The sequence below is a fragment of the uncultured Varibaculum sp. genome (assembly GCF_902489465.1).
In the GTDB taxonomy this organism is placed as follows: domain Bacteria; phylum Actinomycetota; class Actinomycetes; order Actinomycetales; family Actinomycetaceae; genus Varibaculum.
The window spans coordinates 1-57671 of the sequence record NZ_CABTZZ010000007.1; the positions used below are offsets into that span (position 1 = coordinate 1).

General features: G+C 51.1%; 52 protein-coding genes, 5 tRNA genes, 1 pseudogene and 1 riboswitch. Of the genes and pseudogenes, 22 read left to right on the plus strand and 36 right to left on the minus strand.

The window, feature by feature from the left end; genetic code table 11:
* Nucleotides 1–134: 134 nt before the first annotated feature.
* From RDM26_RS02290 to RDM26_RS02330, 9 genes and pseudogenes are all read right to left on the minus strand, one after another.
* Complete coding sequence (locus RDM26_RS02290) at nucleotides 135–911, minus strand: hypothetical protein (RefSeq protein WP_307737440.1); 777 nt, start codon at nucleotides 909–911, stop codon at nucleotides 135–137.
* 267 nt (nucleotides 912–1178) lie between these two features.
* On the minus strand, nucleotides 1179–2471 hold the full coding sequence (locus RDM26_RS02295; RefSeq protein WP_307737441.1) for an RNA-binding domain-containing protein: 1293 nt from the start codon (nucleotides 2469–2471) through the stop codon (nucleotides 1179–1181).
* A 23-nt stretch (nucleotides 2472–2494) separates the two neighbouring features.
* On the minus strand, nucleotides 2495–5140 hold the full coding sequence (locus RDM26_RS02300) for a DEAD/DEAH box helicase (RefSeq protein ID WP_307737442.1): 2646 nt from the start codon (nucleotides 5138–5140) through the stop codon (nucleotides 2495–2497).
* Entirely contained in the window at nucleotides 5133–6053 is a 921-nt protein-coding gene (locus RDM26_RS02305) for a Hachiman antiphage defense system protein HamA (RefSeq protein ID WP_307737443.1), read from the minus strand. Before RDM26_RS02305 ends, RDM26_RS02300 begins: the two co-directional genes overlap by 8 nt.
* A 32-nt stretch (nucleotides 6054–6085) precedes the next feature.
* Nucleotides 6086–8734: a DEAD/DEAH box helicase family protein gene (locus RDM26_RS02310; protein WP_307737444.1), complete on the minus strand. Its 2649-nt coding sequence runs from the start codon at nucleotides 8732–8734 to the stop codon at nucleotides 6086–6088.
* Between the two features lie 13 nt (nucleotides 8735–8747).
* Entirely contained in the window at nucleotides 8748–9989 is a 1242-nt protein-coding gene (locus RDM26_RS02315) for a DNA methyltransferase (RefSeq protein ID WP_307737498.1), read from the minus strand.
* 47 nt (nucleotides 9990–10036) lie between these two features.
* Nucleotides 10037–10483, minus strand: a pseudogene (locus tag RDM26_RS02320) (DNA methyltransferase); the annotation flags it as partial.
* A complete protein-coding gene (locus tag RDM26_RS02325) occupies nucleotides 10471–10719 on the minus strand; it encodes a helix-turn-helix domain-containing protein (RefSeq protein WP_307737445.1) in 249 nt (82 codons plus the stop codon). The pseudogene RDM26_RS02320 and the gene RDM26_RS02325, both read right to left, overlap by 13 nt.
* A complete protein-coding gene (locus tag RDM26_RS02330; protein WP_307737446.1) occupies nucleotides 10716–11639 on the minus strand; it encodes a hypothetical protein in 924 nt (307 codons plus the stop codon). Before RDM26_RS02330 ends, RDM26_RS02325 begins: the two co-directional genes overlap by 4 nt.
* A 628-nt stretch (nucleotides 11640–12267) precedes the next feature.
* Here RDM26_RS02330 and RDM26_RS02335 point away from each other — a divergent pair.
* Nucleotides 12268–12894: a recombinase zinc beta ribbon domain-containing protein gene (locus tag RDM26_RS02335; RefSeq protein WP_307737447.1), complete on the plus strand. Its 627-nt coding sequence runs from the start codon at nucleotides 12268–12270 to the stop codon at nucleotides 12892–12894.
* A gap of 153 nt (nucleotides 12895–13047) precedes the next feature.
* Here the strand turns inward: RDM26_RS02335 and RDM26_RS02340 are convergent, their stop codons facing one another.
* Together RDM26_RS02340 and RDM26_RS02345 are read right to left on the minus strand one after the other, a co-directional pair.
* Entirely contained in the window at nucleotides 13048–13974 is a 927-nt protein-coding gene (locus tag RDM26_RS02340; RefSeq protein ID WP_307737448.1) for an exonuclease domain-containing protein, read from the minus strand.
* A 187-nt stretch (nucleotides 13975–14161) separates the two neighbouring features.
* Nucleotides 14162–14235, minus strand: a tRNA-Gly gene (locus RDM26_RS02345).
* Between the two features lie 75 nt (nucleotides 14236–14310).
* On the opposite strand from RDM26_RS02345, the gene RDM26_RS02350 reads away from it, so the two are divergent.
* The 4 genes from RDM26_RS02350 (at nucleotide 14311) to RDM26_RS02365 (ending at nucleotide 16844) form a co-directional block, all read left to right on the plus strand.
* Nucleotides 14311–14387: transfer RNA gene (locus RDM26_RS02350), tRNA-Pro, on the plus strand.
* A gap of 447 nt (nucleotides 14388–14834) precedes the next feature.
* Nucleotides 14835–15209: a GntR family transcriptional regulator gene (locus RDM26_RS02355; protein ID WP_307737449.1), complete on the plus strand. Its 375-nt coding sequence runs from the start codon at nucleotides 14835–14837 to the stop codon at nucleotides 15207–15209.
* Entirely contained in the window at nucleotides 15199–16008 is an 810-nt protein-coding gene (locus RDM26_RS02360) for an ATP-binding cassette domain-containing protein (protein WP_307737450.1), read from the plus strand. The genes RDM26_RS02355 and RDM26_RS02360 overlap by 11 nt, the downstream gene beginning before the upstream one ends.
* The gene (locus RDM26_RS02365; protein WP_307737451.1) at nucleotides 16005–16844 is read left to right on the plus strand and encodes a hypothetical protein; all 840 of its coding nucleotides are present in this window, start codon (nucleotides 16005–16007) and stop codon (nucleotides 16842–16844) included. The genes RDM26_RS02360 and RDM26_RS02365 overlap by 4 nt, the downstream gene beginning before the upstream one ends.
* 129 nt (nucleotides 16845–16973) lie before the next feature.
* On the opposite strand, the gene rpmF is transcribed toward RDM26_RS02365, so the two are convergent.
* A complete protein-coding gene (gene rpmF / locus RDM26_RS02370; protein WP_022863893.1) occupies nucleotides 16974–17156 on the minus strand; it encodes a 50S ribosomal protein L32 in 183 nt (60 codons plus the stop codon).
* 218 nt (nucleotides 17157–17374) lie between these two features.
* Here rpmF and RDM26_RS02375 point away from each other — a divergent pair, with 218 nt between their 5' ends.
* The 5 genes from RDM26_RS02375 to RDM26_RS02395 all read left to right on the plus strand — a co-directional run bounded on the left by RDM26_RS02375 (nucleotide 17375) and on the right by RDM26_RS02395 (nucleotide 22601).
* Nucleotides 17375–18004 (plus strand): YigZ family protein, encoded by a 630-nt coding sequence (locus RDM26_RS02375; RefSeq protein WP_307737452.1) that lies wholly within the window; start codon nucleotides 17375–17377, stop codon nucleotides 18002–18004.
* A gap of 390 nt (nucleotides 18005–18394) precedes the next feature.
* Nucleotides 18395–19333, plus strand: a complete 939-nt coding sequence (gene cysK, locus RDM26_RS02380; protein ID WP_307737499.1) for a cysteine synthase A — start codon at nucleotides 18395–18397, stop codon at nucleotides 19331–19333.
* A gap of 8 nt (nucleotides 19334–19341) precedes the next feature.
* Entirely contained in the window at nucleotides 19342–19926 is a 585-nt protein-coding gene (gene cysE / locus RDM26_RS02385; RefSeq protein WP_307737453.1) for a serine O-acetyltransferase, read from the plus strand.
* Between the two features lie 255 nt (nucleotides 19927–20181).
* The gene (locus RDM26_RS02390) at nucleotides 20182–21237 is read left to right on the plus strand and encodes a DUF6308 family protein (RefSeq protein ID WP_307737454.1); all 1056 of its coding nucleotides are present in this window, start codon (nucleotides 20182–20184) and stop codon (nucleotides 21235–21237) included.
* Between the two features lie 86 nt (nucleotides 21238–21323).
* Nucleotides 21324–22601, plus strand: coding sequence for a M18 family aminopeptidase (locus tag RDM26_RS02395; protein ID WP_307737455.1), 1278 nt, complete (start codon nucleotides 21324–21326; stop codon nucleotides 22599–22601).
* A 7-nt stretch (nucleotides 22602–22608) separates the two neighbouring features.
* Here the strand turns inward: RDM26_RS02395 and RDM26_RS02400 are convergent.
* Nucleotides 22609–22683: transfer RNA gene (locus RDM26_RS02400), tRNA-Val, on the minus strand.
* Nucleotides 22684–22748: 65 nt separating this feature from the next.
* Nucleotides 22749–22851, plus strand: a riboswitch (TPP riboswitch).
* 18 nt (nucleotides 22852–22869) lie between these two features.
* Here RDM26_RS02400 and RDM26_RS02405 point away from each other — a divergent pair.
* The 5 genes from RDM26_RS02405 to RDM26_RS02425 are packed head-to-tail and all read left to right on the plus strand — an operon-like array spanning nucleotide 22870 to nucleotide 27476.
* On the plus strand, nucleotides 22870–24003 hold the full coding sequence (locus RDM26_RS02405; RefSeq protein WP_307737456.1) for a phosphotransferase: 1134 nt from the start codon (nucleotides 22870–22872) through the stop codon (nucleotides 24001–24003).
* Nucleotides 23991–25022 (plus strand): ABC transporter substrate-binding protein, encoded by a 1032-nt coding sequence (locus RDM26_RS02410; RefSeq protein ID WP_307737457.1) that lies wholly within the window; start codon nucleotides 23991–23993, stop codon nucleotides 25020–25022. The genes RDM26_RS02405 and RDM26_RS02410 overlap by 13 nt, the downstream gene beginning before the upstream one ends.
* The gene (locus RDM26_RS02415) at nucleotides 25019–25768 is read left to right on the plus strand and encodes an ABC transporter permease subunit (protein WP_307737458.1); all 750 of its coding nucleotides are present in this window, start codon (nucleotides 25019–25021) and stop codon (nucleotides 25766–25768) included. The genes RDM26_RS02410 and RDM26_RS02415 overlap by 4 nt, the downstream gene beginning before the upstream one ends.
* Nucleotides 25765–26571: an ATP-binding cassette domain-containing protein gene (locus RDM26_RS02420; protein ID WP_307737459.1), complete on the plus strand. Its 807-nt coding sequence runs from the start codon at nucleotides 25765–25767 to the stop codon at nucleotides 26569–26571. The genes RDM26_RS02415 and RDM26_RS02420 overlap by 4 nt, the downstream gene beginning before the upstream one ends.
* On the plus strand, nucleotides 26562–27476 hold the full coding sequence (locus RDM26_RS02425; protein WP_307737460.1) for an ABC transporter substrate-binding protein: 915 nt from the start codon (nucleotides 26562–26564) through the stop codon (nucleotides 27474–27476). Before RDM26_RS02420 ends, RDM26_RS02425 begins: the two co-directional genes overlap by 10 nt.
* Nucleotides 27477–27555: 79 nt before the next feature.
* Here the strand turns inward: RDM26_RS02425 and RDM26_RS02430 are convergent, their stop codons facing one another.
* From RDM26_RS02430 to uvrB, 3 genes are all read right to left on the minus strand, one after another.
* Nucleotides 27556–28599 (minus strand): TerC/Alx family metal homeostasis membrane protein, encoded by a 1044-nt coding sequence (locus tag RDM26_RS02430; protein ID WP_307737461.1) that lies wholly within the window; start codon nucleotides 28597–28599, stop codon nucleotides 27556–27558.
* A gap of 127 nt (nucleotides 28600–28726) precedes the next feature.
* Entirely contained in the window at nucleotides 28727–31333 is a 2607-nt protein-coding gene (locus RDM26_RS02435; protein WP_307737462.1) for an HAD-IC family P-type ATPase, read from the minus strand.
* Complete coding sequence (gene uvrB / locus RDM26_RS02440) at nucleotides 31330–33423, minus strand: excinuclease ABC subunit UvrB (protein WP_307737463.1); 2094 nt, start codon at nucleotides 33421–33423, stop codon at nucleotides 31330–31332. The genes RDM26_RS02435 and uvrB overlap by 4 nt, the downstream gene beginning before the upstream one ends.
* A 134-nt stretch (nucleotides 33424–33557) precedes the next feature.
* On the opposite strand from uvrB, the gene RDM26_RS02445 reads away from it, so the two are divergent.
* Together RDM26_RS02445 and RDM26_RS02450 are read left to right on the plus strand one after the other, a co-directional pair.
* Nucleotides 33558–33634 (plus strand) — tRNA-Pro (locus RDM26_RS02445).
* 51 nt (nucleotides 33635–33685) lie between these two features.
* The gene (locus tag RDM26_RS02450) at nucleotides 33686–34207 is read left to right on the plus strand and encodes a nitroreductase family protein (protein ID WP_307737464.1); all 522 of its coding nucleotides are present in this window, start codon (nucleotides 33686–33688) and stop codon (nucleotides 34205–34207) included.
* A gap of 21 nt (nucleotides 34208–34228) precedes the next feature.
* On the opposite strand, the gene RDM26_RS02455 is transcribed toward RDM26_RS02450, so the two are convergent.
* The 14 genes from RDM26_RS02455 to RDM26_RS02520 all read right to left on the minus strand — a co-directional run bounded on the left by RDM26_RS02455 (nucleotide 34229) and on the right by RDM26_RS02520 (nucleotide 47279).
* A complete protein-coding gene (locus tag RDM26_RS02455) occupies nucleotides 34229–34564 on the minus strand; it encodes a type II toxin-antitoxin system RelE/ParE family toxin (RefSeq protein WP_307737465.1) in 336 nt (111 codons plus the stop codon).
* Nucleotides 34565–34858, minus strand: a complete 294-nt coding sequence (locus RDM26_RS02460) for a type II toxin-antitoxin system RelB/DinJ family antitoxin (RefSeq protein ID WP_307737466.1) — start codon at nucleotides 34856–34858, stop codon at nucleotides 34565–34567.
* A 392-nt stretch (nucleotides 34859–35250) separates the two neighbouring features.
* Nucleotides 35251–35457 carry a hypothetical protein gene (locus RDM26_RS02465; RefSeq protein WP_022863918.1) on the minus strand — a complete coding sequence of 69 codons (207 nt, stop codon included), beginning with the start codon at nucleotides 35455–35457 and terminating at the stop codon, nucleotides 35251–35253.
* A 293-nt stretch (nucleotides 35458–35750) separates the two neighbouring features.
* Entirely contained in the window at nucleotides 35751–37175 is a 1425-nt protein-coding gene (gene pyk, locus RDM26_RS02470; protein WP_307737467.1) for a pyruvate kinase, read from the minus strand.
* Between the two features lie 75 nt (nucleotides 37176–37250).
* A complete protein-coding gene (lgt, locus tag RDM26_RS02475; RefSeq protein ID WP_307737468.1) occupies nucleotides 37251–38123 on the minus strand; it encodes a prolipoprotein diacylglyceryl transferase in 873 nt (290 codons plus the stop codon).
* 11 nt (nucleotides 38124–38134) lie between these two features.
* Nucleotides 38135–38977, minus strand: a complete 843-nt coding sequence (gene trpC, locus RDM26_RS02480) for an indole-3-glycerol phosphate synthase TrpC (RefSeq protein WP_307737469.1) — start codon at nucleotides 38975–38977, stop codon at nucleotides 38135–38137.
* A 53-nt stretch (nucleotides 38978–39030) separates the two neighbouring features.
* Complete coding sequence (gene hisI / locus RDM26_RS02485; protein WP_307737470.1) at nucleotides 39031–39408, minus strand: phosphoribosyl-AMP cyclohydrolase; 378 nt, start codon at nucleotides 39406–39408, stop codon at nucleotides 39031–39033.
* Nucleotides 39405–40175: an imidazole glycerol phosphate synthase subunit HisF gene (gene hisF / locus RDM26_RS02490; RefSeq protein ID WP_307737471.1), complete on the minus strand. Its 771-nt coding sequence runs from the start codon at nucleotides 40173–40175 to the stop codon at nucleotides 39405–39407. The genes hisI and hisF overlap by 4 nt, the downstream gene beginning before the upstream one ends.
* A 122-nt stretch (nucleotides 40176–40297) precedes the next feature.
* Nucleotides 40298–41350: a hypothetical protein gene (locus RDM26_RS02495; RefSeq protein WP_307737472.1), complete on the minus strand. Its 1053-nt coding sequence runs from the start codon at nucleotides 41348–41350 to the stop codon at nucleotides 40298–40300.
* Complete coding sequence (gene pafA, locus RDM26_RS02500; protein ID WP_307737473.1) at nucleotides 41347–42729, minus strand: Pup--protein ligase; 1383 nt, start codon at nucleotides 42727–42729, stop codon at nucleotides 41347–41349. The genes RDM26_RS02495 and pafA overlap by 4 nt, the downstream gene beginning before the upstream one ends.
* Nucleotides 42730–42732: 3 nt before the next feature.
* On the minus strand, nucleotides 42733–42915 hold the full coding sequence (locus RDM26_RS02505) for a ubiquitin-like protein Pup (protein WP_374041807.1): 183 nt from the start codon (nucleotides 42913–42915) through the stop codon (nucleotides 42733–42735).
* A gap of 27 nt (nucleotides 42916–42942) precedes the next feature.
* Complete coding sequence (gene dop, locus RDM26_RS02510; RefSeq protein WP_307737474.1) at nucleotides 42943–44544, minus strand: depupylase/deamidase Dop; 1602 nt, start codon at nucleotides 44542–44544, stop codon at nucleotides 42943–42945.
* Nucleotides 44545–44552: 8 nt separating this feature from the next.
* Nucleotides 44553–46094, minus strand: a complete 1542-nt coding sequence (gene arc, locus RDM26_RS02515) for a proteasome ATPase (RefSeq protein WP_307737475.1) — start codon at nucleotides 46092–46094, stop codon at nucleotides 44553–44555.
* 78 nt (nucleotides 46095–46172) lie between these two features.
* The gene (locus RDM26_RS02520) at nucleotides 46173–47279 is read right to left on the minus strand and encodes an rRNA adenine N-6-methyltransferase family protein (protein ID WP_307737476.1); all 1107 of its coding nucleotides are present in this window, start codon (nucleotides 47277–47279) and stop codon (nucleotides 46173–46175) included.
* A gap of 63 nt (nucleotides 47280–47342) precedes the next feature.
* Here RDM26_RS02520 and RDM26_RS02525 point away from each other — a divergent pair, with 63 nt between their 5' ends.
* A complete protein-coding gene (locus tag RDM26_RS02525) occupies nucleotides 47343–48209 on the plus strand; it encodes a PD-(D/E)XK nuclease family protein (protein WP_307737477.1) in 867 nt (288 codons plus the stop codon).
* Here RDM26_RS02525 and RDM26_RS02530 read toward each other — a convergent pair.
* Both RDM26_RS02530 and RDM26_RS02535 read right to left on the minus strand, forming a co-directional pair.
* Nucleotides 48201–48842, minus strand: coding sequence for an HAD-IA family hydrolase (locus RDM26_RS02530; RefSeq protein ID WP_307737478.1), 642 nt, complete (start codon nucleotides 48840–48842; stop codon nucleotides 48201–48203). The two genes, RDM26_RS02525 and RDM26_RS02530, sit on opposite strands and share 9 nt — an antisense overlap.
* A gap of 13 nt (nucleotides 48843–48855) precedes the next feature.
* Nucleotides 48856–49686, minus strand: coding sequence for an undecaprenyl-diphosphate phosphatase (locus RDM26_RS02535; protein WP_307737479.1), 831 nt, complete (start codon nucleotides 49684–49686; stop codon nucleotides 48856–48858).
* Between the two features lie 244 nt (nucleotides 49687–49930).
* Here RDM26_RS02535 and RDM26_RS02540 point away from each other — a divergent pair, with 244 nt between their 5' ends.
* Nucleotides 49931–50866 carry an aldo/keto reductase gene (locus RDM26_RS02540; RefSeq protein ID WP_374041808.1) on the plus strand — a complete coding sequence of 312 codons (936 nt, stop codon included), beginning with the start codon at nucleotides 49931–49933 and terminating at the stop codon, nucleotides 50864–50866.
* A gap of 16 nt (nucleotides 50867–50882) precedes the next feature.
* Here the strand turns inward: RDM26_RS02540 and RDM26_RS02545 are convergent, their stop codons facing one another.
* The 4 genes from RDM26_RS02545 to RDM26_RS02560 form a co-directional block, all read right to left on the minus strand.
* A complete protein-coding gene (locus RDM26_RS02545; RefSeq protein WP_307737481.1) occupies nucleotides 50883–51287 on the minus strand; it encodes a DNA primase in 405 nt (134 codons plus the stop codon).
* A gap of 38 nt (nucleotides 51288–51325) precedes the next feature.
* The gene (locus RDM26_RS02550; RefSeq protein ID WP_307737482.1) at nucleotides 51326–52420 is read right to left on the minus strand and encodes an FAD-dependent oxidoreductase; all 1095 of its coding nucleotides are present in this window, start codon (nucleotides 52418–52420) and stop codon (nucleotides 51326–51328) included.
* A gap of 178 nt (nucleotides 52421–52598) precedes the next feature.
* Complete coding sequence (locus tag RDM26_RS02555; protein WP_307737483.1) at nucleotides 52599–53108, minus strand: nucleoside triphosphate pyrophosphohydrolase family protein; 510 nt, start codon at nucleotides 53106–53108, stop codon at nucleotides 52599–52601.
* A 16-nt stretch (nucleotides 53109–53124) separates the two neighbouring features.
* Entirely contained in the window at nucleotides 53125–53826 is a 702-nt protein-coding gene (locus RDM26_RS02560; protein WP_307737484.1) for an HAD hydrolase-like protein, read from the minus strand.
* A gap of 163 nt (nucleotides 53827–53989) precedes the next feature.
* Between RDM26_RS02560 and RDM26_RS02565 the strand changes: the two genes are divergently transcribed.
* The 3 genes from RDM26_RS02565 to RDM26_RS02575 all read left to right on the plus strand — a co-directional run bounded on the left by RDM26_RS02565 (nucleotide 53990) and on the right by RDM26_RS02575 (nucleotide 57492).
* A tRNA-Leu gene (locus RDM26_RS02565) sits at nucleotides 53990–54080 on the plus strand.
* A gap of 454 nt (nucleotides 54081–54534) precedes the next feature.
* Nucleotides 54535–57105, plus strand: coding sequence for a DMSO/selenate family reductase complex A subunit (locus tag RDM26_RS02570; protein WP_307737485.1), 2571 nt, complete (start codon nucleotides 54535–54537; stop codon nucleotides 57103–57105).
* 36 nt (nucleotides 57106–57141) lie between these two features.
* The gene (locus RDM26_RS02575; protein ID WP_307737486.1) at nucleotides 57142–57492 is read left to right on the plus strand and encodes a hypothetical protein; all 351 of its coding nucleotides are present in this window, start codon (nucleotides 57142–57144) and stop codon (nucleotides 57490–57492) included.
* Nucleotides 57493–57671 lie beyond the last annotated feature (179 nt).

Here is a 57671-nt window from a genome sequence, read left to right on the forward strand (position 1 = left end):
CCTGCAGGAGATTTTGGGATCTCAAATCTACTACGAGTGCTGTGGTAAAGTAGAAGGTACAGAAGGTGGGAACGAGGTCTCCCATCATGTCTTAGAGGGAGTCTAGCGGACGCAAGCGCTGCTAGGCTCTCTTCTCATTTCTTTTCCGGTCTACGGGTCATTACCGCGCTAACCTGGGAGATACCCGTTAGCCAATCTGCCACCACAGGGTTGATAGAAGCAACAAGATCGAAAGCTTCTTGAATCTGGGTTTTCACGTCCACGTTTAGCAATGGTTCGACATGGGATACCCGATTTCGTAGCCGATGCAGATGAGCTACCCGCCAAAATGTTACTTCTCCGTTTACATCTTCTATGTGCGGGAACGCGTAGCGTAATGCCTCGTTCCATAATCGTGCCCGGTTAATATTAGCGCGAAGCCTGGGATTAGCCCCTGGTAAATGGTTCGGAAGCAGGTCTCGCCACATACCAAACATGATCTGAGCTAGCACATCATTATGGGTAACTTCTTGACCATAACGGTGATGATCCATAGGTCTACTCGCGGCTTGGGCTTTAGCTCTTCGTAGCGCATCTTTACGCTTAGCAGCACTGAGAGATCGCAAAGGCGCGGCAGGTTCTTGTAGCAGCCAACTGTCTATTCCTGGAATTTGCTCCTGATTCCAGGCTTGTAGCTGTTGGTCAATAGCGTTACGCAAAACAACTTCTGTGTTTCCGAGGACGGTTTGCACGGCTGCAGTTAATTCACCATGCCATCGGTACAGGTTTAGAGCCGCCTTGCGATTACCGTTACAGCGCTTCAGGTAAGGATACATGCGGGCAGCAGAAAGCGCCTCGATAACCATTTGGCGCCAATCATCCATGTCTCCGATTATCTCATGAGCCAACACATGTTGGAATGAGGTGAACACACTATGGCTGCTTCATCTCTGGTTTGAAGATTGTCCCAGAGGGCGGGCGGAAGTTTAAGTGAATCGCCCAAGTGGATATTAAGACGTCGGATTTGATAACCAACGCTTGTGCGTAATAAATGCTTTTGAACAGGTAATTTAACCTTTCGCAGGTGGGCTCAGGCAGTCTTATGCCTTGTTTCTCCCCATTGGGACGCGGTTCTCTTATTTGATTCTTAGCACCCTTCACGACGCAGGGGGTGCGATTATTACCTTGCGTTAGCGGGTTTAATTCGTGGGGGTTTCGTCCAGTTCTGGCAAAGATTGAAGAATATGAATCGTCTCTATACCTCCTTGGTTCATCACTTCCAGGATTATGTCGGTAAGGATTTCGTGTTCTTCTTTACTTGTTGAGCCTGCTTGAATTGTGTAACTGACAGTTCTGAAGTGTTTGATCGGCGTTGATTCTTCTCTAGGTCGAAGCAAGCTACCAGTCCAGCTACCTTCCTTCTTTCGTATAATTATGGGATTATTCTTGTGCGCAACTATGCGCACTTGCAGTTGTGAGTCGGATGCTGAATTCAGAGATCTCTCTAGTTGAGTTGCGAAATTGAATGCTTCAATTATGGCGTATTCAAGTTCATTTTGGGTTGCTTCATCTGGAAGGTTGGTGTACCACGTATCTTCCAGATACTGCGGTTTTGGGGGATTTACCGCTAGTTGTATGGCCACGGCGATTGTTCCGTCAAAGTCCACTTCGATAAACGAATGAAAACGTATACTCGTTTGTTTACCGGTGTACCGTCGATCACCTATTTTTAGTGGAGTTTGAATGTTATACAGGAAAGAGAAGCCGCGACCGATAGAGAACTTGGCTAGATCAATATTTTTCACTGCCTCCCCGAGGTAGTTCTTATCTAGTTTTCCTGTAAGTGGTTCCTGCGGGCTGAGAAGCAGCACAAGTGCTATTCCGGGGAATTCTTCTGCCGCTTTTGCAGTTAAATCGTCAAGGCGTTTATTTATCTGCTCTTCCGAGTGGTTGGCAAGGTTAAAGCTTTCACGGTAGAAAGATCTCAAGGATCTTTCATCGAGCCATACAGTGCTTGGTCCTTTTCTCATCGGTACTTGAAAGGCTCGTGTGTCTTTTGAATCCCCAATTTTCATCAAGTGGGGCTTGTCTGCAGAATCTGGAACACGAATGGCTACTAGATTCTTATCTCGGGATGCATCTTGATAGACGCGAATATTAATCGCTACCGGCGGGTCGATACGGTTTTCTAGCATTTGGTGAATGTCAGTCTCGGTTGTTATCTCAATGTCTACCCCTACGACTTCTGCGGCAGCACTGTCTTTTTCTGCTATACCGCAGACGATCCAACCGCCACCACTATTAGCCATAGCGCAAACATCTTTCACGAGCTCCTTCTTATCCTTTTCATTTTTGGGATGGTAGAGCTTTTGTTTGAAGTCCAGATCAGCCTGTTCCCTAACTCTCTTTGAAACCAGAGAGCTAAGGATATCAAAGGTTAAAGACGTGCGTGCTGGAATTCCAAGTTCACGGTGTAATGCCGAGGTCGCCATGTGTACTCCCCTACTTGCCCTCTTTAATGAAAATAAGTATTAGGCAACGAAAATGCTTCTGGAACGTTGTATTTAATTTCGTTTGCTTCCTTTCGAACATTGATATTCACACTTTCAAGCAAACAAGGATTTAGATAGGGCGTTGCTTCACGAACAACTAGAGCCTTTGGGGTATTAGTTCGTATGTAAGTAGCGCTTTCGCGCGTGAATCCGAGACGTTGAAGCAGAATAGTTTCACGTTTCATAGTTCCGTATTCAACGTATTCATACCAGTCATTTTCAAATTGCTCGATTTCATGAACCCGCTTGTATTCATTTGAGAATTTTAGGAAATAGTTTGACAAGCTAAAAAGGATCACATTTTCGATTACTGCTAGTACTTCACTAATAACAATGTTTCGATGTTGGAGTGAATTCTCGTATGGAACTTTCCCTTGCCCTTTGATGTAGAGGGTGCCTTGTTGTTGGCGATGTTGGAGAGAGCGAGCCATCATTGATCGTAGCCCGTGTCCTTCCATCCACTGTTCTAAGAGCACTGTGTACCAACGCAGCATCGTTAGGTCATTACTTCCATCGGCTGTTTTTCCCAAAGTTTCGGGGTCATATATCCGCCATTTGAAGATGGAAGCAAGTCTTTGCAGGAAGGAGAAAGTAGAGTCGTAGTCTAACTTTCCGTTAGGCATTGGCTTGGGATATTTAAGTCCAGCTTTTATGGCTTCGGTTAGCGACTCTGCCTGGTCAACAGAAACATTGATATCGTCGTCTTGTTCTCCTGGACGATGCGCAAATGCTCCGCGTATCTGGGTTAGCGTTTCGTTGTCTAAGAAGCTGGAGAATTCTTGTCGCACGAGACTTTGCCGATTAGCAGTGATGTCGCGTAACAGTATTAACCCGAAGCGGCGCTTCATATAGTAAAGCTCGTAGCTCTCCTTCCCCTTGGTGAACTCGATGTTGCCTTCACGGAGATCATTGATGATGTCCTGCTTCATTTTCTTACTTATGACCTGTGAGTCGGTTTCAACGGAGAGTTTTTGCTCAGGTATTTCAGTTTTGAGGAGGGATTTTGCATTTTGCTCTGTCGCTAGTTTGTCGCCGACAACAATGAAGACATTGCCGTAGAGGTTAAATTCGATGCGTCCGACACGACCTACAAGGTTTGTAAAATCGACTGGGTTCATTCCTGAGCGACCGATTTTGGTCGAGGCAATTATTAAATTATCCGCAGGTAGATTAACACCTTCAAGGAGCGTGTTGGTGCAGACCAATGTTGAGATTTTTCCTTCACGGAACAAATTCTCGATACGTTCTCGGATTGCAGGTGGAAGGTAACCAATATGGTAACCCACCCCTTTGCGAATCAGATCGCTGAGGTAATAATCCTCATGTACGTCACGCTCGATATCTTTCGCGAGTGCTTCTAAAGCTTGATCCTGTAGATTCTCCATGCCCTCGGCGTATCGCCGCGCGGCTTCGACAGCTCGTTGACGGGCGCCATAAAAGATGATGGTCTGTCCGGAGTTATTTTGTGTTTGTGATTGATCGCTGACAAACCTGGCGATGTCTTCTGCGGTTGCGACGTCGTTTTCTAACGTGACAAGATGCGTGAATTCCTGAGTGTAGTCGTTGTAGCTTGAGATGGTTTTATCATAGAGATTTATTAGGTATTTGAACTGTGCTACGGGTGAATACTGGGTTGTAACAGCTTGTTCTTTATTTTTATCGGGATCGGGGGCAACGAGCCGGAGGAATGTCTCTGGGTTAGGGATGTTCGGTGAAGCGAATATGAAACGTGGAGGACGGGGGCGTTGTTGGAGAATGGTGGCCGTTTGATAGTAGAACGGTGCTCTAGAATTTTTTCCTGATATCTTATGTGATTCGTCGAAGAATACGTAATCGAACTGTATGTCGGGCTTGCTGATGAGTAGGTATAGGAGCCGTTCTGGGGTGAGGACAAAGATGAAATTGTGTTGCCCTTCTAGGACTATGTCTCCTACGGCGCTCACTATACGATAGTCGAATCTCTCGAGGTCTTCTTCAAGCTCGTCGATGAGCTTTGAACGTGTCTCGTTAATGAGTGCTTTGGTGGGCACGATGATGGCAAAATTATCGTGTGAGCCCGATCGAACCTGATTGATTATGAAGGTTCGCATGATAAAGGATTTTCCCAGGGACGTGGGTGCCGAAAATGAGAAACGCTTATCGGTAAGTCGGTCATAAATTTGTTTTTGCGGAGCGAAGAATCGCATATCTTCTACACCGGGTATGCTCAAGTATTCAGCTTGATAGGCGTTAAATGCTGCGTCAAGAATACCGGCATTGCTCGTGACGGAGAGTTTGCGTAGCCCTGGATAGTTCCCAAGCGTAGTAAAAATGGCGGGCACGTACGCGCGAACGTGAGGATTATCTGGGTACAAGATGTTACACAGCAAAGCTATTTCTTGTGCCCAAACCCGGTGTCGATCCCGTTTAGTGGGGTGCGTTGATTTCGATAATAAGTCGGCGAAACGTAGAGCTGCTTCTACATCTACGTCATATTGTTCACGGTAAGTGAGCTGGAATCTGTGCAATCCATAGTTATAAAGCAGATTTGCGTATAGCTGATTGAGGAAAGCGTTCTCGTCTATGTCGTTAAAAACAAGTTCACCGACGTTTACCTGGTCGCTAGACATGTCCATCCCCTGTTCCGTTAACCATCCCATCCATGATGGTGGTTGCGTCGGTATCTACGTTGTCTAGGGGTAATAAATATATGTAGAAGGCGTAAGAATCTAGATTGAGTTGATTGATTTTATCGGCAATGTATTGGGCGTGAGCCGCGATATCAATCTTCATCTTATGAGCAAGCTGTGCACGGTACTGGTCATTACTGTAATTTTTCGGATCGAGACCCAGGTTATAGCAAAGAAAAATTGAAAACGCCATGTCGAATTTAGGTACACCACCCGGCCGGGGTACCAGTAAATCTTTTACCTGTTGTGCGGTTTGTGGATCTAGCGTTTTAGTGAACACGGTTTGCTCGGCAAGTTGAACTTCAACTTGCCGGTTCTTTTCTATATCGCTAACTCTCTCGAAGGCCGCATCGATAGCATCATTCATATTGCCGATTACGCTTGATGTGCCAAAAACAATGCTGGTAGTTAGACGCTGCCCGTCTGGTTGGAGCAGATGGATAGCATCACAACGGCTACGAGTCTGCCCTATCGCTCGGTTAAGCTCAATCTTGCTCAATACCTTGGGAGCTTTGAGGATCTGTTCGAGTAAGGCATATAACAGGATTTCCCCAAGCCCCACTCCCCCTCGTTGAGATCTCATACGGTTGACGGCATCAAGGGCAATGTCCTCGACAGCATCGTTTATCTTATAGTCTTCAATCTCGGCCCTGGAAAACACATAACGCCCAACATTTCTTTTCAGGAATTTCATCATCCCCGCGTAGTCGAAGCGATTATTTTGTACAGCTAGATGAAATAAACGCAGTTGTTCATCATTTCGAAGACCCAACGTTTTCTGATGCTGTACTTCAGTGAAGGTACTTGAAAAGGTATCTCCACGCAGCGTTGCGGATATCGTTGCGTCTACCATTTCACCCACCTTCACTCATCACGCTTTTTTGCCTAGAGCTGTTCCAGAATACGGAAGAAATCAGAACTGCTGTATGCCCCCTCCGGCAGCTTGACCCCGTCTTTAAACACCATGTAGTAGCGATACGTGTCACCGGCCATGTCTGCCCAGGTTCTTCCGAGCCGGCGTTTACGTTGCGAATCCGGGTTGTCGAGCTGTGCCCCTTTGGGCTCGACCATGACAATAACCCCGTTATTGGTCATAACGATGAAGTCGGGGTAATGATTGATCGGACCGTTGATGCAAAAGCCTCTACGCTCGATATTGCGGTGCCACCATCTAATGTTGTCCATGGACGAGAACCTTGAGGCGAACTCGGTCTCGTAATCATTCATCTGGTCTTCAGCTTGATATAAAGAGCCACCGATTAAAGTGGTCGAATGAACCGGCTGAATCACTGTTGGCAGCTGATAGTTGTATTGGATGTCGATATGGCGGGTTTCAACATCCTCATAAAACTTCTTCGCCTTATGATCAGTAAGCAGGCCGTCTATTTTAGTCTTGATCTTCGCGGCAACAGCATGCGGATGTTCCTGAAATGTCATTAAATCTTCAGCGTTGAAATTCTCAGCGATGCGTTTAATATAATCGCGAAGTTCTCCATCCTGGATAGAGTTAATGGGCTTTAGTCGCTGATAAATCATCTCTGCGGCGTTACGTTTCTGGGATTCCACAGAGAGCCTGCCGAAGTGTTCTCGCATAATCTTCTGATCATTGGCGCTCATCCTGAAAGCACGCGGAATATCAGTTTTATTCGTCACATCGATCCGGTACATCTGCTCATCGGCAGTCGTTAGATCCAACTGTGTGTCCTTATCGCGCAGCGTAAAATCAGCTGCTAACGCCTCATTCTTTAACAGATCAGCACCATCATCGGTAGCGGGAAATAGAACCGAGGGTGGAGTCTTGATGAAGAACTGAGGCAACCGAAGATTAGAAACTTCCGTCACAAAATCAGCAAACATTTCTGTGGTATCCACGGTATCCTCCAAATCTGCTGGCACGAAACCGTCCCCAAGCTGCGCTGCCTCTTCAGCTTCTTGCTCATAGTCGCTACCTTGCTGAGCGGCTTGGGTGAGCATATTGTCCAGGCTCGGACTTGCTGAAGCCTCTCCTTCATTTGTGCTTTCGGTTCTGCGCTGTTCTAAGTCTGCGGCCACCTCGCTTGCCTCGAATTCCAAGAACTCCTCGGTATCCGCATTTTTCGATTTCTCTTCAGAACCACTCGACATGACAGGTAATGATTCTGGCGTGCTGTTGATATCGATTGTTGTTTGGTCAGCTGCGCGGAAATCACGCTTGCTGAAACCAGCACTATTAAGCCCAGCAATGATTTGATTCAAAGTAGCATTGAAATCATTCGATGAGGTCAACACGTAACTCATGTTCAATAACTGATTTCGCTGACGGATCGCGTGCGGCTGACGGAGCACGCGGCCAAGAATCTGTTCCACATCAACCTGGCTAGTTTTGTTTGCTAAAGACGCCAAAATGTAGGCAAATGGACAATCCCAGCCTTCTTTAAGAGCATTCACAGTGATGATGAACCGGATCGGACACTCTTTGCTGAGAAGATCAACGCCTTTGAGTTCATTAATGCTTGCGGTTTTGATTGCGATCTGTTCTTCAGGGATACCAGCGGCAACCAGTTTTTCACGTAACCGTTCAAAAGATGTCGCGTCCTCACCAGTTTTAGGTTGAGCCTGGAACAACACAATCGGGCGAATATAACGCCCACCTTGATCCATCTGTAAATCGGCAGCAGCTTCTAGGGATTGCCGCAAGTCAATAGCATCGGTGATTACCTCGGTCTGAGAAGACCGGTTGTAAGCAACCACGGGGAGTTTCACCATGTTCTCGTTCTTCAACGCGAGTGCATCAACATAAGAGATAACATTCGCTTGCTTTCTTGGAGTAGCAGTCAGATCAACAATGAAAGCTGGGTTGAAATTAACCAGCATCTCTTGGCTCAAACTACTCGTAGCATGATGGGACTCATCTACAATCACCACAGGATTAAGCTGATTAATCACCTGGAAGAGTGCAGTCTCATCAGCATTTTCAATCGGCTGATCCGGGGTACCAAACGCGCTTGCAAACGAGGTTAGATTGCCGTTAGCTTGATAGGCCTTCCGACCCTCCTTACTACGGGTACGGAAAGAATCATAAGACAGCACCATCACCGATAACTGCTCAGCAACCGTAGCTGGTGAAAAATTCTGCCCAGCCAAGAGCTCCTCTTTCGAATACACCTCAACCCGGCCTGCAAAATCCATATTCAACCGTTGCCGATACGGATGAGAGGTATCCTTCAATGCGCCCAAAGTTTGCGTCAAAATAGACTCCGAGGGTACCAGCCAAACCACAGCCTTCTGGCGAGTAGGCGGCAACGCATCAAAAATCGGCTTCACCGAGGCACAAGCCAAGAACGTCTTCCCACCACCGGTAGGAACCTTGTAGCAAACATGCGGGACACCATCAACAACATTTTGATACCCCAAAATACCGCCCGCACCCACAGCAATCTGCTTTGACTGCCAGTAAGCAGCAAACGCCTCCGAAATAGTAGATTGCTGGTCAAGCTGAGAAAGAAAATCCTCCAGGTCAGCAATCACCCGTTTTTGATACTTCTTTAGCTCCATTTCCGTTACCTCCTTAAAGACGGGTGATATCCCGAGGAATCTTCTTAAACGTAATATTCAGCGCGCGTAACTCATCATCAGAAAGAACGCACGTGTCGGCATAGATAACATAGGAACCAGCACCACACTCGTCAGGAATCTGACTCAAAGTTTCCCGGTCTAGTACCGTTGCTCGATCCGGTTCGAAAACGAAAATGTAACTCGTGTCGTTATGCACACCCAAAAAATACGGATACCCATCAACAGATGCAGATTCATAAGGTGTCCGAGTCTCGGTAAACCACACGTACTCACGAACCCTCTCCACCGGAACTACAGGGTTCAAATTCCCATCAACAAACAAAGGATCACCAAGCTCAAAAAATGACATTGTTTCCACGGCATTGTCTATCTGTGAGGGTCTCTGTCTAATGATGTTCTTGATGCGCTGCGCAGTAAGCCCATCTGCATAGTCTCCGAGTTCTACGAGAATGAACTTTCGCGACCCATTATCTCGTCGATTGAGATTAAGCACGGCATGCCCCGTAGTTCCAGATCCCGCAAAAGAATCAAGCACAAGTCCGTTGCAGGGCGTGTAAAGCGACAAGAGATATTCGACTAGTTCAACCGGTTTTGGGTAATCAAAATTTAATCCCATTGCCTCGAGTGTGTATTTATTTGTTTCAGTTGTCCCCATATTGCGAAGCACGGACTGTACATAGTGGCTTTGCCTACCCTCTTTTCGATAGTAGACAGCACCGCTCTTAGTTACATAGAAGTAGTAACTCTCTTCACCTTCTTTCACAGGCTCACAGCCATTATCTAGAAACCTGCGGAGTTTCTTGGCGTTCATCCAACCGGAAAACACTCGGCATGGAGCACAAAGCCTTCCATCTCGAATATGAAGGTCGTCGAGACGAAGAGGATAGTTAACTGGAAACTGCTTGCTTAGAGTTCTAGATATATAGCCCTCCCCTTCAGCTAATACGATAAATTTATCAGCGAAATCGTGATGAGAAAGATCAAGAGTCCCCTCCGAGCTAGGGAATCCTGTCGGAAGTTCGATAATTGACGGAGGATTTTTAAAGCCGTTCTTGATCGCAGAATTCTCAACGAAATTTCGCCTAATTTTGGAATCTTCAGGGATATTTGGATCGACAACTGCATTAATACGAGACAAATTTCTGTTACGTGAATACCCGAGGATGTATTCATGGGTGCCGATGATGTCGGCTTGATTATCAGTGTTCCCAGACGACTCCCAGACGACTCCCAGACAAAAGTGACAAGATGATTACTCCGTCCAAATACCTCATCGCAAATACATCTTAGGGAAGCTTCTTCATGGTCATCAATGGAAATAAAAATAACGCCAGTTGGCGCCAAGAGCTGTTGAAGTAAGCGCAGTCTCGGGTACATCATGCATAACCATTTGTCATGACGGGATAGGTCTTCACCTTCTTTGCCTACTACCTCTCCAAGCCACTTCTTGATTTGTGGATCATTGACTGCGTCGTTGTAAACCCATCCTTCATTACCTGTGTTATATGGGGGATCAATATAAATACAGTCAACCTTTCCCCCGTATTTCGGTAGTAGCGCTTTGAGAGCTTGCAGGTTGTCGCCGTGGATGATTATGTTCTCTGAGCCATTATCCACGTCATGTTGCCCGGTCTCGTCGAATGAGTATTGTCGGTCCAGCACACGGTAGGGCACGTCGAGGTGGTGGGTGATGACTTTGTTTTTGCCCACCCAGTTCAGTTCTGGCATTGTGTGCCTCCGTTCGTTTCTTCAGTACTATTTTCGGTTCTACTCTTTTGGTCGGCTGCTTCGCCGGATCGAACCCACTCATCTATCTCAGAAAGTTTAAATTTCCATTGTCTACCTATTTTATAGGCGGGTAAATCCCGTTTATGGATCCAGCTGGTCACCGTTTCTCTACGCACCCCGAGATGTTTTTGAGCGGTTTTCATGGTGACCCATCTTTCAGAGCTTGGCTCGGTCATTTTTTACCTCCGGAATGGGGAAAGGTAACGTCTGCGGCGACATTAAACTGTGTATTTCGACCTGGGAAACAGTTTTCTCCGTTTTCGTTTTGCAGCTCCCACTGGCTTGTCACTCGCCCTTCGTAACCTTGGACTTTGAGGACGCATTGAACCTTGATTCGATTGTTTCCGGGGTGAGTATCTGGGATGACGATACGGTCTAGATTAATCGGACGAATGTATGAATCATGTGGGTTGATGCATACTAAGGTTCTCCCAATCCAGGGAATTTCGCCGATGTTCTGAAATACCCACTGATGAGTGAATTCTTGCCAAAAGCCGACACTGTGCTCTTGTAGCGCCGGGGGATTTAAGACATCCACTTTATCTCCTGAATAAAGAGGAGCAGGAAGTTGGTCGGCAGTCTTGAGTTCCTCTCCTTTAAGTCTTAGCAGATATGAACGCTCTAGAACATCACAGTTTTCGGGGTCGTGAATGATTGCCTCAAACCAGTCGGTACTAGCACGCAAAAACGGCTGTGGATCCACTGCACGGGATGATGGTAAGCCCGCATTTCTCGCAACGAGCGCGCAACGGTCTTTGAGAGTGCCGTGTTGTCTGGGCTTCGGTTTGCAGTAGTCGTACAGAAAACTGTAAAGCCCTTCTTTATCAATCGGTTCAGGAAAGGAATCTCGCATCGGTTCCGACAGTTGTTGATCTCCACGGAACAAAGCCGTCCAGTAGTTAACGCCTATAGGGTACTCACAGCCCGCTGCTTCAAAAGCTGCCCGCGCGAATTTAGCCTGACTAGTTATCGGAGTCTTCCTGGGTGGATAAAAGGCATTACAGAAGTCGCTAACCGCCACTTTCCACCCCTTTTCGTCTTTTCTAGAAGAACTTCTAGAAAAAATAGAAGTTCTGACCCCGGTTCTGCCAACCATCTAGGAATCCTGCTTGGTTTCATTTGATGTGTGAGCAAAAAGCGTAGCTACCGAAAATCCCTTTATGGCGATTATCTCACAACAAGCTAGTGCTAACGCTCACCAACACACACCAGATCCGTGGATAAACGGTTTGAACGATAAGGAGGTGATCTGGGTGGCTAGAAAGAATACACGTCAGACGTCGAAGAAGGTTGCGTCTAAGGCAAGCAAGATTCTCAGCGATGGCCGTTACGGCAAGGCCGCGAAGAGTGTTGCTGGTTCAGCTCTTTCGCAGACTAAACCTGGCAACTCAAAAAAGTAGCAATCTGACCGTCCAGTTTTGGGGTTTCCCATGACTTACAAGTGAGGGGTGGTTGCTGCTGGTGGCCAACGGCGCATCTTCCCCCTCAAGCTCGAAGTTTTAGCTTCGAGGGTCTGCCTGGCGGGCAAGCACCTCCACAGCGTACGTGGTTGTGGTTGTAGACAAACAAGTTCACTAATGAGACCTGCTCTGGGAGCGCTCGGCGGGTCACCCTCAACATGTCTTCGGGCAAGCGAGGGTGGCTCGCCTTTGTCGTTTCCTTAGTGGCCTTCACTAGTGATCTGAGCATTCTGAAGAAAACCAAGGACTACTCCCCAGTACTACGTGACCGGCAACCACGAACCCATCGTCGATCCAAAAGTCTGGGACCAGTTTCAATACGAACTCGCCACCCGCCACGCGGCCAACACCGCCAAAATCGGACTATTTTCTAGCCGCCTAAAATGTGCAGATTGCGGATCCTGGTACGGACCCAAAACCTGGGCATCCAACACTAAATACAAACACACGATCTGGCGATGCAACCACAAATACGACCATCCCCGTCCCTGCCAGACCGCTACCTTGCGTGATGAGCAAATACAGACCGCGTTCCTTTCCGCACTGGGCCAGCTCGCTAAAAACTATCGCGGGAAAGAAAACCTACCACAAGCCATCACCGAAATGTTTAATACTGACCAGCTCGAGGCAGAATCCAGCCACCTAGATGACAAGATCTGCGTTCTCGCCAACCAGATCGAGGAGCTGATCGCTGAGAATCAACGCCTAGCGCAAGACCAAGAACAATACCTCGCCAAATACACCCAACTAGACGCGAAATACCAGAAAACACTCGCAGAAAAACACGCCGTTAACGCACAGACAGCGGCTAAAAACGCCAAAGCCACCGCGATCAAAACCACCTACTCCCAGCTAGCCGGCAAACCCATCGAACACTTCCAGCCCTGTTAATGGAACGCCCTGATCGACCACGCCATCATCGGCGCAAACCAGATCCGGTTCATCTTTAGAACCGGAAAAGAAATTAGTATGCCGCGCTAATAAGGTTTTTATCTCTTAAATATTTCGCGTAACTATAGCCCTCTGATAAAAAGAGGGAAATTTTTAGTCAGCTAGCCGATTGAAAAATTCTTCTTCGCTGATAACTTCAATAGGCGAGCCTTTCTCACGCATTTGTGAAGCTTTGAGCAGCTTCCGAGATGCTGAAGATCCTTCAACCCACGAACGGGGATTTGGGATACCCACTACCAGCACAGTAGTTTTCTTCGTTAGGCTCTTGTCTGCCACACCACCTATAGCACTCACGAGCTGTTGCGCAGCTGCGCGTTGACCATGCTTTAAAGTACCGGTAAAAACCACGTGTTCACCTTCGAGAGCTCTAGATTTTCCGTACCTTTCAATAAGTTGATCTACCCCCAACTGATCAGCTAGTATTCCAGAACGTTCAGACTTGGTCTTGGATTTAGTATTGAATTTATTTCCAGTTGGCGGACACAATTCTTCAAGTTTCTCGAAACCAAACTCTTGCACCATCCTGGCAAAAATCATTCCCGCAGCCTTAGCATCAGCGGCAGCCTGATGATGCTCGAAAACCCCGTCGGGGAAAAAGTAATAAAAAACCTCATCCAGTGATTTGCGTTCCAATTTTCCGGCTAGAATTTTTCTCGCTAACCGCACGGTGCAAAACCGCCTGTTAGGAATTGCCTCAGTGTTATACAAATCCGCTAGATCTGAAAGCACATAACCGTCGAAAGCCATATTATGCGCAACGATTGGCCGATCCCCGATGAAAGACGCTACTCGATCGGCTATCTGCGACCACTGCGGCGCATCCGCAACATCGTCCGCAGTGATGCCATGAACCCACACGTTAACAGGGTTAAAATAATCCACATCTGGATGCGGATGTAGTAGCTGATAGTAACTATCAGCAAGCTGTCCATCATTATCAAAGAGAGCCAAGCCTACCGCACAGGCAGAACGACGCTGTTCATTAGCTGTCTCGAAATCAATAGCAACGAATTCACCCATAGATACCCTCCACTACATCAACATCTTATTCTCCGTTAGCGAGTTAAACCCCAAAACCATATCCGAACAGGGAAGACAAGATACTAGGTAACGCAAGACCCAAACCCGCTAACGCAAGCGATTTTTCACACCCCCCTAAGCGATACTCGCTAACGCAAGAGGGTACTTATCAAATCCGACGTCTAAGTGGAGCGAGTGACGGGAATCGAACCCGCATGACCAGCTTGGAAGGCTGGGGCTCTACCATTGAGCTACACTCGCAACTGACTTTCGCTTCAAGTTAACGGAAGCCGCGAAAAACAGTGTAACCTATAGAAGGTCAGAAAATAAAACTGACGGGGCGTGGCGCAGCTTGGTAGCGCACCTGCTTTGGGAGCAGGGAGTCGCAGGTTCAAATCCTGTCGCCCCGACCATGTGTGATGTCCCGCGACATATGTCCGCATAGGTCGCGGGATTTTCTTCTTTCTAGCATGGTCTTTGGCTGCATAGTCTGCCTGTACGCACGGGAAAGAGGTTTTTCCTCTCGCCCAAAGTTCGGAAAATACTTGCGTATTTCCCAAACTTTATGCCCACCGCACCCACTCGGATAAAACCTCTTCCCCGCGCTTTTCATGCCCAATCCGTGTGGGAATAACATTTTTCCACCTTAATAACGATCAGTAAAGCGGGGCGAAACGAAAGAAAACTCCCTACCTTTGGGCAGGAGGAAAAACCAACGCCCCTGCTTGAACTCCAGGTATGGCGAATATGGTGCCCGCCACCTAAAAACCACAAAAGAAATCTGTATTAAGCGCTTGACACAATACCTCCAACAGAGTTACTGTATTACTACACTAATACAGTGATGAAAGGAGGAACCCTTGGAGCTAAACTCAGCGATTCCTATTTGGAGTCAACTGCGCGATGAGTTTTCTCGTCGGATAACTTCTGGAAGCTGGCCACCAGGGAGCAAGATCCCCAGCGTGCGCGACCTCGCGCAAATGGTAGGCGCCAACCCGAATACGGTGCAACGCGCCCTATCGGAACTAGAACGCGAAGGGCTGGCAGTATCAGAGCGCACCGCCGGACGGTTCGTAACCCAAGACCAGGACAAGATCTGGCTGACTCGCCAAAAAATATTCCTAGAACACACCGACCAGTATGCCGCCACCATGAAAAAAGCTGGCGCTACCCTACCCCAAACACTTGACCTTGTAGAAAAACAATGGAAGAAGGGAAAATCTCATGACTGCTAATCAGTTTAACCAGTTCCCAACGCCTCCGGCTTCTAGCCTCGGTGCAAACCCCGAACCATCGATAACGCCCAGCCCGGCAAATGAACACCTCGGTGCGCAGACGACTGCTCCCGCTATTGAAATAAAAGGAGTATCGAAGTTCTACGGGTCTCAGATCGGACTAGTTAACGCCAACCTAACCTTGCCCAGTGGCGGCATAGTCGGCCTCATGGGGCCGAACGGGTGTGGAAAAACTACCCTAATGAAAATCTTGGCTGGGGTAATGCAGGATTACGAGGGCGAGGTTCGGCTTTTCGGGAAAACTCCCGGAGCCGAGACCAAAGCCTTCACCTCCTACCTACCCGACAGCTCATTGTTGGCAGATAATCTCACTCCGCGCTCCGCAATCCGCCAATACCGGGACTTCTTCACCGATTTCGATTCGGCGAAAGCCTACGAAATGATCGATTTTTTCCGTCTCCCAGCTGACAGAAAATTATCTGCCATGTCCAAGGGGATGCGTGAAAAACTGCAAGTAGCGCTGATTATGTCGCGAAATGCGCGCGTCTATCTGCTGGATGAGCCCATTAGCGGGGTGGATCCGGCGGCGCGGGACGTAATCTTGCGAGCCGTTATTTCGCGGTTCAATCCCCAGGCAGTAATGCTGCTATCGACCCACTTGATTAACGATGTGGAACCCGTGGTTTCTACCGCCGTATTCATGTCGGCAGGACAAGTATTTTTAACCGGAGATGCCGACCAGCTCCGCAGCACCTATCAAACCAGTCTGGACGGACTCTTTAGGGGGATGTACCGATGATTACTAAAATAATGAAACACGATTTCCTGGCGCTGCGTAAACCGCTAGGTATCACCATTGGTTTGACCTTGCTGACCGCAATCTTGAGCGCAATAGCCGTCTCAATTCTACGTAACTCCGTAGCCGTAGGGTCTACCATATTTTTATTAGCATTCTTAGGAATGCTAGCCGCCTACCTGGTTTATTCGATAATCCTTTTAGTTCACTATTACCGTTCCATGTATGGCAAAACTGGGTATTTCACCATGTCAATCCCGGCAAGGCCTACCGAGCTTTTTTGGGCAAAAAGCCTTTTTAACCTCTTAGCTCTCTGCCTTTGCACGCTAGTGATTTTTTGCGGAGGACTACTGCTATTCACATCTTTATTTTTAGAAGATACCACTGGCGCCGCTCTAAAATCCTTCTTCACAACCATTCAGACCTGGCAAGTAGCTTTTCTGCTTCTGATAGCCATGCTACTATCCTCGATTTCCAGTGTTTTCATTTACCAGTTCATAGTTACCGCCGGCAACCGGCGACCTTTCCTGGATCGTTTCGGAAAAATTGGCGGCCCGATATTAGTAGCAGTGCTGGTGTATGTAGGAATGCAAATTATTGGCTTCCTGCTGATGCTTCTCCCTGGGCAGCTGGTATTTTTCGCCCCCGATGCCCCCTTTATTTCTCTGGATTGGGATGGAATTCTCTTCACTATATTTGGACCGATTGACCCCAGTGAGTCTAATCCTGTGGAACCCCCGTCGATTTCAATCTGGTGGCTGCTCGGCACCGCCGCGCTCACGGCAGTCGCAGGCTATCTCACGACTGTCTCCCTAAAGAAAGGTACTTCCCTGCGCTAAGGAAAGTGAATGACAGAAGATCTCTCGGCCACCTCCAGGGATCCTTCATTCGGGAAGCATAAAAAGAAAAAACCATAAACGAAAGCCCCTAGCAGGAAACTGCTAGGGGCTTTTTCTTAACTTCGAGCTTTACTCAAAATCGTCTGCCGGGCTGTACAGCCCCAGCTTTACCGCTTTGGCCAGGTGACGAGGTGCCACATAGGAACGTCCATCATTGCCCTTGACCGAAGTAAGCTGGGGTGCCTTGGCTTTCCAAGCAGACCGCCGAGTGCGGGTATTCGCACGAGACATTTTGCGCTTTGGTACTGCCATCACGGACTCCTCTAACTAAAACAAATAGAAAAATAACCTCTACAACTGTGCCATTTATAGCGATAAGTTTCCAGTTTCAACCATGTGATTTGTACCGCGAGCACGCTTTATCTCGCGCGGAAAGAGCAGAAAACTATCCTTTTTCATTTCTGAGGACGCCCTCGCCTTAATCCTAAATGATCCCCCTCCCCCAGCTTACTTATAGATAGTATCAAGCTATGCGCACTATCTATGCCCCTGCCCGCAGCGAAATCGAGATTAAGCGCTCCCGTTTTATCGCCTCCTGCGCGCGCACCGATTCTGAGGAGGCTGCCCGCGAGTTTATCGCCCAGATTCGCCGCGAGTTTCCCGACGCCCGCCACCACTGCACCGCTTTTATCATTCACCAAGATACTGGGCCGGACACTGCTCGCAGTAGTGACGATGGAGAACCGGCGGGAACTGCCGGAGGTCCGATGCTCAAAGTCTTGACCGAATCCGGGTTAACCAATGTTACCTGCGTAGTTACCCGTTATTTCGGGGGAACTAAACTGGGTACCGGCGGGTTGGTACGTGCCTATTCGGAGGCAGTACAACAAGTACTGAAAAAAGCCCAGACCGTACGCTTGATTACCCAACCTTCCTACCAGTTACATTTACCAATCGGGGAAGCCGGAAAGATCGAAGCTAAGCTAACTCAAAATGGTTACCAGATCCTCGCGCGCGACTTTGGCCAGGATGCTACCTTGCGCTTTTCTGCCCCGCTTGAAACTACCAAATCGCAGATCGAAAGCTACTTATCGAGCATCAGCGGGCGGGAAATAAGCATAGAGACGGCACCGAATATTACTTCACAAGTGCGAGAGTAATCTCCGCCTAGCCAAATATTTTTTCAAGCTCTTCCTCTGCTTCTTTAGAGCAGATATTAAGGTAGGTGTCGCGCGGCTACCTGTCCCTATCTCCACCGCGATAGCAGCGAGCTGATGGCGAGCAAGCATCCCCAAATTTTACTGATCGCATAAAAGTTGCGACTACAAAACCGAAGATGTTACAACTTGAAGCATCAGAGTTCTCACGGCAGATTGGAGAGGCAAATGTTGTTCCTTGCCCCCTCTCACTGTCGTCTATGTATCTAGGGGCATCCCGCCGACCGCTAAGGAGCGGGCTGTCCCTCGGGGCAACAAAGTATTTTTCTGCCCCGATTCCTAACTTTTATAACTGGATACCTCCAGTTCGTCACCGCAAATAATTTAAGGAAAATCATGAATATCGCAAAAGACGTAACTGAACTTATTGGCCACACTCCCCTACTAAAAATCAATCAGCTACTACCAGCCGATACTGACAGCGAAGTGGTAGCTAAAGTTGAATCCTTCAACCCTGCCTCCTCGGTTAAAGACCGAGTGGCGCTAGCGATGCTAAACGCCGCCGAAGCCTCCGGAAAGTTAAAGCCGGGCGGCACTATTGTGGAATCTACCTCTGGAAATACCGGGGTGGCGCTAGCAATGGTAGGAGCTGCCCGTGGCTACAAAGTGGTAATCACTATGCCCGAATCTATGTCCAAAGAGCGTCGCGCCCTGATGCGAGCTTTTGGAGCCGAGTTAGTACTAACCCCGGCGGCGAAGGGAATGCAAGGCACCGTAGATGCCGCACAAAAAGTGGTAGCTGAACGCGAAGGCGCCATTTTGGCTTCCCAGTTCACCAACCCTGCCAACCCCCAGACTCACTATGAAAACACTGCCGAAGAAATCTGGGCAGACGCCAACGGCCAGGTTGACGTTTTCGTTGCCGGAATCGGAACTGGCGGCACCGTCACCGGAGTAGGCAGGCGCCTGAAGGAGCTAAATCCCGATATCGAAGTCTTCGGGATTGAACCGGAAGAGTCCGCCCTGCTAACTACCGGTAAGGCTGGGGCACACGGTATTCAAGGTATCGGAGCAAACTTTGTGCCGGATATTTTGGATTCGAAAGTGCTGACTAAAGTGCTCACGGTTAAAACTGAGGATGCCATCGCCATGGCACGCAAAGCTGCCGCTAAGGAGGGACTGCTTGTAGGAATTTCTGCTGGTTCTGCCTTGGTGGGAGCGTTGCGTTTAGCGCAAAGCCCTGATATGAAAGGTAAACGTATCGTGACTTTGCTACCCGATACTGGCGAGCGTTACCTAACTACCCCGCTGTTTAAAGATTTGATGGACTAGGAGCAACCATGGCGAAGCCGGAACCGACTTTAATCCAACTTTGTAAAGAAGACCTAGCAGCAGCTATTAACTCGGATCCGGCTGCCCGCAACGCCCTAGAGGTGGCATTAACTTATCCGGGAGTGCATGCGGTTTGGGCTTACCGCCTGGCGCATATGTTGTTTAAGAAAAACTTTAAACTTCTGGCCAGGATAGTTTCTTCAATTTCCCGCAGCTATACCGGAGTAGATATTCACCCGGGAGCCCGCCTGGGTCGCCGCCTCTTTATTGATCATGCCAACGGAGTAGTAATCGGAGAAACCACTAAGATCGGTACCGATTGCGTACTGTTTCACCAAGTCACCTTGGGTGGGGTGTCAATGTCGAAAGGCAAACGGCACCCCACCCTCGGGGATCGGGTGATGGTAGGAGCCGGCGCCAAAGTGCTCGGCCCCATCCACGTGGGCTCGGATGCGCGAATTGCTGCCAATGCGGTAGTGGTTCGTGATGTGCCTGCCGGATGCTCCGCGATTGGGGTTCCCGCGCGGGTATCTCCCGGCTGCAGCCAGCAAAAGACCGCGGAACTGATTATTGACCCCACCTTGTTTATCTAGGGGGTAGCGGCGGCTCAAACCGGAGAAGCTAACCGCCGCTGGCGGCGGCGTCCTCGAAAAATATAGCTGCAAGGACACACTGCTAGGTAAGCAGCAGGCACGCGCTCAGATTTTTCCCCCCCAGAGCGGAAGGATAACGGCATCGGCGCTAACCGGTTTAACAGTGGATTAGAAAGTTCTTCATGGTGAACGTATCGACCCGGCAACCACGGTCTTCGACTACAATTTAGGAAACTAGCTACTTGCGGAGGGAAAATGATTAACAAGGTTCCGGAAATAGTCGCCGGAATAACTCGCGGAGACGCCGATGCCTGGGAAAAGGCACGCGTCTTACTCACTGATTACTACTGCCAAAGAGACAATCCCCGGATTACTTTGTTTTCCCTGACTTCAAAGTTTCCTCCTAGTTTTCCTCTGCAGCCGCAAATGGCGGCTGCTTCTTGGGAAGGGGGCTTAAATCTGCGAGATTGCGATCTGCTAGCGCTTGCGAATCTAGATCTGCAGGTAGATAGTAAAGGCTTAGATCAGCTTTTTGCTTCCGAGCCTTTACCGGAATTACTTGCTCAGATCCCGACCGACACCCAACTAGTGGATATTGCCGATCAGGTTTTAGAAACTGAGACCGGACCGCTTGCGCAGATTTGGACGGCACTAACGAAGGATCCGTTGGTGCTAAAACCCAAGGCGGCAGCGGCGCTATTGGCTCGGCTACGTCCGTCGGCGCTCCCCCTCTTTACTAAGGATGACCGCCGCCCCTGGGGAGAGATTCCAGATTATGTACAGTTTTGCCAAGATCTTCATGGTTTGTTGCTAGCTGAACGCGGGCGCTTGGCTCACCAGCTTTACTATCTGCGCGAATCTTTGGAACTGCCCGAATGGATTTCCCAAATTCAGCTGTTACAAGCGTTAGTATTCGCGGAATATCAGGAACAGCGGGCAGCCGAAAAACAGCGGCTCCGCCAAGAAAAAGCTACTCGCCGCCAAGAAAAGGCAGAAGAAAAACTCCGTAAAAAACTGGCTAAGCGCACCAAGAAGCAGCACAAGAAAATCGCGAAACAGCAGGATGCCCGCAGCAAAGCCCAAAAGCTGGCCGAGGAAAAAGCCCAGCAGGCTCAACGAGAAGAGGATAATAAAACCGGCCAGGAACACCAGGGATTAATAGCAGATTCAGATCCCAGACACTTGGGTTCCGAAGAACCAGCAGATCTGGGGAATTCGCGCGCGGCTCGTAGCCGACGTGGGCGCCACGTGCGGGGCGAGGACGGCGATGACGGTTTCATTTCCACTGACCCGGTCTCCTTACCGCGTTAAGCAATCCAGTTCATTTTCCTGCCCCTTAGCTAGCGGCCGCAGCTAAGGGGCAGGAACTTTTTAACCCTCCCCCTTAAAATGAAACTATGACGAGTTTTGATCTGGAAACCTACTCCCAAGGTTTAACTGACTTTATTACTGCTTCTCCTTGCGCCAGTTTCGCTGCCCGCACCTTGGCCGATATCTACCGCTCCCAGGGCTTTAAACCAGTAGATGCCACTAAACCTTGGCCGCGCGGTGCCGGACGTTACTTTTTATGCCGCAAAGGCGCCCTCATCGCCTGGATCGTACCTACTGGATCCCCCAAGGGATTCCGCATCATCGGCAGCCACACTGATTCTCCGGCCTTCAAACTAAAACCTACCCCTGATAGTTTTAGTCCCGATGGTTGGGGGCAGCTCAACGTAGAGATCTATGGGGGAATGCTCCCTAACTCCTGGCTAAACCGGGAACTGGGCATCGCCGGGATCGTCTATGACCGAACTGGAAAATCCCACCTGGTGCGTACCGATCCGATCGCTACTATTCCCCAGCTAGCTCCCCACCTGGATCGGGAATCCGCCAACCACCTGGAATTAGACCGCCAGCAACACTTGCGTCTCCTCTGGCAGGTAGGGGGATCCTCTCGCAAAATTTTGGAGGTAATCGCTGGGCAAGCTGGCCTTGCCGGAGCCGATGAGATCTCTAGTCACGAGCTCTACACTTTCGATACTCATGCCCCGCAGCGGCTGGGAACTACCGGAGAATTCTTGGCATCGGCTCGTCAAGACAATCTTCTCTCGGTCTATAGCGCCACGAGGGCACTACTAAGCCTGGCTGACCTGGATTTTCAAGGAGACAATATTCTAATTAGCGCCGCCTTTGACCATGAGGAAGTAGGTTCTCACACCGAAACTGGGGCTGCCGGACCGTTACTGGAACAGGTGCTGCGTCGCTGCGCCGGCACCACCGGTCAAGAGGAAGCATTTGAACGGATGCTGGCCGCTTCCTCGTGCCTATCAGCCGATGTTGCCCACTCGGTAAACCCCAACTATCCCGAAAAACACGACCCTGATACCCGTCCGGTGATGGGATCTGGCCCGGTACTAAAGCTCAATGCCTCCCAGCGTTATGCCACCGACGCTGCCGGCTGGCACATTTGGGAGGACGCAGCTAGGCGCTCCGGGGTTAAGACTCAACGCTTTGTGTCAAACAATACAGTCACCTGTGGGTCAACTATCGCGCCGATGACCGCTACTCGATTAGGAATCACCACTATTGATGTGGGAGTTCCGATTCTGTCGATGCATGCTGCCCGGGAAATGTGTGCACTTAGCGACCAGGTTCAGATGACGAAAATAATGCGAGCTTATCTGCAGAAATAAGCCCTAATGGTGGGCCATACTGGTTTCGAACCAGTGACCTCTTCCGTGTGAAGGAAGCGCGCTACCCCTGCGCCAATGGCCCTTGAACTCAAACCACGTTACCGGATTTTGAGGGCGCAATCCAAATTCGCCGCCATTCTGATACGCTACTTGTAGCACGGGAGCTTTCGAGCTGAGAGGAAGCAAAAACGCTTCGACCGTTACACCTGATCCAGGTAATGCTGGCGCAGGAAGCTGGTTCACCTGTGCACGGATATAGGAGGCACAGATGGATCGAGAACAGCAGCTGGAAGTGGTCAACAATTCCTGGCCACCTTTTTCCACCAGTCAGGCAGCCGAAGTCCTGAGGGAAATCCCGGATTTTCGCGAGCAGCAAATCGCAAGCCTCTCCCCTTCTTCCCGTCCTATGGCTGCGGCTTGCCTAGTGACCACCGCTAGCGGCAAGCAAGTATTTTTAAAGCGCTACCACCAAAATCTGGTGACCGCGGCTGAGCTAGAAAGCAAACATTCCTTTGTCAATCAGCTGGCAGATGAGGGGTTCCCCACCCCGCGTTTTTTCTGTTTTAATCAGGGAACCAGCACCCTGGCCGCTGGAGAGTGGATTATCGAGGCCTCCGCAGGCGCGGCTGGGCAAGACCGCTATCGAGATCTGCGCTCCTGGTTACCTCCAAAGACCCGCGAAGAAGCCGTGGAATTGGGCAGAGTTGCCGCCCGACTCCGTATCGCTAGCCAAAAAATTCAGCCGCAGTCCCTGGATCCTGGCCCCTATCAAAACCGGATAGAGCTCCTACTGGGAGATCCGCTACCCAAGCTAGCAGGATTTTTAGATGCCCATCCGGTGCTTGCTAACTATCTGCAAGACAATGGCCACGATTTAGGTACCGCACTAGAGCCTTTGCGTCCTTTTGCGCGCGCTCTTACTCCCTTAGCCGATGCTCCCCGCTATTTCACTCACGGTGATCTACATGTTTCTAATACTTTTTGGGAAGGAAACAGCATATCTTCCCTAATTGATTTTGGTCTGGCCTGCCCAAATCCCCCACTTTTTGACCTAGCAGTATTACTGGAACGCCACAGTATCGACTGGATCAGTATTACCGAAGGGAAAACCGATAGTTACTGGCCGCAGGTCGCTGGCGACTTGCTAACCGGATACGGGCAGGTGTTCTCCCTCTCCCCGGAGGAAATCGAGATGCTCGGTGCGCTGATTGCTCTTTGTAACGCAGAGTTTTCTCTTTCTGCCATCGAATACGATCTGCTGGCACCGATTGATCCGCAGATTAAAGACTGGGCCTGGGATATCGGCTTCCAAGGTCATAGCCAGTGGTTCCTGACCGAACCTGGCAAAAAATATTTGTCCCTTATCAACCAACTAGCGAAAGAAAAAGCATGCGAAAAATAGCTACCGCTTTAGCCTGCACCCTGACCCTAACTTTGGCGGGGTGTGCCGCGGGATCTAGTTCCGCAACTAAAGACCCCGAGTTGAAAAATACTTCGGTAATTTTGGACTGGACCCCCAACACTAACCACACCGGGATCTATGTTGCCCAAGAAAAAGGATTTTACCGCGAAGCCGGACTAAACGTAAAAGTAATGGGCTTTTCTAAGAGTGGCGTGGAATCAGTAATGGCCGCCAAAGGTGCCGATTTCGGCTTCTCCGGCACCGACTCGATTGCCTCCGCGAAAGCCTCCAACTTGGGGATCAAGATGGTGTTCAACCTGCAACCAAAGTCTTCCTATATGCTGGGATTCTTAGATAAGGCGGATATTCAGCGTCCCCGAGATTTAGATGGCAATACCCTCGCTGACTTCGGCGGCGGATTCCAACATATTGCCACCAAAATGCTGATCCAAAAGGACGGTGGCAAAGGTGATTTCAAAAAAGTGGTCGCCGGCGCTGGGACCCTGCAGGCAGTGGAACAAGAACGCGCTGACTTTGCGGAACTTCTGTCTACTTGGGAAGGCATTGAGGCCGAGCAGAGCGGGTATAAGTTACGCTACTTTGATTACGAGAAGTACGGAGTACCCACTACCCCGGCGCTGCTGGGAATCTCTACCCGCGCCGACCTAATAAAAGAAGATCCGCAGCTGGTGCGCTCCTTCGTGCAAGCCACCCAGAAAGGCTACCAGTGGGCAATAGACCACCCGCAAGAAGCTGCTAAGATCCTACTAGCAGCGAACCCGCAGGCAAAGCTAGATGCAAAACTAGTTAACGCCTCCCAGGAGAAGCTTTCCAAAGAGTATTGGCCAGATGCGGCCGGCACTGTGGGGCATGCCGATATGGATAAGTGGCAAAGCTACTTAGACTTCATTATTGAGCAGAAGCTAGTTACTGACGGTGATGGAAAACCCTACACCCAAAAAATCTCCGCGCCCGAAGTAGTAACCAACGAGTTCCTAGCAAAAGCCGCCAGTAAATGAAAGCAAGCTCGCGACTAGTCGCCGCCGGCCTCGTCCTTTTATCCCTGCTTTTGTGGGAGGGAGTTTGCCGCCTGGGGACAGTTAACCCCAAGTTGCTCCCCGCCCCCAGTGTGATCATTAAAGCCGGGGTTGCGGACTGGCCGGCGGCCTCACTAGCCACCCAAATAACCCTGATAGAGGTACTGGCAGGCACGCTACTCGCAATTATTTGCGGGGTAGCGATTTCTTTTGCGCTATGGAGAGCCAAAACTTTCGGCAAAGCCGTGATGCCTCTTCTGGTGATCTCCCAAACTATTCCGGTAGTAGCTATCGCGCCCCTGCTGATAATTTGGTTCGGATTTGGCATGACCTCAAAAATCCTCCTAGTGGCGTTATTTGGAGTTTTCCCGATCATTGTCGCTTTTACTAAAGGTCTGGCGGCTCCCTCTCGCGACCAGATTGATGTAGCGCGCTCTTTAGGAGCCTCCCCTGCCTGGATTTTCTCCCACTTGCGAATGCCGGCCGCTCTCGGGGATTTTATTACTGGACTACGCATCGCGGTCACCTACGGGCCGGCCACTGCCGCTACCGCCGAGTTCGTGGGGGCGGAGAATGGTTTAGGAATTTACTTGCTTACTGCCCAAGGATCTTTTCGGACGGAACTAGTGTTTTTCGGTGCCGGGATCCTAACGCTAATGACTTTGGCAGCTTACTTACTAGTGGGACTAGCAGAACGCATCTTGATTCCCTGGAAGAAGGCAAAATGAGCCTATTGCAACTATCAGCGGTAACGAAGAGTTTTACTAATCCACCTCTGACCGCTTTAGACAACGTGGAGATGACCATAACTAAGGGGACAGTGACCGCCCTGGTGGGACCTTCAGGTTGCGGAAAATCTACCCTGCTGCGAATAATCGCGGGTCTTAGTTCTCCCTCCCAAGGCAACCTGGCCTGGTCAGTAGATAATCCCCTAATCGCCCTGATGCCCCAACGCGATGGACTATTTTCTTGGAACACTATCGAAGACAATGTGGCACTGCCCTTACGTATTCGGGGAGTCCCCCGCAAAAAAGCCCGCGAGCGCGCCCGCGCCCTCCTCGCCCAGTTCGACCTGCAACAGTTTTCTGGAGTCTATCCGGCGCAGCTTTCAGGAGGAATGCGTTCGCGAGTAGCCTTTTTGCGCACCATGCTAGCCAAACCCACTTTAATCGCCCTAGATGAACCTTTCGGGGCTCTTGACCAGATAACCCGTAGCCACATGCAACGTTGGCTCTGGCAAGCCGCTCGCAGCCGCGATTTAACTCTTTTGCTGGTCACCCACGATATTGCCGAAGCGGTCACCCTAGCTGACCGGGTACTGATGATGTCAGGCCGGCCTGGCCGTATTATCACTGAAATTCCGATTGAGATTCCGGAACGGGTGGAATATTTATCAGCAAATTCAGTGGGAGCTAGCGGCAGTTTTAGTCACGGAACCGGACTGCGCACCACCCCAAATTTTGTGAAAGCCTATCAAGAAATCGAAAACGCCCTCTGGGGCATTGAAAATAGGGAGGAAAAATGGATTTAACCCGAATCCGCTTGGAATATGTCGTTACTTGGCCTAATCACGCTGGCTTATTCGTGGCTCGCAAGAAAGGCTGGTATCAAGAGACGGGCCTAGATGTTGATATTTCTTGGGATGGTTTTGACCGCGGGACTCCGGCCCAGCTAGCTGCCAAAGGAGAGTTTCAATTTGCCTCTATTCGGCTGGGAGAGCTGTTGGAAACCCGCCATAGCGACCACCCCTTCGTAGCGGTAGCCACCTTTAATCAAAATCAGTTAGGTGGGGTGATTACCCTCAAAGAGAAAGGGATTAGCCGCTTTCGAGATTTAGAAGGAAAAACCGTCTCGATTCCACCGGTGCAGCGACTTATCCAGATGGTAATTGAAGCCGTCGAGAAAGATGGCGGCGATTTCTCTAAAGTCAAAGTCATGGATCCGGGAGTATTCGAACCGGATATTCGCGCAGTTGAAAAAGGCAAATATGACGCGATTTTCAATGTTTTAGGCTGGGAAGCCTACCAGGGCAGTAAACCGTTCTCCGAGGTAGTGCAGCTATCCTTCGATGAAGTGGAGGTCACCCCCCACCATGCCTATTTCCTGTGCGTAGAGGAAAGCTATCTGCGTAGCCACGAAGATCAAGTACGGGCGTTCCTGGCGGCTACCAGTCGCGGCTATGATTTTGCCCGGGATAACCAGGCAGAAACCGTAGATATTTTAGCTTCCACTATGTGCGCCAGCGAAGAGGACGTATTAGAGTCCTCCCTTAAGTTCATGGCGCCCTCTTGGCATGCACCCTCCGGACGCTGGGGAGAGATGGATGCCGAAATAGTTCGTTCCTACACCACGTGGATGAGCGAACACGGCTTTACCACCGCTACCCTAGCGGACGTGGAAGGTGCCTATACTAACGACTACCTACCCGAAAGGTAGAATCCCTGCATATTGATTTTGGCTCGGATACCTAAGGTTTTTAACACCCTAGAAGGTATCCGAGCCGATTACTTTTCGCTTAATCTTTTTTAGGATTTGCTGCCTGGTACCGCTTAGAGTACCAGATCGATAGCAGCGCGGTTCCTACCAGGACAACTAAGATATATCCCATTGAAAAGCCGATAGAGGGCTCCGGAATAGCCGCTGCCCATTTCTCTATCCCCCAGAAGGGCGCCTCGTGAGCGGCATGGATAATCAGTTTCACCCCGATGAATCCCAGGATCAAAGCCAGCCCGTAATGCAGGAATGCCAGGCGCTCTAAAAGTCCATCTATTAGGAAGAACAACTGGCGCAGTCCCATCAAAGAGAAAGCGGTAGCGGCGAAAACAATAAAGGGGTGTTTTGTCAGACCGAAGATCGCGGGAATGGAGTCAAAGGCGAACATTAGATCCGCCGATCCAATAGCTACGATAACTAAGAACATTGGGGTTACGTAGGTTTTTCCGCGGTGACGGTACAGCAGTTTCGCTTCCCGGAACCCTTCAGAGACGGGGAGCACCCGGCGCACCAGGGTGGTGAACTTGTTCTCCTGGTAACCCTCGCCAGAATCCCCCTCGTCCTCTTTGGTTATCCCTTCCCGCGCCTGACTGATAGCGGTGTAGATCAAGAACAGTCCGAATAGGTAAAAGATCCAGGCGAATTGATTAATTAGTGCTGCGCCGATCAGGATAAACGCCAGACGCAACACCATTGAGATTATGATTCCCAGCATGATCACTTTTTGCTGGTAGACCCGCGGAACCTTAAATCCACTCAAGATGATGATGAAAACAAAGAGGTTATCCAAGGATAGCGACCATTCGGTGATCCAACCGGCCCAGTATTCTACTGCCAGATTCAGATCCCATTGCAGCCACACCACCAAGCCAAAGGCGGCCGCAATCGCCATATAGATACCTGACCAGATGGCGGCCTCTTTAATTGAGGGTTCGTGGGCTTTGCGGACATGTCCGCGAAAATCAAGCACCAGTAGAGCGAGAATAATGATAGCTAGCAGTAGCCAGTTCCACCAGTGAATTACTTCATGGCCGGGGACGGCATTAAGCGTAGGCATCAGACCCATGCAGCGTTCTCCATTTCGTTGGCGTTGTCTATGCTCAGGTCTTCTTCCGCCTTTTCAGGCCGAACCAGCCGGGCATAATTGCCGTGATGACGACTGGCCTGTTAATGGAAGTACTCCCCTTCCGGATTTACTTTCTTAGTCTAACGTGTTTTAGCCGCAACCCCGAACCGTGATCCGGCCAGTGACGCCGTTCCCAAAAAGTACCGATAAGCGCCAATCCCGACAGAGAGATGATGCTACAAAACCCTACTACCAGCCATTGTGTAAAGCTTAAGACCTGCAGAGCAAAGAAGTCGCGAACCACGGGCACTGTAATTGCCGCCACCACCAAGGCAATCATGGCTGTGAGCAATCCCCCACGCCAGCTAGGCAGTGGCTGAGACAGGATCGCCAGCAGTCCCAGCGCCCCAATCGCCAGGACAATAGTGGCAGCCGAAGTGGCAACCTCCGTCCTACCTAACCAAAGGTAGGCTCCAATCGAGGTGGCTCCACACAATAATCCTGCCGGCAAGGCTAGTTGACCTACCCGGCGCAAAAACCCGGGACGATAACGCCTGTTAGAGGGCGCCAGCGCCAAGAAAAACGCGGGGATTCCGATAGTACTAGAAGAGATAAGAGTCAGGTGGCGAGGTAGATACGGGTAACGTACCCCTAATACCCCCACTATCAGCGCCAAAAGGGCAGCATAGGTAGTTTTAGACAGGAACAAGGTAGATACCCGCTCCATGTTTCCCAGCACGCGACGCCCTTCTCCTAGCACCTGTGGCAGAGCCGAAAATCTAGAATCTAGCAATACTGCTTTCGCCGCTGACTTGGTGGCCTGCGCGGCATTACCCATCGCGATCCCCAAATCCGCATCTTTTAACGCCAGGGCATCATTTACCCCATCCCCGGTCATAGCCACGCATTTTCCGCTAGCCTGTAAGGCGTGCACCAGGGCTCGTTTCTGTTCCGGAGTTACCCGGCCGAACACCTGGTGTTTTTTAAGGATCTGGGCAATCCCTTCCTCGTCCTCGGGAAGCTTCCGCGCATCAAACCCGGTAGTTTCAACCCCGAGTCTGCCGGCTAAAGCCGCAACCGTGACCGGGTTATCCCCCGAAATAATCAGAACCTCTACCCCTTCTTCCCTAAAGAAATCCAAGATTTGGGCAGCATCATCGCGCAAGCGTTCGGTCAGCACTATGAGGGCGACGAGTTCTAACTTTTTAGGAAGGGCAGGATTTTGCGGGGAAATCTGCTCATTTTCGCTGCGCGCCAGAGCCAGAACCCGCGCTCCTTTCTGAGCCCAAGTAGCGGTTTGTTCTTGGCAAGAGCGGTCTTGACCCAAAACAATTTCGGGAGCGCCCAGCACCCAGGTATCACCCGCGCTAACCAACCCCGACCATTTGCGCGCCGAATCGAAGGGTATTAGTTGCGGGTTTTCAATGTTTGAGGTCGGCTTTTTAAGGTCTTTATCGAGGCGTTCATAGATTGCCGCCGAAGTGTCATTTTCACGTTCTTTAGTCAAAACTGCCAACGCAGCCTGCGCGTTTAAATCCAGCTTACCAGCAGGAACTAGTTCATCCTGCCCGGGGAGGACAAAACCACGCGCGGCAATCTCTCCGGTAGTGAGAGTACCGGTTTTATCTAAGCAAAGAGTGTCTACCCGGGCTAATACTTCTACCGCGGGCAGCTCTTGTATGAGCACTCCTTGTCGCGCCAGTTTTAAGGAAGCTGCCGCAAAGTTAACCGAGGTGAGCAGCACCAGGCCTTGCGGAATCATCCCCACGATACCGGCAACTACTGCTACCACCACCGGGCCAATGTTTTTCCAAGTAACTTCGCTAAGCCCTCCCAAGTTACGTATCTGCGCCACCGCCAGCAGCACGATCACCAGGGGAAGACAATAGGTGATTACCGTCAGAATCTTGTTGATTCCCTCTTCTAGCTCCGAATGCGCCATTTTAAACTTCTTGACCTGGATAGCCATCGCATTAGCCCACGAGCGGCTGCCCACCGCACTGACCTGTACGTAACCATCACCGGCGACTACGGCAGCACCGGAATAAACCTTCTCTCCTACCGCACGCGGCTGGGGAACTGATTCCCCAGTTAGGTTGGATTCATCTAGGTAAAGCCCGCGAGTACTAACAACTTCTCCGTCGGCAGGTACCTGGTCACCGCGCCGCAACCATAAGAGATCTCCCTGCACAATTTGGCGGGGTGAAATTGCTTGTTGCTTTCCCTCCCTGATCACTTGAATCGGATTTTCCTGGAGAATACTGATTCTTTCTAAAACCCGTTTTGCGCGCAGTTCCGAGACAATACCGGTGAGCGCATTGACCACCATCACGATCCCAAAAACGGCGTCCGCCCAATGCCCAAAAATCAAAGTAACCACAATGCAGACGCTAAGAATGGCGTTAAACAAGGTAAACACATTGGCGCGCAGAATCTGGCGGACAGTGCGGGTGGCTCGGGGAGTGAACTGGTTAGACATCCCTTTTTTCGTTAAAGCCGCAACTTCTTTCTGGCTGAGTCCGCGCATCCTCTGAGCATTATTTATGTCCTGGATCCCGATCCTCTTGCGGTCCGAGGCGTTGAGGGCGTTAGTATCGGCAGTTTCAGTTACGGCCTGGCTGCTGTTTACTCGGGGATCACCTTCCGGAACCGCACTTTTTGCAGCGGTTATTTTCGAGGAGCAATCTACCCAGTCCTCGCCTATCGGTGCTTCTGGCTTGTCCGATACGCTCAATTCGCCTCCCGCATTTGCCGCAGTTCTTTCTTTAAATCCCGCACCTCATCGCGTAGGCGCGCGGCCACCTCGAACTGGAGTTGCTTTGCTGCCTCGTGCATTTGGTCAGTTAGTTCTACGATAAGCGCCGCCAAGTCGGTTTGGTTCTGGTTAGCCAAACGAGCACGCACGTCCTGACCGGTTTCCCGACGGGTGCGCGCATCGGGGCCGCTCCCTGCTCCCCGATATCCGGTGCCCAGCAAAGACTCGGTATCGATTTCTTCGCGCGCCAACATATCGGTAACATCTGCGATTTTCTTGCGCAACGGCTGGGGATCAATCCCATGCTCGCGGTTATAGGTCAACTGTTTTTCCCGCCGCCGCTCGGTTTCCTCAATCGCTGCCCGCATCGAGTCGGTAACCTGATCGGCATACATATGGACTTCCCCGGATACGTTACGGGCAGCGCGCCCTACGGTTTGAATCAGGGAGGTAGTCGAGCGCAGGAAGCCTTCCTTGTCCGCGTCGAGAATCGAAACTAGGGACACTTCTGGCAGGTCTAGGCCTTCGCGCAGCAGGTTAATCCCCACTAGTACATTGAACCGTCCCATCCGCAGTTCTCGCAATAGTTCCACCCGTCGCAGCGTATCCACATCGGAATGTAGATATTCGACTAGCACTCCCCGCTCGGCGAGGTATTCGGTGAGGTCTTCTGCCATTTTCTTAGTCAAGGTAGTGACCAGCACCCGCTCGTTCTTTTCGCTGCGTACCAGGATTTCTTCCATCAAGTCATCGATTTGCCCATCGGTAGGTTTAACCACGATCTTGGGGTCAACCAGTCCGGTGGGGCGAATAATCTGTTCTACTACCCCATCGGAGCGCCCCAATTCATAGGTTCCGGGGGTGGCAGAAAGATAAACGGTTTGCCCAATGCGTTCTTGGAATTCTTCCCATTTCAAAGGACGGTTATCCATAGCCGAGGGCAGACGGAAACCGTAATCCACCAAAGTGCGTTTGCGGGACATATCTCCATGGAACATGGCTCCTATCTGCGGCACTGTCACATGAGATTCATCAATGATTAATAGAAAATCCTCGGGGAAATAATCCAGGAGAGTGTTCGGGGGGCTGCCGGGCCCGCGCCCATCAATATGGCGGGAATAGTTTTCGATGCCTGCACAGGTACCAATTTCTCGCATCATTTCCAGGTCATAGGTAGTGCGCATCTGCAGGCGCTGCTCTTCTAAAAGTTTGCCTTGTTCCCGGAAGTATTTCAGCCGCTCGCCTAGTTCGTCCTCAATACTATCGAGGGCGCGTTGCATCCGCTCCGGGCCGGCTACGTAGTGAGAGGCAGGGAAAAGAAAAACTGATTCTTCTTCCGAGATAACCTCGCCGGTTATCGGGTGCAAGGTGGCCAAGGAATCAATCTCATCACCGAACATTTCGATACGGATTGCCATTTCCTCGTACATGGGAATGATGTCAATAGTGTCTCCGCGCACCCGGAAAGTTCCCCGCGTAAACGCCATATCGTTGCGGGTGTATTGCATGGTGATAAAACGTTTAAGTAGTTCGTTACGCTCTATTTGCATTCCCACTTCGAGCGGAACCATCCGCGCCACATATTCTTGGGGAGTACCCAGGCCGTAGATGCAGGAAACCGAAGACACCACGATTACGTCCCGGCGAGTGAGCAAAGAGTTAGTGGCAGAGTGCCGCAGCCGCTCGACCTCGTCATTTATAGAGGAATCTTTTTCAATATAGGTATCGGACTGGGGCACATAGGCTTCTGGCTGATAGTAGTCATAGTAGGAAACGAAGTATTCCACCGCATTGTCGGGGAAAAGTTCGCGCAGTTCCGCCGCCATTTGGGCAGCCAGAGTTTTATTGGGCTCCATTATTAAGGTGGGACGCTGCACCTGTTCTACCAGCCAGGCGGAGGTTGCGGATTTGCCAGTCCCGGTTGCCCCCAGGAGAACAATGTCCTTTTCACCGTCGTTAATCCGCTGGGTGAGCTGCGCGATTGCCTGGGGTTGATCCCCGGAAGGCTCATAGGGCGCTTTCACCGTGAAAGGTTTTTTAGCGCGGCGCAGGTCTAGTTGCTCACTCACCTTTCCAGTCTACTAGGGACGGTATCCGAGGGCGTTTTTAGGCTAGTTTTTAACAGCTTGGTATTTTAAGCGTTAAGAATCACGTCTGAGTGATTTGCTGGGATAGCGGCGGGAAGATAAGATTTTGGAGGTAACGGGCTGTGGCGCAGTTTGGTAGCGCACTTGACTGGGGGTCAAGGGGTCGCAGGTTCAAATCCTGTCAGCCCGACCATTTATTTTTACTGCTAGTACCGTTTTCAGGGTGGCTGGCTATGATAGAAACATGACTGAGATTTCTAAAATCATTAGCGACCGCTGGAGTCCGCGCGAATACGACCCGGACTTTTCGATTAGTAACGAGCAAATCAATCAGCTATTAGAGGCGGCGCGTTGGGCTCCTAGCGCCATGAATGCTCAGGAATGGTGGTTTGTGCCGGGAATTCGTGGAGACAACAACTACGAAGTGTTACGCCGGGCTGTAGCCGGTTTTTCCGATTGGGCACTTGATGCTTCCGGGCTGATTTTAAATATCCATCGAGAATACCCTTCTCGTCACGGTCTAGATTTTGGCTCCTACGACCTGGGCAGCGCAGTACAAAATATGTTGTTACAAGCAGAGGTAATGGGGCTGCATATGCGGCCTTTCGCCACTTTTGACCGGGAGCTAGTTAGCCGGGAGTTCCAGATTTCCGCTCCCTATGTTCCCTTCACGATGTGTACTGTAGGTAAAGCTCCCGCCGGCCTCACTAAAGACCGGGAACGCAAACCGCTGCAGCAGCTACTGTGGGAAAACCACCAGGCTTAATCCGGGAATGCCGTATCGTTGTTACCCGGTTTCATCTGCCTTTCTTAAGGCGGCTAGCTGGTCACGTTTACCGTAAATAGCATTGAGGACGTAAACGCAGTTCGAATCGGTATCTATGCGGTAGTAAATCAAGAAATTCTTAGCCGCAATGCAACGGATTCCTCTACTGTGCCAAGGCTCATCCGGGATGGGCGCGAAAACTGTTGCCAGGTATGAGAGTTTTCCGATTTCGGCGCGCAAAAACCTCAGATAATCCCGCGCTACGTGTGGAGATAGCAGTTCCTGGGCAATATATTTGCCTAGTTCTATCAGATCATTCTCAGCATCGGGAGTAATGAGAACCTGGAAGGAATTCAACTAAAGTTCCTTTTCCAACTCATCAAATACAGAGTTGTAGTCCCGCCCTTGACCAGACAAAGACTGCGAATAGCTGCGTGCAAGCTTTGCGTTCAAGTCATCCGTGGTCATTTCATCAGCAGTTCTAAAATTTTCGGGAAGAGCCAGACTAAAAGGAACTGCGCGCTGCAATATGATTTGGCGATACAGCGAATTAATTACCGCTGAGGTGGAAATTCCCAGCTGATCGAGGATATTTTCAGCAGCAGTTTTAACATCTTGCTCAACGCGCGCGCTCACAGTCGCATTTTTCACATATATCACCCTCCAGAATTATTGTAATACATAGTTCTGCAGTCTGCGATACATAGGCAGAAAATCCACGAAAGGACGACTAGGAAAGTAGCTACATTGAGCAGGATAAAAGCAGACTGTGCCGCAAAGACAGACTCAATCTCTAACCCGATTTCCTTCTGCCTCAACCGCTAGAACAGTTGCTGTAGGAAAACCACCAGGCTTAGGGCGTAGAACAATACCCGCTTTAACCGGCGAAACTGGGATCGGCGTAGCCGAAACCAGGGGCTAGTAGATCACCAGCAAGATCTTAAAAGAAAATCAGATTCCCCCGCGATAGTCTCGCGGGGGAATCTAATTGCTTAGGGCGATACCTTAGAAACTCGGTTTCTAAGGTCGCTACCGGCACCCTCTTAAGCTGCCGGACGTAGCTGCAGACCTAAGTACTGGGCGGCACGAGCCCGCAGAGTCTCATCTGCCAGAGCCGCGATTGCTTCCCGTACTCGGCGGTCTTGGCTAACGTCTGCAAACCAAGGGCTGATCGCATCCGAAATCGTGTTAATCAGCAGATTGTTTGCTTGACGGCCAGTGCCTGCTTCAACAATATTGAATTTTTCCATTTTGATACTCCATTCACTTCTTCATCTCACGGGGTTGGCACATGGTTCGTACCGGTAACCCCGGGGTTCCAAAAGAACCCTGCCTGTTGTGGCCAACTTCAGCACACCATAAAGGTGGCAGGCAGTCAACCAATTTTCCGAGAAAACTCGAAAACTTCAACAAGCGTTCAACTTTAGTTCACCATCCAGATATTGTCAATCTTGGATCGTCAACTCCCTGCGCGCCTCGAGGCCGAATACCTGGAGGCAGTCCAAAAACACTTTTCTCGCCCTAGAGAATTAGCGGTAAAGCACTAGCGATAGTCGGTTTCTAACCCTACCGTATGAATCCGCATCGAGTTAGTAGAACCCGTCACCCCCGGAGGCATACCGGCGAGGATAATTACTTGATCCCCTCGCTTAGCTAATCCCTGTGCTTGTAGCACCTGATCAACTTGCCAAATCATGTCGTCAGTGTGAGTTACATAGGGAACCCGGTAAGTACGAATTCCCCACGAAACCGCCAGCTGATTCCGAGTGGACTCTAACGGAGTAAACGCCACCATGGGGATTGGGGAACGCAGTCGGGACATGGTGCGCGCGGTCGCACCTCCCTGCGTGAACGCGATCATGAATTTCAGATCCAGCATTTCCGCTGCTCTGGCAGCCGCGATTGAAAGCACCCCAGCTCGATCATGATCATAGGTAGTGAGGGGAGATATCCGGTCTCCCCCGTTTTCCTCCACATTAGTAATAACCGAAGCCATCAGGCGCACCGCGTCAATCGGGTATGCCCCCACCGAGGTTTCCCCAGATAGCATTACCGCATCGGCGCCATCCAAGATCGCGTTAGCACAGTCAGAAGCTTCAGCGCGGGTAGGACGCGGGCTATGAATCATAGAGTCAAATACCTGAGTAGCCACGATGACCGGCTTCGCGTACCTTCTGGCCAGCTCGATCGCTCGCTTTTGCACCAAGGGCACCGCTTCTAGCGGCATTTCTACCCCCAGGTCGCCACGCGCCACCATGATGCCGTCAAAAGTCTGCACAATTTCCACTAGACGGTCGACTGCCTGCGGTTTTTCAATCTTGGCAATAACTGGGACGTGGACTTCCTCTTCGTCCATAATCCGCTTCACATCAGCAAAATCATCAGCGCTGCGCACAAACGACAGCGCAATGATATCGGCGCCTTGCTGCAGTCCCCAACGCAGATCGTCTTCATCCTTTTCTGAAAGTGCCGGTACAGAAACTGCTACCCCCGGCAAGTTAAGTCCCTTATGGTCGGACACCACCCCGGGTACTTCTACCTCGGTAACTACATCGGTAGCGGTAACTTCCTTTACCCGTACCTGCACGTTTCCGTCATCAATCAAAAGGGCATCTCCGGGAGTGCAATCCCCCGGCAAACCTTTGAAGGTAGTCCCCACGATTTCTTTATCCCCGGGAACATCGCGAGTGGTAATCGTGAAAGTGTCGCCCTTTTCTAAAGTCTGCGGGCCAGCAGCAAAAGTCTCTAAACGAATCTTGGGGCCTTGCAAATCCACCAACACCGCAATAGCTTTGCCAGTTTGCAGTGCCACCCGCCGAATATTACCAATCGTAACCTCAGCTTCTTCTTGGCTGCCGTGTGAACGGTTAATCCGCGCCACGTTCATCCCCGCCTCGGCGAGTTTCTCAATTTGGGACGGGGAATTTGTTGCCGGCCCTAACGTACATACAATTTTCGCTCTGCGCATACCTCTATCCTAACGAGTTCCTCAGTTCTTTCCACTTAGTCGAGGGCTAGTTGGCTCCCTGCCAATCCAACATAACTAAACAGAAGTTGTTTTATCGCACCCCTCAGGAGGTATTTCACTACCCTGTTGCGGATTAGCTTCCTGCTGGCGGGGAACGTTCTGGCGATAACACCAAACTGCCAAGGCTACCCCCAGGATGAACATCAGCAGACAAGTCCAAGCATTTATACGTAAACCGAGCAACTGATTTGCCTGATCCATCCGCAGGTTCTCTACCCAGAAACGCCCCAGGCTATAGGCACACAGATAGAATCCCATCATCATGCCACCGCGCGGGCGGAAATGCCGCTCTATCCACACCAACACCCAGATTGCTGCTAGGTTCCACAACATTTCATAGAGAAAAGTCGGGTGGAAAGTAGCATACTGTTCAAAGCCTAGCGGGCGATGTTGCAGGTCAATTTGCAGTCCCCAAGGCAAAGTAGTCGGCCTACCAAAAAGCTCTTGGTTAAAGTAGTTCCCTAAACGACCAAAGATTTGCCCGACCAAGATCGTAGGCGCAATAGCATCGGCTACCGGAGCGATTTTCAACTGCCGATGCCGCAATACCAGACAAGCAGTGATGGTGCCAGCAATTACCCCTCCCCAAATGGCCAGCCCGCCATGCCAGATCAGCGGGATTTCTTTGGGATTGCCCGTGGGACCGAAATAGTCTTGCCACTTGCTCAACACATGGTAGATCCGGGCTCCGATAATGCCGATGGGAACTACCCAAATAGCCAAATCCACGATTAGCTCCGGGTCACCTCCCCGGGCTTTATAACGCCGCGAAGCCCACAGGCAAGCCAAGAAAATACCGGTAAGAATCGCTAAAGCATAGGCACGCAGGGGAATAGGTCCTAAATACCAGACACCTTGCGCGGGAGAGGGAATAGAGAACGGGTTCATCCCTTATCTTTCTAGTCGTGGTGCTTATCGCGGCTGATCCGAGACTTGCGGGAAGTTGCCAAAGCTGGATGTGCTCCCGCCGCCACCATTTCAGCCACTAAAGATTGCGGATTATTTGACTGTACCAAAGCTGAACCAATCAGTACCGCATCAGCGCCTTGTTGGGCATAGTTAAACACATCATGCGGACCGGCCACCCCGGATTCTGCCACCGCCACCACCTGCTCGGGAATAACGTCAACGATTTGGGCAAAAGTATCCATATTAAAATCGAGGGTGCGCAAATCTTGGGCATTTACCCCGATTACCCTGGCGCCCGCTTCCAGTGCCCGAAAGGCTTCTAGCCGCGAATGCACTTCCACAATCGCAGTCAAACCGAGCGAGTGGGCCCGCTCTACCAAAGAGGTGACTACCGTTGGTTCTGCCGAGGTTTGCAGGATCAAAATTAGGTCAGCCCCTAATGCTCGAGCTTCATGAACCTGATAGGGGGTGATCACGAAATCTTTATAGAGTACCGGCACCTCTACCGCTGCCCGCACCTGCCGCAGGTCTTCGATGGAGCCACAAAAAAAGTTTTTTTCGGTAGAAACCGAAATTACGGAAGCTCCCCCCGCTTCGTAAGATTTAGCCAGCGCCGCCACATCGGAGACTTCTCGCAAAAAACCCTTACCGGGGGTGGCACGTTTTATTTCTGCGATTACCGAAACCGCGCCCTCGCTGCGTAAGGCACGGACTCCATCCTGAGGACGAGGACGCTGGGCAGCGATCCGTTTGATTTCTTCTAGGCTTACCTCAGACTCCCGCCGCGCCACTTCTTGCCGCACGCCAGCCAGTAACCGTTCTAGAGCATTCATCTGAGTATCACCTCCAAAACCATATTATGATTTTGTCACCTTCAGTAATAATTCTAGTTGCTGGCAGGGCGCTGCCCGACACGGACTGGCAGTTCACCGCCGCTTTCAAAGCAGCTGCGCTCGCCGGTGTGACAGGCAGCCCCTACCTGATCCACCTGCACCAACAGGGCATCCCCGTCACAATCAATCTGAACTTGCTTCACATATTGTGCGTGCCCAGAGGTATCACCTTTGCGCCAATATTCGCGGCGCGAACGCGACCAGAAAGTGACCCTCCCCGTAGTTAGCGTGCGTCGCAGCGCCTCGTCATCCATATATCCGACCATTAAAACTTGTCCGTTTCGCCAGTCCTGAATAACCGCACATACCAGTCCCGCCGCATCAAATTTCAAACGAGAGGCTATATCCGGATCTAAAGCTTGTGCACTCATCGAACCGCAAACCCCGCTTCCTTGAGCCCTGCTTTCACCGCCGAGATCGCGACCTCGCCAAAATGGAAAACACTGGCCGCTAACACTGCATCTGCCCCGGTGCGGACTGCCTCGACAAAATGCTCAACCTTGCCCGCACCCCCAGAAGCAATTAAAGGAACGGTTATCCGCGAGCGTACCTGCGCTAACATTTCCAGGTCAAAGCCAGTTTTCACCCCATCAGCATCCATCGAATTGAGCAAAATCTCTCCGGCACCGCGGGCGGTGACTTCGCTACACCACTCCAAGGCATCGATACCGGTAGAACGGGTTCCCCCATGGGTAGTAACTTCAAATCCACTGGTAGTTTCCACCCCGTCAGGGCAGCGCCGGGCATCAACCGAAATCACCAACACTTGGTTACCGAAACGCTTAGCTATCTGATCGATTAATTCCGGATTGGCGATAGCCGCAGTATTAACCCCCACCTTGTCGGCACCCGCCCCCAGGAGTTGTGCTACGTCCGCTACCGAACGTACTCCCCCGCCTACGGTGAGCGGCACAAAGACTTGTTCGGCGCAGCGCTGCACGGTTTGCACCATGGTGGCGCGCCCCTCTTTAGAAGCTGACACATCCAGGAAAGTGATTTCATCTGCACCTTCATCGCTGTAGCGTTCTGCCAGTTCCACGGGATCTCCCGCATCTCGCAGGTTCTGGAAATTTACGCCCTTAACCACTCGCCCTTGGTCAACATCTAGGCAAGGGATCACCCTGATCGCTACCGCCATTTAGCCCTCCTCAATAGGTTCTCTACCCTCAGTGTAAAAAACTAATGTGAATAGGGAGCGCCAGCGCCGTTAGGTGGACTGGATTCGGCAGAGCTACCGCTAGTTTTGAAATAACTGTTCCCTTATTTCGCGCAGGCCAAAACATCCATAACTACCACCAAAGCACTATCACCGGTGGCTTGATCAGCGGGAATAATCGCCAAGATACGCGAGTTGGCACGCAGGGCAGTTAGTTGTTCGGATAAGGATTGGAAAGTACTTTCACCCACTATCTTTTGCGGACCAAGGTTACCCCAGGTGTAGGCACGTTTCTTGCCTGAGTCTAGTTCCCAGACTCCATATTGCGCCAGGATCTTCTTTCGCGGGTCTAGTTGTTCGCCTTTGCCCGGTACCAAGACGAAAGTTGCGGCCTCTTGCGGTTTCGTTTTCGTTGCCGACTCGAATTGCGGCAATCCTTGCGGGAAAGAGAAACTTACCCCCGCCGCTTCCGGAATCTGCAACTGTGACTGATAAACCGCAGTAGGTAGCACATCGATAACGTCTACTTCCATAGTGGTTTTCCCGTCACTGGCAGTAGCCGGGCGGTGCACGATCAGGCGCGACCCCTCGTTCCTGCCTATAACTTCGGTAAGCAACCCACTGGGCAAAGTAGAGGCGTTAGCTTTGCCCACAAAAAGCTGTGGTTTTCCTCCCTTGGAAACCAGTTTCCCGGTATCGCCCTCATAAACACTCACCATCACCCGTACGTCTTGATTTTCCCGTATCTGCGGCCCGAAGCCGCGAATAGCTACCCGCGAGTTAGGCAAAGTAATAGGCATCCGCCCTTGAAATTCGACTACTGGCTGTTCTCCCAATTGACCACTGACTTTCACCTGGGTAGAAACCCCGCTGATTTCTTGACCCCTACCGGCCTGCCAGAGATAAAACCCTAAAACTACCGCAGCGGCCACCGCGAGTACCGCAGCTGCGGCCAGCCACCACCGCAAAATACGCCAGAGGGAAGGTTTTTTCTTCGCCGGAACTGCTGCCTTTCGCGGAGGAAAGCGTCGCTTTAAATCGCTAGATGCGCCTTCCTGGTTTTCTCCGGAAACGGTTTGCGGCTCAGGAGACGAAATGGAGAAAGCATTCTTCGTATCATCGCCGTGACTGCGGGTGTTCGCTTCCATTAAGCTCACGCCCTCTCCTGCAATTCGGCCAGCAGTTTATCTAGGATTTCACCTTCAGAGGCAAAAGGATCCCCTAGCATTACCGTCGGCATTTTCGATTCATCAATGCGCACGTGTATCCAATCCACGGAGACGTCTCGCCGCAGCTGCTCGGCTTCCCGCAATATCGTTCCCCGCATATTTGCCCGGGTAGTGCGGGGCGGATAGGTTTTTGCGACCCCTATTTGTTTCGTGGTTAGCAGCTGACGCATCAGCCCTGCCTGAGTCAGCGCTGGAGCTAGACCAGCGGAAGTGATGTCGTGATAGGCCAAATCTAGGCGCGCTATTAGGGGAGAATTCATAGGAACTTGATGCCGCTTGGCGCTTTGTTCTAGAAGATTTTGCTTAATCACCCAATCGATCTCGGTTTGCACCGCCTGGAAGTCTTCGTCCTCGAAACACTTTATTGTCCTCCCCCAAAGTTCTAGGGGATCAAAATCGCCAATTCTTACCCGCTCCCGAGTAGTTTCTAGCTCCCCCGCATCGCTTAGAGTATTCATCACCCGTTGATAGATGCGTTTTTGGATTTCTACCGCATCTAGGTGACCGCCCGCTTTTAGCTTTAATGGCGCCCTGCCGGTTAGATCGGCGTTGATTTCGCGGATCGCGCTCATAGGGTCAGCTATCGCCAAGTCGCTCACGCTTAAAGAACAGTCAATCGCATCTAGTAACGCAACGGTCATCCCCACTTTTAGAGCGGTGGTGGCTTCACAAATATTAGAATCCCCTACGATCACGTGCATGCGGCGATACTGACTAGAGTCTGCCAGCGGCTCATCCCGAGTATTGATAATGGGACGCGCCCGGGTAGTGGCCGCCGAAATCGGATCATACATTTTGTCGGCGCGTTGGGAAAAATGATACCCGCCATCTTCATCTACCAGTCCCGCTCCCACCAGGATTTGCCGGGTAATAAAGAAGGTAATTAGGGCGTCAGCCATTCCCATAAAATCTGCTGAGCGATGCAACAGGTAGTTTTCGTGACAGCCGCACGAATTCCCCTGGGAGTCTCGGTTATTTTTCAGCAAGTGGATTTGGCCGTTGATATCGTCAGCGTGCAGCTGCTGATTAGTGGTGGTTACCAGATCGGAAAAAATCTCTTGCCCAGCAACGTCTTGCGCCAATAAATCCGTTACATAGTCGCATTCGGCAGTCGCGTATTCGGGGTGTGATCCTACATCCAGGTAGAGCCGTCCCCCATTGGCGAGGAACACATTAGAAGAGCGATATCGGTTAACTACCGGCATAAACAGCCTACGGGCTGCTTGTTCAGCATCTAACGGCGGCCTGCCTTCGGGAGCGGCGCAGGTGATCCCGTACTCGGTTTCGATCCCGAAAATCCTACGCAAGAACTATTCCCCACCTTTTTGCACGAAACCTTCGACAAAAGCTTGCGCATCAGTTTCCATTACCGTATCTATCTGTTCTAAGAGGGCATCAATCGCGGGAGCATTGATTTGTGCCTGTGCGGCTTCTACCCCTTCGTCAATGCTGGAATTTTTCCCGCCGGGCGCGTTTATTTGTTCTTGTACCACTTTTGTTTCCTCCTAATAAAGTTAAGCCTAAAATTTTTCTGTCAGTTTTTCCTTTTTAGCGCTAAGGGCGCGGGCAAACGTGGCAGCATCGCCATTTTCGAGGGCGCGCATTTCAGCTGGCGAGGCAGCGCAATCCGGATCCCCCAAACTGAAGCGTAATAGCTGCTCCCCGCCTAAATCTAAGAGCAGTGACTGCCAGGATCCTTTCTTAACTTGTGGCAGTTTCGCTACTGCCATCCCCCGCACCCAGGATCTGCCCCCACGAGGAGGCTGCTGAACCGCTTGCAATACTTCCTCCGGTGAAAACAGTTGCTCTACCATTCCGGCCTCGCAGATGTTTTCGAATATTCCCGGCCGCAGCGCCGCCCATTGTAAATCTAACGCCTGAAGTTTGGGGTGGTTCCAATCGCAGCCTAAACGCTGGCGCATTCGTTCTAAAAGCCGATATTTCCCCACCCATTCGACTCGGCGGGCGGCGAGCTCACGATCAGTGGATAAAGAATCTAAAACTTGCTGCCAGTCACCCAGCAACGCCGCGCTAGCCTCATCTGCTCCGCCGCGCTCTTCTAAGGCCTCGGCAATGGAGGTTCGGATTGCGTTTTGAATCTGGAGGGCGCTTAGCGGCCCCGATACCGTTTCTATGCGGTGAGTAAGGGAGAGATCATGTGATACCGCCCAGGTTTCTTCTACCGGATCAGAAGTAATCCGCAGCTCTTCCAGTTGTTTCACCTGGAGACAATCAGGGTTTTCTAGAAGCCACAGCAAAGCGGCAGTAGAGCCTAGACGCAGGTAGGTTGAGTATTGAAAACGGTTTGCGTCTCCGCCAATAATATGGAGACGCCGCCACCGGCTAGCATCCGCATGTGGTTCGTCGCGAGTATTAACTATCGGCCGGTTAAAGGTAGTTTCCAGTCCGATATCGTTTTCCACATAGTCAGCGCGTTGCGAAATTTGGAAACCAGGTTTTTCGGAGCGTTGCCCAATGCCCACGCGGCCGGCTCCGCAAATAAGCGGGCGGGTAACCAGGAAGGGAATCAAGTTTTGGGCAAGAGCGTAAAAATCTAGGTCACGCCGCAGTAAATAGTTCTCATGACTGCCGTAGGCCGCGCCTTTACCATCCACATTGTTCTTGTACAGCTCAATCTGGTTACCATGTTCTGCTGCCAGCTCCATGGCACGATGGGCAATCAGATCTCCCGCCGCATCATAGAGTGCCCCTTGCTTGGGGTCTAGAGTTTCCGGAGAGGAATACTCCGGGTGAGCATGATCAACGTACAGGCGCGCGCCATTAGTCAGTACACAGGCACTTGGCTTCGGCATTGCGGCTTCTTGAGCACTAGGGCGAGCAACCGCCTGTACTCCCGGACCGGAAGGCGCCAGCTGCTCGGGATTATTGGTTAGCTGCGAGGGATCCGCCTGGTGGGGATTAAGCGAAAACCCGCGCATATCCTGCAAGGGATTTTCGCCCTCATAATCCCAGGTAACAGCTTCTGACGGCCGAGAGTGATCCCGGTAGGCCGCCACCACTTGGGTAGAAAGTGCAACCGGGTTAGCGTAGACGTTTCCTACCTGGATAATCCCGAACTCGGTTTCAGTTCCCAACGGTCGCTTAATGGCGCTTTCGCTCACGGCTCCTCCTATTGCAGGCTACGCACATCAACAATTCGCGCGCCCCTAACTCCCAGGGTACGCGCCCACTCTCCCGGATCAGCAGAAGCCCCCAAAGCTGCAGTTTCGCGAATTTCTTCCACCGTGGCTGCTTCAACGTGCCTCCAACTAAGTCCATTTATATTCGCCGGATCTAGCAATGAGTCTTTAATCGCCGCTTTTTTCGCCCGCTCTACAATCGAGGCAATCATCGCCCCGGAAAGCAACGAATGTGCATAGACTATTTCTTTTTCCCCGTTCTCATAGGCAACTTCATAAATCTGAGTGCGATCTGATTCCTCCGCCAGTAGCGTCACCAGTTTTTCGCGCAGCCTCGCCTTCCCATCTGCCGGGGAAGTTCCCTCCTCTGGTTCTACCGGTACATTTTGTCCCAGGTGGATATCAAAGATTTGTCCGGCCTGTTCCAAGTTAGGCCGCTCGATACGTACCCGTACATCCAGGCGTCCCGGCCGCAGCACCGCTGGATCTATCATGTCTTCGCGGTTAGAAGCCCCAATCACGATCACATTTGAAAGCGCTTCTACCCCATCGATCTCAGCCAGCAGCTGGGGGACGATCATCGTTTCCACATCGGAAGAAATCCCTGATCCTCGGGTACGGAAAAGTGCTTCCATTTCGTCAAAGAAAATCACTACCGGGTGCTCATTACTGGCTAGTTGCCGCGCCCTCGAGAAAATAGCCCGGATTTGCCGCTCGGTTTCTCCCACGAATTTCGAAAGTAATTCCGGGCCTTTGATCGACAAGAAATAGGAGGATTTCCCGTGGGCGTTAGCCCCTAAAGAAGTAGCAACTGCCTTGGCTATCAGCGTTTTGCCACATCCGGGCGGGCCATATAACAGTATCCCTTTCGGAGCGGAAAGACCGTAGCGTCGATAAAGATCGGGGTGAATAAACGGCAGTTCCACCGCGTCCCGGATAGTTTCAATCTGTTTTTCCAGTCCCCCGATCTGCTTATAAGAAACATTGGGGACTTGGGGAGCCAAAAGTTGCTCTACCTCTCCTCTTTGCACCTTTTGCACCGCAATCCCGCTGCGTCCTTCCAGCAGTAGCGAGTCCCCCACCTCGATTTTTCCTACTAGAGGCGGTGCTAGAGAAACGATTTCACTGTCGGTATTCGATAGCCGCACCAGGACGCGCCCATGGGGCATAACTTCCCCTACCTGTACTAAAGTACCGGTACGGGGATAGGAAAGGATTCTGGATACCACCATTTCTTCATTAACTAGAACTTCTAGTCCGACCCGTAACTGTTCAGGTTTAATATCGGGGTGTACCCGAAGCACCATGGGTTTACCATTTAAAAACAGCCTTACCTGACCAGGGCTTTGGGGATTCTCTGCGATTACGGCCACGGTTGCAGGTGGTTTAGCTAAATCTGCAAGCTGCTGATGAATCGCTACCACTTGTTCGCGAGCTGCTCCCAAAGCTGCAGACAGACGCTTGTTCTTCCCTTTCAAGGAGGTAACTTCCCTCTGGAGGGCTTGCAACTGCTCTTCGCTAGGATCTGACATCAGTTTCCTTTCCGTAAACCTCTTTCAACCTATTAGTTTTGCCCGCCACCTGCTCTAAATGTCCAGGATTACTAACATTTACGAGGGCGTACCCAGGCTGGTTTCTGGCTCTGGCGGCGGCGTGCTTCGTGCAGCAGTGTTTCCTCGCGCCCAATACTCGGCGCGCCTAACTACGTCGCGGCGCACCCGGCGTGTCTTCCGCTCCGCGGGATTGCGCTGCCCTAGTCGCACTTGCTCCCAATCATCTTCCGGGCTCCACTGCCCGCCGTTTATCTTGACCGCCTTAGGGGTATTTCCCAGTTTTTTCGGTCGCCTAGCCCCTCTTGCCAAGGCTCGGCAGGTAACTAGAAACCCGGTATGTCCTACCATCTGATGTTCGGGGCGCAGCGCTAGCCCCTCGGTATGCCACTGTCTTTGAATAGTTTCTTCGCTGCAGGTAAAACCGAAACGCCCATCACTTCTTAAAGCTTCTACCAGCGTAGACATTTGCGTTACGGTCGTTATGTAGCAGCACAACACTCCACCGGGAACCAACAAGTGGTGCAGAATATCCAGGTAGCTCCAGGGATCTAGCAGGTCAATAACCGCGCGATCAAAATAGTGGGAACCGTAAATGCTATCCAAGTCTATTTCCCCCAGGCGTCCGCGTTGCAGCTGCCACGCCGGATGAGGGCGTCCGAACCATAAATCTACATTCGCCTGGGCTATATCGGCGAAGTCTTCGCGTTCTTCCACCGAGACCAACTGGCCGTCTTCTCCAATCATCTCCAGGAGTGAAACCGTCAGCGCTCCAGAACCTGCCCCACATTCAAAAACCCGAGCACCGGTAAAGATATCGGCAGATTGCAGGATTTGTGCCACGTCCTTGGGATAGATAATCGCCGCTCCCCGCGGCATGGATAGGGTATAGTCCAAGCGGCGAGGACGAAAAGCCAAGAATTCTCTCCCCTGGCGAGAACGAATCAGGCTGCCTTCTTCCTTGCCCAATAACTCGGCGAGGGGGAAAGAAGCTTTCGCAGTATTAAACCAGCCGTTTTCGGTAATAGTTACAGTATGTAGATCTCCGGAAGCCCCCTGAAGCTGCACCCGGTCGCCGAGTCTAAACGACCCGCGCGCACGCGCCGACCATCCGGGGACATCTGGGGGGACACATCCGTCTCTTTTTCCTGGTTCAATCTGATTCATCTCCCTAATCCTAGCTTTATCTTGCTGACTTCCCGGTATCCGGCAGCGTCTTACAATACTCTTATGAGTATTTCTAAGCGCGCCTCGGCCCTCTCCCCTTCCCGGATAGGTACTTTCCGGAATTGTCCCTTGCAGTTCCGTTTCCAAGTGATAGATAAGCTCCCCACCAAAGAATCTCAGGTACGCCAGCGGGGAACTTTGGTACACGCAGCGCTAGAGAATTTATTTGACCTTCCAGCTCAACAGCGAACTTTTGCCGCCGCCAGCGGGAAAATGGAGGAAGCCTGGGACAAGACAATTAGCGAAAAACCGGATTTGCTCGCCGAGCTTTTCGGGGAAGATAAAAGCGGCGAAAACCAGTTCTTAGAAACCGCCCGCCAATTGCTTTCTAACTATTTCCAAATGGAGAACCCCGATCGCCTCACCCCCGCTCATCGAGAAAAATATCTGCGGGTAACCGATAAAAACCGCCTGCACCTGCATGGCTATATTGATCGGGTAGATATTTCCCCCACTGGGTTGGTACGGATTGTCGACTACAAGACCGGCAAAGCCCCCGCCGAACGCTATATCGGCCCCTACCAGTTCCAAATTCGTTTTTATGCGCTGCTGTGGTACTTGACTCAAGGACAGTTGCCCGCCCGCCTGCAGCTACTATTCCTAAAAGACCGTCAGGTCTATACCTATACCCCCACTCCCGCGGATATTGACGCCACCACCGAAGAAATATTCGCGGTTTGGGAACAAATCTCTACGCAGGCACATTCGGGTTATTTTCCCCCGCGGCGCTCGCCCCTATGCAATTGGTGCGATTATCGCGCCTATTGTCCCTTGATGGAGGGAATCGCCCCGGAAATATCTAGTGAGGGCGTTCAGCGGTTACTTTCCACCCAAGAAAACAACGCAGAGGAAACCGAGAATTTAAGCTAAAAGTTCCCGGATATCACTCAGATGTAGATGTCCCACCGAGTCAAACCTTGCCGCTGGAATGCCAGGTACTTCCGTGCTCCTGACCAGCGCCAGCCGTGCTCCCGCGTCCTGTCCAGCAGCTAGCCCAGGAGCAGAATCCTCTACCACCAGGCAATTTTCTATCGGTACGTTTAATCTGCTTGCCGCCAGGCGGTAAGGATCACCCGAGGGTTTTTGTCGCATATTCGGTTCCGAACCGGTCACCATCACCTCTAAGGAACCCTTTGGAGCGTTAGCGCACACATCGTGCACCAAGATTTCATAGGAAGCGGAGACTAAAGCAGTGGGGATCTGGGCGCTGGCCAATTCGCTGAGCAGCTCGCGGGCTCCCGGTATCCAGGGAACTCCTTCAAGGGCGTAAAGCTCATGCATATTCGCTACCATCATCTCCACGCCTTTCTCTGGCGCCAGCGGCAGTTTTTTTAGCTCAATCATGAGGGAGGCGCTATCGAAAAGCGAATGTCCAGTTAGAGTATCCCCGTCCTCCTCAGTCCAAACCTTTCCGAAACTGGCAACTATTTTTGCCTCAGTGCGCTGCCAGAGCGGTTCGGAATCAATTAAGGTTCCGTCCATATCGAAAAGAACCGCTCCCATATTTGTCTCCTTTTTAAGCGAAAGCCGATAGGGCTCCTACGGCCAGCGCGATTCCTACCGCAGACCCTAAGAGCAGTCGATAGATCACGAATGGCGTGAAAGTCTTGGTTTCTAGCAGGCGCATAAACCACACGATTACCGCGTAGCCTACGGCGAAAGCCACGAGGGTTGCCAGGATTGTCGGCCCCCATCCGGCAGGATTATTACCTACCGATTTAGCGGCTTCGTAAAACCCGGAAGCAAAAACTGCCGGCATTGCCAGTAGGAAGGAGTAGCGAGCAGCAGCCACCCGGGTGAACCCCATAAGTCGACCGGCGGTAATGGTTCCTCCCGAACGAGAAACCCCGGGAACCAGCGCTAGAGCCTGCGCGAATCCAAAGATGATTGCTTGCACCCAGGAAAGGTGATCAAGGGTTTTGTCTTTCTTGCCAAAGCGGTCTGCCGCCCCTAAGAACAAGGCAAAGACGATTAGCATCACCACGGTGATCCACATATTACGGAATTCTTTTTCAATCCAATCCTGGCCGAGCAGCCCCAAGATTCCGATCGGCAAAGAACCTACAATAATCATCCACCCCATCCGCACATCCGAGTCGCTTTGGGAAACGCCACTACGAGCGGGCGCAAAGGCTTGAAACCATTTGCACACGATCCGCGAGATATCTTTCCAAAAGTAGATGAGGACGGCACTTTCGGTTCCTATCTGGGTGATCGCAGTAAAGGCAGCACCGGGGTCGTCTCCAAAGATTGCTCCTAAAATCCGCAGATGGGCAGAGGAGGAAATCGGTAAAAACTCGGTCAATCCTTGTACAAGACCCATAATGATGGCTTCCATGGTGTTCACGACCTCCAAGCCTATCGTTTTAACGCTCCCTACTCGCCTTTTGGCTAGGTGTTTTCTCTCACCTCACGCAGCAGATCCGTCCAGCCTCTTGTAGCGAAGTAGCAGCTATAACGCATTTCCCCCGCTTGTCGAGGCGAGATTCTTTATAAGGTATTCCCATTTAGATTTAGCTTTCGGTCATCTATTTGCTGCTGCTGCGCCGTGCCTGAAAACTTCTCGTCTCCCTCCCCCTTAACCTGGGAGTATGGAGAAAAGAAGATTAGGCCGAACCGGACTTATGGTTTCCAGCTTGGGGCTAGGAACCCTCACCTGGGGGCGAGATACCGACCTGGAACAAGCGAGCCAGCAATTGCGAATGTTCCTTGATGCCGGGGGCAATCTGCTTGACACTGCCGCTACCTATGGGGAGGGCGAGTCTGAAAAACTTATCGGCACCCTTTTGGACGAGGAGTTTTCTCGTGAAGACCTAGTGATTTGTTCAAAAGCCGGGGTAAGAGCAGGCGTTCCTCCTTCGGTTGATGCTTCCCGGGCAAACCTGTTGCGTAGTCTAGATCAGACTTTACAGCGGCTGGGAACCGCTTATATTGATGTGTGGTTTGTTCACCACTACGACCCATTTGTGCGGGTGGAAGAGACTTTAACAGCCTTAGAGATGGCGCTACGTTCCGGACGCGCCCGCTATGTGGGGGTATCCAACTATCCGGCTTGGGCCATGGCAGAACTAGCGGTATTGCTGGGACAGGATCGCTACGAAGTCGCCGCCGTACAAGGGGAATATTCTTTAGTAAACCGCCAGGTTGAAGACGAAGTGTTAGACGCTGCCGAGCATTTTGACTCTAGCTTTATCGCTTGGTCTCCGCTGGGGCGCGGAGTTTTAACCGGAAAATATCAAACAAGCATTCCGCCAGATTCGCGGGCTGCTTCCCAACATTTACAGGGGTTCGTTTCACCCTACCTATCTGCCGAATATCAGCCGATTATCGAGGCGGTATTAGCGGGAGCCGAAGGCTTAGAGTGGGAGCCGTTAAAACTAGCTTTAGCGTGGGTTAAAGATGCCCCTGGAGTAACCAGCGCTTTAACGGGGGCGCGCAGCGCTGGGCAGTTTGCGGCAGTATTAAAAGCAGCAGATGCGCATGTGCCCCACCAAATTCGAGTAGCTTTAAATGAGGCTAGCGAATAAGAAAACCGGGAAATACTTACTCGTCTTCGGCTTCTTCTTCGTCGAAGTCGTATTCTTCGTTAAGGATTTCTTCAGGTTCATCTAGGAGATCGTCTCCGTCTTCGTCCTCTTCGTCCTCGTCAAAGTCGTATTCTTCGTCCTCGTCCTGATAGGCGGATTCGTCTGCTTGTAGCACCTGATCTACATGGTCGAACAGACTTTCCGAATCGATATCTTCATCCTCAAAAATATCTAGGGGGAGGTCGCATCCTAATTGAGAGTAAAGAGCTTCATCGTAAGCCGAAAAAGCGGCTTCTAGTTTTTCTCCTGCCCGCGCTACCTGCGGATCACAGTCAGGATCTTCAGCACCCCGCGCAGCCTCTAAATGCGCTTGCAGCGCACCTACAAAGTTATCGAATGTTATTTGCAAACGGTCAGCCACGATACACCACCCCCTGGGCTCCGAATCAACCAGGATGCTTAGGGTAGGTGAAGTTGTCCGCGAATCATGGTCACCATCAAGTCGGTTCCCTTGATTTCTGCGGTTTCTTCCGATCCGACGATCCGCGTCGTACCGTCAGGGTCAACCAGCTGCGAGGCACCACCATCAGGGCCTAACGGCAAAATGACCCATTCCTTACCCGGAGCATAGGTTGTCGAAGGAGGCCGACCGGAAAGCTGATCACGAATATTCGCGATCACTACCCGGGCGTGAGCGCGAGCAGCGTCTGCGCGCTTTGATTCCGGCACGTCGGTAATGTCACCCACTGCGTAAACATTTTCCATGTCCTTTACGCGCAGGTGCTCGTCAACCATAACTGTGCCGTTGGCATGCATAACCTGGGAATATGACCCGTGAAGGTAGCCGGAAGAGGTTTGAGCCCCGTAGCACAGGAACCACATATCGGCTTCGACCGGTACCCCGGCCAGGGTTTCTACCTGGAAAGTGGAGAGCATTCCCACATCGGTAGGCGGCATATAGGCGAGAGGCGCTCCCAATACCAATTCGATACCGCGTTCTTCCATCTGGGTGGTGATGGTTTCGCGCAGGGAATCCAGGTACCCCGGAGTACCAAGGATATAGGGTTCCTTGTCAACCATGATGATTTTCATATCCGGATAAGTGGAGGTGAGCTCACCGGCGAATTCCACGCCGACAGTGCCGGCGCCAACCAGCATTACCCGTTTAGCACGTGCCAAGTTTTCGCGAGTTTGATCCAAACGTGCCTTCGCAACCGAGGCTTGAGAAACCATGTGTTTTGCTGGGAATGGGTAGGTAGTTCCCGTTGCTAGCACTAGAAAATCTGCCTCAATGGGATCGTGTCCGGCAACATAAACGGTGCGACCATCCACCCGCATACAAGTTCCATGGACGACCTGGCCGCGGTCAAGCAGGCGACTGTAAGGCATAAACACGGTATGTCCCCACACGGAATCCACCGCCGCCCTAAGCGCTGCCGCGTGATGCACGAACTGGTCTTTTTGTTCGACCAGCGTGACATCAGCCACGTCATCTAGGCCACCCGCCACGGTTATGCCACCGTAACCGCCGCCAATGACAACTACTTTAGCCACGCTACCTCTCCTTTTATCTATTCTGGTTTATACCCAAAACAGATGCGAGCCAAATCAGACCGGCAGTTGCCATCGGTCACCCCTTTGGGTGACGAGATGAAGACTTACCAACCCAACGATCATTTTCAGTTCTACTGTATCTTACGCTATCAAAAAGAATACGTCTTTAGTAACTATCCTACTCAGGAATGCGGATTTTTAAGGCAGATTTGACATTGGGAGGGAAAAAATTATCTCCTTTGAGAACTTTTCCATCTTCGCGATAAATTGGTTTGCCTTCACCATCCAGTTTAGAAAGATTTGAGGCCTGCACTTCCCGCAGTACTGCCGGCAACGAAATGCCGCATTCCAGTGCCATTCCGTAAATGACGTATATCAAATCGGCGAGGGCATCAGCGGTTTCTATGGTGTCCCGAGTGCCATCATCGGGCAGAGAGGAAATAGTCTCTTCTAGCATCCGGCGGGCTTTATCTCCATAAACTGCGCCGGTCAGCTCGCTAACTTCCTCGTATATTAGGCGCATGCGCATATGTACCCGTTCACGATCTACATCTGGCTCATCGTGTTGAATTGGCAGTCCGTAGACCTCATGAAATTGGCGAACTAAATCTTCGGGACGATGCGGATCCGGCATCTGCTGTTCGCATTGCTCCCTGGCAAATTGCTGGGCTGGTGCGGCCTCATTCATTAAATTCTTCCCTTTCCTATTTCGAAGTTGAAAGCAGCATATTTTGCAGTTCTGATACTGATGTTACCCAGGGGGCTCCGGGAAATTCCTCCCGGCTACCGGCTCCCCAAGAAACCCCGATAACGTCGATACCGATATTGCAAGCCGCCTGATAATCGTCCGCGCGATCCCCCACCATCACTACTCGCCCGGGCGGAGCAAGGGTAGCTAACTGGTCGAGGGCGTAGCGAATTACCCCTTCTTTACCGCGTCTTATTTGAGGATTAGCCACATCAGAAGGATTCTCAGCGCTGGTTCCCGCCTTTTCTTGGGTTCCCGCCACACAATCCAGATAGGGGCTCATCCCAGTTGCCTCCGCGATATCGCGTACCAGTTCTTCCAGTTTGGAAGAAGCAACAGCAGTTTTCAGACCGTCACGGTGTAAGCGACGGAGCAGGTTTTCTATTCCTGAAAATAGCGGTACTTCAGTCATGCGGGGGCGATAATAGCGCCGGTAAACTTCCACTGCCTCATCTAATAGAGCTTCAGGTAACTCCAGATACCGTTTAAATCCGATACGTAGCGGTGGCCCTACAAACCGTTTGAGCTGCCGGGGAGATTGGGGAGGCAGGCGATAGTGAGAGATCACTTCCGCAACCGCTTCGGTGATCAAGGGAACCGAATCGGTCAAGGTACCATCCATGTCGAAAACCACGGTGTCAAAATAACGCTGCCCCACAAACCCTCATTTCTGCTCAGTAGCTTGCGATTCTTTAGGGCGCTAGACCCCGCCCTCATTGTAGGCAACTTTCGTCCCCGGTAAATCAAAACGCTTTCCCCAACCACTTTCCCTTCGCTTTTCCGCCAGCACCAAGATGTGCTAATCTCTCTGTTGTCCTTGAGCGCGGGTGGCGGAATTGGTAGACGCGCTAGCTTGAGGTGCTAGTGGCCAACTTAACGGCCGTGAGGGTTCAAGTCCCTTCCCGCGCACCAACTGTTTTGTCCTGAACTTGTCTGGTGCCACCGGTTAGTTTTTCTATTTTCTACCCGGATTCCTACGGTGTAACCGTGTTTTCCCAGCAACTAAGCGGGTATTCCTGCGGCCTCAAGTGTTGCGCGTATGAACAGCGCCTCAGCCTACGTTGGCCGAAAGCTCCTTCCCGAAAGGCACTCAAATCTCTACTCTGACTTTCGATTCGATAGCTTTCAAGGCGCCGATATCAATAACGAAAGGTGTCCCTTACCTATTTCCCGACATTTCCCACCCAGGACTTACGTCCCTAGGAAAATTTTTTTCTATTTTGTACGGACAATTTATTGATTAATCCGCGATTTTTCGGATAAATAATTCAAAAAGTAATACTCCTAATTTTTCAGCTGTACAAGGCTTAGAATGAGTGCAAGTTCACCAGCGTGGGTGGAATGGTTATGCGGTAAGGAGAAAATTATGCCATCGAAGCAACCGGCGAATATCCGTCCTTCTCGACGTACCTTCTTAAAATGGTCGGCGATAGCTGGCAGCACTACCGGACTGGTAGCCTGTGCTACCCCCTCGTCCTACTCCCCCGACAAGAATGGGAAGCTCGTCCCCAATGGCACCGGTCGCACTGATGTAGATAAAACGGTCTGGTCAGCTTGCACCGTGAACTGTGGTTCTCGCTGCCCGGTACGGCTACAGGTTAAAGATGGCCGCGTTGTACGAGTCCTACCTGACAACACTGGTAACGATGAGCTCGGCAGTCAGCAGGTACGCGCCTGCCCACGCGGACGCGCTATTAGGCAGCGGATTTACAATCCCGACCGGTTAAAGAAACCCATGAAACGCAAGCCGGGCACTAAACGTGGCGAAGGACAATGGGTGGAAATCTCCTGGGAACAAGCCCTCGATGAGATTGCCGAAAAGATGAAGGCGCTGAAATCCAAATACGGCAATGAGTGCTTCTATATCCAATACGGAACCGGGGTTTTAGGTTCTACTATGGCTTGCTCCTGGCCGCCAGAAACCACTCCCATGGCGCGGATGCTCTCCCTATATGGGGGATATCTGGATCACTACTCTGATTATTCCACGACTAACATCACCCAAGCTTACCCTTACTTCTACGGCGAATGGGTAGCCGGCAACAGCTTTGATGATGCCGCAAACTCTAAACTGCAGGTAATGTTTGGCAACAACCCTCTAGAGACTCGCATGTCAGGAGGGGGACAAACTTTCGTAACTCAGGCTGCTAAACGTAAATCTGGGGTTAAAACCATCGTGATCGATCCGCGCTATTCGGAAACCTCAGTAGCTTTGGGTGACGAGTGGGTGGCGCTGCGCCCCGGCACTGATGCCGCCCTCATCGCGGGCATGATTTACGTGATGGTAGAAGAACACCTGCATGATCAAGCTTTCTTAGATAAATACTGTGTCGGTTTTGATGAAGCTCATATGCCCGAGGGCGCCCCTAAGAATGCCTCCTACCTTTCGTACCTGCAGGGCAAAGGTAAAGATAAGACGGTTAAAACTCCAGAGTGGGCCGCTAGAATTACCGGCGTCCCAGCCTCAGATATTCGCCGTCTTGCCCGTGAAATCGCTACCGCTAAACCCTGTACTATTAATCAAGGCTGGGGACCGCAGCGTCACGCAAATGGAGAAGGTATTGCCCGCGCGATTTTCCTGCTGGCTTGCGTAACTGGGAACATCGGTATTAAAGGCGGAGGCACCGGCGCACGAGAAGGCGGACCATCCCTACCTATTACCCAGACTTTCATCACCGAAGTCGCCAATCCTTCAGAGAAAATTATCTCCGTTTTCAGCTGGTTAGACGCAATTGATCACGGCCCCAAGATGGACACTTTCAATGCCGGAGTAGGCGTCAAACCAGAACCGGGAGTTCGCGCCCTGAAAGTACCGGTAGATGAGGCCGGGAACCCCACCAACACCAAATTAGAAGTTCCCATCAAGGCAGTATTTGCCTACGGCTCAAACTCAACCGTGAACCAAACCGGTGACAACAATAAGTCAGTAGAGATCCTACAGGATGACACTAAGTGCGAACTCATCGTCACCTGCGACATTATGCATACGGTCAGCGCACGCTACTCCGATTATCTGCTGCCCGGTACTTCTACCTCGGAAGAATCCGATTACCATCACGGTGAAAACGCTTCCCCGATGGCTTACGGGATTGTTTCTCAGCAAGCCATCAAGCCGCTTTACGAATGCAAATCTATTTTTGATATTTGCACCGAGCTAGCTGACCGTCTGGGAATTAAAGACAAGTTCACCGGGGGCAAGACCCGCGAACAATGGCTTAAAGAAATTGTCGAGACCGGTCGTGCCGAAGATCCCACCCTACCTACCTATGAAGAGTGGAAGAAAGTCGGGATTGTTCGTCGCAACGCGGGACCGAGTATCCCCTTGGAAGACTTCCGTAAAGACCCGGTAGCGAATCCGCTCAGTACCCCCAGTGGAAAGATTGAAATTTATTCCCAACGCCTAGAAAACATGGCAAAGAAGTGGACCTTCGGAGATTTCCGTCCTCGTCTAGACGGTGACGAACTTTGCCCGATTCCTGCTCACCTAGTCACCTGGGAAGGAGCCGAGGACGCCGCTACGAACAAGAAGTATCCGCTGCAGGTCATTGGCCATCACTTCAAGGCTCGTACTCACTCTAGCTATGGAAACGTTGAGTGGCTGAAGGAAGCCCATATCCAAACCGTGTGGATGAATCCGAAAGATGCCGAAGAGCGGGGAATCAAGAATGATGATCTGGTGTTCATCTATAACGAACGTGGCACCCTGCGACTGCCGGCCAAAGTCACGACCCGGATTGTGCCGGGGACCATTTCGGTTCCCCAAGGTGCCTGGTATGACCCCAAGCCGGCGTCGGAAGTTACTCCTCCGGCGGGAGCAAACCCGAAGAAACCGGTCGATGTAGCTGGTTCAGTTAACACCTTAACTTCCCTGCACCCGACTCCGATTGCGAAAGGTATGGGAGTTCACACCATTTTGGCGCAGGTAGTAAAGGCATAACTACTAGAAATAGCTATAGGTAAGAGGTAAGAGATAATGTTCGGAATCAGCGGCAGCGAATTCTTGGTGCTGGCGGTGATCGCTGCCCTGGTTTTAGGACCGAAGAACGTGGCGCAAGGGCTAACGGCACTACGTAGAGTCTTAACCAGTTTCCGGGATTGGTCAGCGAAGTTGCGACAAGAAACCTCAGGGGATTTTGCGGGGCTTACCCCCGAAGATCTAGAAAACTTAAAAGTTTTGCGCAATCTCAACCTTTCTAGCTATAGCCCCAAACAGATGATTCGCGAGACCATTCAAGAAGAAATTGAGGCGTGGGCCCAGTCAGCTACCCAATCCGGGGAGGTGCTAAAAAATGCCGGCTCCTTAAATGCAGAATACGCAAAATAAATATCTGTACCTTAAATAGAAAAATAGTTTCGTATTAACAGGAAAAATAGCAATAGGTGTTTCCTAGAGATTATTAAACCTGTTTGTATAGCCCACAAAAAAGTCACAATCACATAGCAATAAATGGCAGCAAACCGGGCTGCCTGACGTATTTACCACAGTCTTTGCAAGGAGGACGC

What these genes read in the sequence shown, in the direction of transcription:
- RDM26_RS02570 (WP_307737485.1), top strand. Translation starts at nt 54,535, where the DNA reads ATGCCATCGAAGCAACCGGCGAATATCCGTCCTTCTCGACGTACCTTC.
- RDM26_RS02300 (WP_307737442.1), bottom strand. Translation starts at nt 5,140, where the DNA reads ATGTCTAGCGACCAGGTAAACGTCGGTGAACTTGTTTTTAACGACATA.
- trpC (WP_307737469.1), bottom strand. Translation starts at nt 38,977, where the DNA reads ATGAATGCTCTAGAACGGTTACTGGCTGGCGTGCGGCAAGAAGTGGCG.
- RDM26_RS02555 (WP_307737483.1), bottom strand. Translation starts at nt 53,108, where the DNA reads ATGAATGAGGCCGCACCAGCCCAGCAATTTGCCAGGGAGCAATGCGAA.
- RDM26_RS02540 (WP_374041808.1), top strand. Translation starts at nt 49,931, where the DNA reads ATGGAGAAAAGAAGATTAGGCCGAACCGGACTTATGGTTTCCAGCTTG.
- RDM26_RS02430 (WP_307737461.1), bottom strand. Translation starts at nt 28,599, where the DNA reads ATGGGTCTGATGCCTACGCTTAATGCCGTCCCCGGCCATGAAGTAATT.
- RDM26_RS02575 (WP_307737486.1), top strand. Translation starts at nt 57,142, where the DNA reads ATGTTCGGAATCAGCGGCAGCGAATTCTTGGTGCTGGCGGTGATCGCT.
- RDM26_RS02395 (WP_307737455.1), top strand. Translation starts at nt 21,324, where the DNA reads ATGACGAGTTTTGATCTGGAAACCTACTCCCAAGGTTTAACTGACTTT.
- RDM26_RS02390 (WP_307737454.1), top strand. Translation starts at nt 20,182, where the DNA reads ATGATTAACAAGGTTCCGGAAATAGTCGCCGGAATAACTCGCGGAGAC.
- RDM26_RS02360 (WP_307737450.1), top strand. Translation starts at nt 15,199, where the DNA reads ATGACTGCTAATCAGTTTAACCAGTTCCCAACGCCTCCGGCTTCTAGC.
- hisF (WP_307737471.1), bottom strand. Translation starts at nt 40,175, where the DNA reads ATGGCGGTAGCGATCAGGGTGATCCCTTGCCTAGATGTTGACCAAGGG.
- RDM26_RS02465 (WP_022863918.1), bottom strand. Translation starts at nt 35,457, where the DNA reads ATGGAAAAATTCAATATTGTTGAAGCAGGCACTGGCCGTCAAGCAAAC.
- pyk (WP_307737467.1), bottom strand. Translation starts at nt 37,175, where the DNA reads ATGCGCAGAGCGAAAATTGTATGTACGTTAGGGCCGGCAACAAATTCC.
- rpmF (WP_022863893.1), bottom strand. Translation starts at nt 17,156, where the DNA reads ATGGCAGTACCAAAGCGCAAAATGTCTCGTGCGAATACCCGCACTCGG.
- RDM26_RS02425 (WP_307737460.1), top strand. Translation starts at nt 26,562, where the DNA reads ATGGATTTAACCCGAATCCGCTTGGAATATGTCGTTACTTGGCCTAAT.
- RDM26_RS02340 (WP_307737448.1), bottom strand. Translation starts at nt 13,974, where the DNA reads ATGGGTGAATTCGTTGCTATTGATTTCGAGACAGCTAATGAACAGCGT.
- arc (WP_307737475.1), bottom strand. Translation starts at nt 46,094, where the DNA reads ATGTCAGATCCTAGCGAAGAGCAGTTGCAAGCCCTCCAGAGGGAAGTT.
- RDM26_RS02420 (WP_307737459.1), top strand. Translation starts at nt 25,765, where the DNA reads ATGAGCCTATTGCAACTATCAGCGGTAACGAAGAGTTTTACTAATCCA.
- RDM26_RS02310 (WP_307737444.1), bottom strand. Translation starts at nt 8,734, where the DNA reads ATGGAGCTAAAGAAGTATCAAAAACGGGTGATTGCTGACCTGGAGGAT.
- lgt (WP_307737468.1), bottom strand. Translation starts at nt 38,123, where the DNA reads ATGAACCCGTTCTCTATTCCCTCTCCCGCGCAAGGTGTCTGGTATTTA.
- RDM26_RS02375 (WP_307737452.1), top strand. Translation starts at nt 17,375, where the DNA reads ATGCGCACTATCTATGCCCCTGCCCGCAGCGAAATCGAGATTAAGCGC.
- RDM26_RS02410 (WP_307737457.1), top strand. Translation starts at nt 23,991, where the DNA reads ATGCGAAAAATAGCTACCGCTTTAGCCTGCACCCTGACCCTAACTTTG.
- RDM26_RS02520 (WP_307737476.1), bottom strand. Translation starts at nt 47,279, where the DNA reads ATGAATCAGATTGAACCAGGAAAAAGAGACGGATGTGTCCCCCCAGAT.
- RDM26_RS02405 (WP_307737456.1), top strand. Translation starts at nt 22,870, where the DNA reads ATGGATCGAGAACAGCAGCTGGAAGTGGTCAACAATTCCTGGCCACCT.
- RDM26_RS02325 (WP_307737445.1), bottom strand. Translation starts at nt 10,719, where the DNA reads ATGACCGAGCCAAGCTCTGAAAGATGGGTCACCATGAAAACCGCTCAA.
- cysE (WP_307737453.1), top strand. Translation starts at nt 19,342, where the DNA reads ATGGCGAAGCCGGAACCGACTTTAATCCAACTTTGTAAAGAAGACCTA.
- RDM26_RS02305 (WP_307737443.1), bottom strand. Translation starts at nt 6,053, where the DNA reads ATGGTAGACGCAACGATATCCGCAACGCTGCGTGGAGATACCTTTTCA.
- RDM26_RS02415 (WP_307737458.1), top strand. Translation starts at nt 25,019, where the DNA reads ATGAAAGCAAGCTCGCGACTAGTCGCCGCCGGCCTCGTCCTTTTATCC.
- RDM26_RS02450 (WP_307737464.1), top strand. Translation starts at nt 33,686, where the DNA reads ATGACTGAGATTTCTAAAATCATTAGCGACCGCTGGAGTCCGCGCGAA.
- hisI (WP_307737470.1), bottom strand. Translation starts at nt 39,408, where the DNA reads ATGAGTGCACAAGCTTTAGATCCGGATATAGCCTCTCGTTTGAAATTT.
- RDM26_RS02295 (WP_307737441.1), bottom strand. Translation starts at nt 2,471, where the DNA reads ATGGCGACCTCGGCATTACACCGTGAACTTGGAATTCCAGCACGCACG.
- RDM26_RS02365 (WP_307737451.1), top strand. Translation starts at nt 16,005, where the DNA reads ATGATTACTAAAATAATGAAACACGATTTCCTGGCGCTGCGTAAACCG.
- RDM26_RS02530 (WP_307737478.1), bottom strand. Translation starts at nt 48,842, where the DNA reads ATGGGAGCGGTTCTTTTCGATATGGACGGAACCTTAATTGATTCCGAA.
- RDM26_RS02525 (WP_307737477.1), top strand. Translation starts at nt 47,343, where the DNA reads ATGAGTATTTCTAAGCGCGCCTCGGCCCTCTCCCCTTCCCGGATAGGT.
- RDM26_RS02330 (WP_307737446.1), bottom strand. Translation starts at nt 11,639, where the DNA reads ATGGTTGGCAGAACCGGGGTCAGAACTTCTATTTTTTCTAGAAGTTCT.